The sequence below is a fragment of the Veillonella sp. R32 genome (genome assembly GCF_010093125.1).
Classification (GTDB): Bacteria; Bacillota; Negativicutes; order Veillonellales; family Veillonellaceae; genus Veillonella_A.
Genome location: NZ_NMZQ01000022.1, coordinates 1 through 57671, shown reverse-complemented (window position 1 = coordinate 57671; position 57671 = coordinate 1). Strand labels below are relative to the sequence as shown.

Genomic DNA, 57671 nt, shown 5'->3' with positions numbered 1-57671 from the left:
CTAGATTTTCTTCCGCGCTACCACCTCCGAGCAGTATCTGTAACAAATGCGCATCAGAATAATAGGTGAAACCTGTGCTTACATGGAGGAAGAAAAAGATAAGTAATACTACAAGAAATACTACACTATATAGGCAGAATCGTTTTTGATGGGTCGTCATGCACGGGCCCCCTTTCGATTAGCCAAATATAAGAAGAAAGGCACCCCTATAAGAGCGGTAATAGCACCTAAAGGAATCTCAAAAGGCGCCGCTACACTGCGGGCCACCAAATCGGCAGCGACTAATAAAATCGCCCCTAACAGTGCCGTAATCGGTACTACCTTCCGATAATCAATCCCTACTAGCTTGCGCGCCATATGAGGCGTCACCAAACCAATGAAACCAATAGGGCCTGCGATAGCTACGGCAGAGCCACATAAAATCAACACGGCCAGCCCCGCTAATACACGAATGCGCCCCATATGCCCGCCTAGACCAATCGCCATTTCTTCACCAAAACTAAGCAAAGTGACAGACTTTGATAACGCAATCGCCATCACCAAACCTAGTACTGTCCACGGCCATAACAATAAAACCTGTGGCATACGCACACCGCTAATACCGCCAGCCGTCCAGTAGCTAAGATCTTGCGCTACATCAAAATAGACTACTAAGGCCTGCGTAATTGCTAGCAGAACCGCACTTACCGCAGTCCCTGCCAAAGCTAAAAATACGGGCGACATACGACTACCATTGCGATTAGCTAAGAACATAATGGCCGCCGTTGCTAACGCAGCGCCGCCAAAAGCAAATAAAATCGTTACATTTAAACTACTATCAGGCCATACAATCATGGCTACAGCTAACCCTAAAGCAGCCCCAGAGTTAACCCCCATAATCGAGGGAGTCGCCATGGGATTATTCGTCACCCCTTGCATTAACGCGCCAGCTACGCCAAAACTAATGCCACAAGCAAGGGCTAATAAAAGACGAGGCACCCGCAATGTTCGTACCAATAATTCGTCCACTTGCGTGGGATCATAGGCTACCAAGGCTTTCCAAATAATAGGCCAGGTAATATGACGAGCTCCCACGGTCAGTGAAAAGCCCGCCAATACAACAAGACTAATTAGTAGTAACACGCCTAGTAACCAAGGCCGTCTATACCAATTCATGAGCAACCTCGATTAGAAATCTGCTGAAACGGAAAGCGTAAAGGTGCGACCTTTACCAAGATAAATCGCATTAGTAGTACTACCTTGTAAAGCACGCCATTTAACAGTATCTAACACATTATATACGTTAGCACGCACCGTCAATGGGGTCTGGTTCCAGTTAAATTTGTAACGAGCTCCTAAATCCCAACGAACCCAAGGTGATGTACTCAACGTATTCGCCATATTTACATACGCTTTGCCATTATAGGTTAAACGAGTATTTACTGACAAACCGTCCACAGATTTAATATCCTGTTCAACGCCAATTACGCCACTCCAACGTGGTACCCCCGTTGCTTGATTGCCTTCATAATTAGCATAGGTAGAAGCTAAGGTGATATATTTTGCATCCAAGAATGTTACACCACCTAAAATGCGTGTACCTTCGCGAGGTTCGCCAAAGACACTTAATTCAATACCACGATTGCGTTGTTCCCCAGCTAAAGCATAGTAATTGTCATCGGTAGTAATAAAGCTTGGATTTTTCATAGTGAAGGCACTAATAGTCGTTGCAATTTTACCAAAGTCAAACTTAGCGCCTACTTCATATTGCTTAGTTTTATATGGCGCAAATACTTCCCCTGAGTTCTCTGTACCACTTGGCGCTGTATCCCCTAACGAAAGAGCTTGTGCATAGTTGGCATATAAGGACGTACGATCATTTAATTTGTGCACAATGCCAAAAGTTGGTGTAAATGCAGTTTCATCATATGTAGTTGTACTCTTCACTTTAGTACCAGAATAGGAATAGGACGTATCTTTAACATTTTGTACACGGCCACCTACAATGAAATTCCATTTTTTATCGGCTGTCGTAATAATATCGTTAATACCGATACTCTGTTGAATACGATTATCACGAATTAAATACGGTCCATAGCTACCATCCGTAAAGCTTTGCCATTTTGGATTATAAATACTCGTTGTATAGGTATCACTCACCGTTGGCTTATCTTCCAATACTTTGTAACGCACTTGAGATGCGGCAATACTTAATTCATGATCTAAAGACCCTGTTTTTACATGGCCACGCACACCCACTTCACTAGAAATAGCCTTATTAATCTGGCGATTATGCACATAGCTTACCTTAGCATTGCCATTTACATTATTAAGTAAGAAGCGATTAGACAAACCATCTTGAGAGGTATTACGCATACCAAAAGCAGCCCAAGCGGTCCAATTATCATTTAAATCATATTCACCTTTCCAAAGGAAAAACTTTTCAGTCAACGTACGATAAGTACCAGGAGCACCAAATTTAGCATCATCAGCTACACTTGGCAAGCTTGTCAATTTATTCGCTGTTGATTGCGACATAGTTACTTGGTATTGTGGATCTTCAATATCATTGTAAATATAGCCCATATCTAAGGACGAACGCCAACGTTCACCTTTAGCATCTAAGCCTAACGTCACCGTATTAGCACTATTAGATTCACCTTTATAGGCATCCTCTTGGGCGCCACGATTCAATACATTCAAACGCACCCCATATTTACCATCATTAAAACGACGGCTCATATCAAGTTGTTGTGTGAATTGATGACCTTCACCATAGGTCAAAGTTACGGTATTTTTATCTTCTGGACCTGCATGCTTAGTTACATAGTTAATAACCCCACCAACCGTATCATTAGGTGCCATACCACTGAGCATAGCACTAGGGCCTTTTAAAATTTCTACATTTTCAAGATATTCAACGCCTGTATAATAACGGGGCGCTACCCCATAAATACCATTTAACTGCACATCTTGTTGTGTCGTTTTAAAACCGCGAATACTCCAAGCATTCGAAGCACCAGACAAGGTTAAATCGGTAACCGATGGATCATTAGCGGTTACATCAATGATAGAGGTGGCCTGCTGATTCGCAATTGTTTCTTCCGTAATAGAAGTCACATTAAATGGCACATCTAAAAAGTCTTTTTTACCCAACATACCAATTGTGCTTTGGCGAGACACTTGGCCGCCAGCATACACAGGTTCTTCGGTTGCTACGGGCTCCGCTACAACGGGCTCTTTTTTCTCTTCTACGAGCGTAACTTTTCCCAAATCTTGCAAATCGCTATAATCACGAGCTTCTACGGGATTCGTAAAAGTACCCACACTCCACAAACCGCCAAGCACTAAAGCGCCTAATACACGGCTAGTCAATACAGCTTTACGCTGTTTTTCATTTACACAACTTTCTTTCATTGAAATAAGCTCCTCTCTTAAATCACAACTGATGTATAGTAACTATACACAAAACTAAAAAGCAGGAGAGCGAATGGCCGCCCTCCTGTACTTGTATTAACTAAATTTAGCTACCAAATTCAATTCTTGCTTCTGAAACAACAGGTTCACCATCAACCGTTTTAGGGCGGTAAGCACTATTCTTAGCTTGTTGCAAAGCCCAACGATCTAACGAGCCATTACCACTACTGCTAATAATATCCACTTCAACAGCGCGACCAGCTTCATTAATCATTACATATACCACCACGTTACCACTACCTGGTAACGTACGAGGGCCTAAATATTCAGCACCAATAACCACTGGCTCATGAGGTGGCGCCGCCGGTCCATCGCTTGGTTCCCCTTGCGAACCACCACCGGCCCCCGAAGTCTCAGACGACGGGGTCCCATTAGCATCTGACGACCCCGTTTGGGCTGGGGAAGCTGTCGCTCTAGGCGCCTCCTTTTTTATAACCTGCTCCACAGGCACACCATTTTTAATATCTTCTACTTGTTGCTCCGTCATAGGCGCTGGTGGCTGTACAGTTGATTTCTGAGGTGTAGCTACCTGTGGCCCACCTGCTGAAACGCCCGAATCACTGACTACATTAATTGATATAGGTGTTCTATCAGGCACTAACTCAGGCTTTTGTAAAAAAGACCACACCATGCCACTAACGAGAGCTAGATTGATAATAACGGATGAAGTTATCGCCATTCGCCACCGATTCTTATAAATATGAGCAAAAGGGGATGGCTTTTTAACTACATCTTGTACGGATTCAGCCATAACTATCACCTACTTACTCTCAGTAGCGACTGCAATTTTATTAAGATTCATATTTTTTAACGTATCCAACACTTGTACGAATGTACCATATTGTGCTTTTTGGTCAGCTCGTAAAATGATTGTTAAGTCTCCGCCTTTAGCTTTTTCAGCTTCCAAGCGTTGCGCCATGCCTTCTAAATTAGCATACGAATCTTGTTCTACATAAATTCGGCCATCTGCGGTAATCGTAATAGGAATTTTACGTTGCAAATCCACAGAGCTTGACGTAGCCGTTGGCAAATTTACAGGCATCGATTTTTGTACAACCATAGAAAGCATACTCATCATGAAAAACACTAATAGGAAGAATATAATGTCAATCATGGGAATAATCATGAGCTTTGGTTTATTGGTTGTACGAAGACTTCTAATTTGCACTAGATGCACCTTCTTCAGCTGTTACACCAACAGCTGCATTCATATACACATTACCGATTTCTTCCATATCCGTAATGAGTCCATCTTGCTTATGTACTAAGTACGAATGAATAACCAACGCTACAATAGCCACACAAAGGCCCGTAGCTGTAGCAATTAAGGCTTCACCAACACCACCGGTAATGGCAAATGGCTGACCATCAGATACAGACAATACACTAAAGGAGCTAATCATACCCGTTACCGTACCAAGCAAACCAAGTAATGGTGCCAACGTAACGATAGTTTCTAAATAGCTTAAACGAGAACGAAGGCGACCAGCAATGGCACCGGCAGCCCCTTGTAAAGCTGCATTTTTAGATTTAACAGTTTTACGACGAATCGCTGCGTTCAACATTTCAGCGGCCACACCACCATCTTCAGCACATAAGGCTTCTAGCCCTTCTTCATTATTAGCGGCTGCCAATACGGGAATCTCTTCACGCAAACGGTCCATATTGGATTTAGCTGCACTATAGGTGCGCACACGCTCCACTAAAATAGCAATCGCAATGATTGAGCAAAGTAATAGGGGGTACATGACTAACCCACCTTGGTGAAATAATTCTAAAAGTTCCATACCAGTCTCCTTCTTTCTTCTAAAAAACTAATTAAAAGGTATGTTCTACGCCAACAACATAATGACGTTCTGCCATAGCATACGCACCGATTGGTGTGCTATAAGGTTCTACTTCATAAGATTCATTCGTTAAGTTAAGCCCTTGTGCATATACCTTAGTAGACTCATTAATCTTATAGCTTACGTTCAAATTCCAAGTAAAGTAAGAGGAATCAGTATAATAAGCTGTTGAACGACCTGTTACATATCTAAAATCATTAGATACATACCAACGATTCTTTTCATAAGAAAGTTCTAATCCATAACTATTTGGATGACGGTTCTTTAAATCATTTGTCATACCGCTACCTTCATCAATTTTTTGGCGAAGGAAATTATAAGAAGCACGTACCTTCCATGCATCATCTAATTTATAAGTAGCACTTAAATTTAGGCCTTGACGCTTTTCTTTATTAATATTGTAATAAACAGTTTTACTAATGCTATTATTCCACTCCCAATCCAAAGCATCTTTTAAACGGCTTTCATAGATACTAGCAGATACTAATAAACGATCATTTACTTGACTATCAACACCTAATGTTACGGTATGTGATTTTTCTTGTTTTAAATCAGGATTACCAAGCCAGTATGGGGAATTAGCATATAACATTTTTAATGTAGGATTATTAACAGCTTGGCCCCAAGAAATATAGGCATGTGTATTTTCATCTAATTTCTTATTTAAACCAATATGGGAAGCAAATTCACCACCAAAAATATCATGGTGTTCATAACGAGTACCAAGGTTAGCGGTCCAGCCTTGACCTAATTCCCATTTATCTTCAATAAATACAGCTTCATTATCTGTGCTCTTATTGAAGCCTACACCATCATTAGTTTCATCAATTTTTTCTTTGTTATAGCTAACACCACTAATTAATGTATGGTCACCAAGTTTCCATGTTTTTTGTCCTTCTAAACCAAGCATAGATAAATCATGTTCATATGGCGTGCCTGCAAAAGGTGCATTTGCTTTTTCAGTATTGCGGTATGCTCGAACAAAACTCCCAGAGTCAGAACCAAAGTTATAGGTAACACCATAACTCATATCTGTAGTTTTACTCTTCATTCCAGCGCCATAAGCGGTCCCATTTAATGGATTACTCAAATAAATACCAAACCCATCCTTACGATGACTGTAAGAAAAATCAACAGTCATGCGGTCATCATCAAAATAATGATCATAACGAGCTGTTACATTATCACGATTGATGGAACTATCAGGGAATTCATAGGAATTGCCATTAGCCGCCTTATAGTGATAATTATCTTGACGCTGTTTGCTATATGATACAAAATATGCATTCTTTTCATCGCCACCTTGAGTGGTAATGCCAGTCCTCCAATACCCCCAGCTGCCTACTTCAGCTTTTGCTGTGGTTTTCTGCCCCATAGTGCCTTCTTTGGTAATAATATTAATAACCCCAGCTACCGCCCGTTCACCATATAAAGCAGAATTAGGTCCTTTTACTACCTCAATTCGTTCAATATTTTCTACAGGAAATTGATCAATATCAATGGCATTATTGTCACCTGATACAATTAAATGATCCCAATTCATACGACGACCATTTACCATAACAAGCACACGGGTATCACCATTAAGCTCTGGGTACGATGCGAAGCCTTTCTGCACAACCGTGACATTATTCGCTTTTAACGCATTAGATACGCTATTATAATTTCCTTGCTCAATATCTTTTGCTGTAATAACCGTCGTATCAGCCGGTACATCCACTTTTTCTTCTGACAGACGACTAGCCGTTACCAATACGACTTTACCTAAATCTTGTAAATTTGCTTCATCGTAATTAGCAGCCCACACACTACCACTGGTAGCACTTACCACTAAAGCGGTTAATACTGCTTTACTTACTGTACTGCGATGAGTAAATTTCATTTATTTTGTTCCTCCTCAAAGCCTTGAGCAATTTTCTCTAAGGCATCCACCACACGACCGTTACCATTATTCACATCGGCAAAGGGCACTGCTATAATACGCCCTCCTTGAATGGCTCGCATATTGCGCAAATTTGGATCCGCTTTTAATTCAGTGATAGCTTCTGCATCACTCAATGTACGATTTCCTTGGCTCACAGTCACATACACAATTACATCAGGGTCAAAGGCCAACACACGCTCAGGCCCTACCATCGAAATCTGTCGGTTCGTCAAATTATGACCACCTGCTTTTTTTACGATGTCATCTACGAGATACACTGGTCCATATAAGCTATAGGTACTATGCCCGTGAGCTTGTAAAATAATAACACTCGGCTTATAGGTCCAACTATTTACTCGCTGAGTCACCGCTTGCACTCGCTGTTGTAACTCTGCTTTATAGGCACTTGCCTTCTGAGGGACTTGAAACAAACGTCCCATATCATCAATAAAGGGATAAATTGCACTCTCTAAGGTGGGCTGATTCTTACGAATCGTAGCTGGCACAATATATACACCAATATCTCTTTCATACCACTGCCGTACATCACCTAATGCAGCTGGTGTAAAATGATGCGACCACCCCATTAATACATCAGGTTGCATCGCCAATACTTGTTCGCGACTAGGCACATAGCTATTAGTAATTAATGGTAACTTGCTATATATGTCACGATACCGCGCTAGCTCTTCCCCATAGGGAGCCACCGTTCCTACAATGCGGTCCGCTAATCCTAAATCGATCAATAACTCCGTCGCTCCAGGATACGTTACAATAACGCGCTTAGGTGGCGCTGCGTAGGTGAAACGCATAGAATGTCCATCACTATCTACATTTTGTATCGTAATCCCCGTTTGACTCTCATCGCTATCTCCTACAATATGCCAATGCCCATTTGTATAAGCAAACCAGGCAATAAGAAGCATTATAGCTAACAGAATAGCCCCTATACAACGCCGACTCCACCGTTCCCAAGTGCTTATCATAGGCTATCACCAGTACGGCTTAGTCCTAGCCCCGATGCATCGCTCTGGTGAAATGCCCCTAAACGAGTCTGACGCCGTGGCTGCCTTTCATAGGTCACCATAGGGGTGCCATCTTCGTGATAGGACACTACACTCGCTACTTCGTATACCTCACGAATCAGTGCTTCATGCACAATGTCACGGGGTGTGCCTTGGGCTACTAATTGACCTCGTTTCATAATAAATAATTCATCACAGAATAAAGAGGCCAAATTTAAATCATGAAGTGCGGCTATCACACCAACACCTAACCCTTTTATGACTTCCAACAGCTCCAGCTGATAGGTAATATCTAGATGGTTCGTTGGTTCATCCAAAATCAAATACTCTGGCTCTTGGCAAAGAACACGCGCTAACATAACGCGTTGCTGTTCACCACCAGATAAAGAGGCAAAACTTCGATGAGCTCTATCCCACATACCCACTTTTCGAAGGGCTTCCATGGCTAAGGTCACATCTTCTTCCGTATCCTCATCAAACCCTTGTTTGTAAGGAGTTCGCCCCATCATTACAATTTGCCAGACAGTAAAATCAAAATTAATACTGTGAAACTGCCCCATTACGCCAATGCGCTTGGCCGCTTCCCGTAAAGGAATGGTATCTAACGGCGTTTCATCAAAACGGATCGTACCTGCTTGTATCGGGATAACGCGATATAAATGTTTTAACAAAGTGGACTTACCACAACCATTAGGACCCATAAGACCAACAAATTTATTGGCGGGAATGGTTAGCGATAAGTGATTTAAAATTTGTGCATCACCTATCTCATAGGAGAGGTTCTCTACTACAATCTCTTTCATAGATACCTCCTAACCACCAAAATTACGACTTGAACCAAATAGGAGTTTCATAAATAAAGGCGCTCCCATAAGGGCCGTCAAAATACCAATTGGCAAATCACCGGCAGGCAATAACACCCGAGACAACAAGTCAGCTAACACTAGAAATATAGCACCGCCTAAGGCAACGACTGGCAACAACCGTTTATGACCAACTCCTACCAAAGCCCGTGACATATGAGGAATTACCAGACCTACAAAGCCAATAATGCCACATTGTGAAACGAGCACACCTGTAAGCAAAGCCATACATGCCATATATATATATCGTTTGCGAGTCGCATGGATACCTAAGGTAATCGCCATCTCTTCACCCAGCAACAACGCATCTAGCGCCCTTACTTGCGATAAAAAATAAATTGTCATACCACTTACTACTAGCGTCGGCCACAATAACATAGACCACTTAGCATCCGCCAAGGATCCCATGGTCCAAAAGGCTGCGCTTTGCATGCCTTCTGCATCACCAGCCATATAAATCACAAAATTAGACAGCGCCGTGCATAGCGCACTCACTACCGCCCCAGCTAATACAAGTTTTACTGTAGAAATACGGCGTCCCATCCCCGCTAACGCCATAACGGCCAGCGTAGCTACAATGGCACCACCAAAGGCCCAAATAGGCACGCCCACATTAGCAGCACCTAATAAGAAGCCTAATAATATAGCCATAACGGCGCCTACCGACGCCCCCGATGCAATCCCCAAAATAAAAGGCTCAGCCAATGGATTTTGCACCGCTGCTTGCATAACCGCTCCCGATAGAGCCAGTCCAGCTCCTACTAAAGCCGCCAAAATTACTCGCGGAATACGAATATCCCACACAATATCGGTCATCGCCGGCCCTACCGCATCGGGTATGGGCGTATGCATTACTTTGCCGCTAATCACCGCCAACACATGGCCTGCAGGTATAGTTACACTTCCTAACGCAATAGCAGCTATAATTGCGCAAATTAAAAAGGCAGTCAGAACCGGTACGGCCCAACTGCCCAATGTTTCAGTGCGATGCTTCGTAGCGGTTTGTAACTCTTGCAGGCGTTGTTGACGCGTCATTATTTCAACGTCATTCATCAACTACCCTCATTTCGCTTATGACATAAAAACAGGTCAACAGAATACGTCCCTGATTTCATATAACACGTATATTGTGCTAACTACCCGAGCTTGCTTAAGCCCTACTGAAATCGTTGCGCAGTGCTAACCTTGTCGAAAGAGGCCAAATTTTTGGCTACAAATATTACATTGTCCTATGCTACTTAGCATACTTATATTTTGTATATTATAATTTGGAAATTGAGAAGAATTTCTTCTATTTCTTCAAATATTTTATAAAAAATAATAGTAGCTGTCAACATCATTATGATAAAAAATCCACCCATGAAGCTATATATACTCTCATTTTTCAAGTTTGCCCCCTGTTTTTCATAGGATATTCAAATAGTATTTTTTAGTTTATATGCAATTTACATGTATTTTTATAAAAACTTTAAATATCTATAATTACAGTTACTCTCAGTTTTTTTAAAATATAATCCAATAAGACAGAAAATGTATGACTATGTATTCTTAACTATACATCCTTTATTTTACAGCCTTTGTCTTGGTGTATAGTAGGAATACACAAATTAAAATCTGCTACCAACTTACTTCGTTATATATTGATAAAAAATATCAAAAGCAGCAAATAGCTATTGATAATTATATATCATCTACTTGCTGCTTTTTAATAGCCCCCACTGGACAAATTTCATAACAATCACCACAACCAATACAGCCGGGGCCAATAAAAAATTGTAATGTTTTTTCAGAAATAATCTGTACTGGACAATCTAACGCACAGGCACCACATTTCACACAGCGCTGCCCATCAATTACAAATGTTAGCGTCCTAAAGTGAGTATTTGCCATCTTCTATTTAGCAAGCCATACTATATGGCTTGCTGCTCCTCTGCTGCCAATACTAAACGAATCATTTGTGCTACCCCCTGTTCATCGTTCGAAGGGGCTAACCATTTAGCAGTAGCCTTAGCCGTTGCTTCCCCATTCATCATGGCAAAGGAAATACCACCATAGGCTAGCATGGTCAAATCATTATTACTGTCACCAATAGTCATCACTTCATCAGCCGTAAGGCCTAGAGAATCTGCCAATGCCGCTACCGCACGGCCTTTGCTAATCCCTGGCTGTACAAACTCAAGATTGCCTTCACTAGATTGAATGATGACAAAGCGATGATCGCCTTTAAAATGATCTAAAATAGCTTCTTTTTTAGCTTCGGTTCCATAAAATAATTGAATTTTTTCTAAGTCCATGCCCGTTTTTACTATATGCTCACGTAAATTAGACACCATCGTACGACTCGCTTTCATAAGCGGCACCAAATGAGGTGGTAAATTACTAGCAAACTCTAACATGCCTTCCGTTTCACCATAAATATCTTTACCACCATAAGCTTCAATATATACATCAAAAGGCCTTAATTCATCCAACAACCGTAACCCTTCTGCATTGCTAAACGACTGATGAAACACAGTGGTTGTGTCCCCACCCTGTTGCTCAAATACAACGGCACCATTACTGCAAATATAATGCTGAATCTCAGGGATGCGATGAATCACCTCACCCATTTCCCCCCAAGCACGGCCGCTCGCTACCGCTACCGTCACACCAGCCTCTATAGCGGCTTTCACAGCCGCCACCGTTTCATCACTTACATGCTTGTGCGTATCCACTAAGGTACCATCTACATCTGAAACAATTAATTTAATAGGCTTCTTTAATTGTAAATCCGCCGATTTTGTTGGCAAACTAGCCGTATGACTAGCTTTAGCAGCTACCTCAAACACAGCCGCTTGATCCTCTACATTTATGGAATTTATTTTTTCTGTCATAGTCATCTCCATTGCCTAATAAATACCCTTCCTAATTGCCCTAACTTTCGCTTACTGCAACCAAGAAAATAGATTTATTTATATAAATCTATTATAACATATGAAAGCAAAAGACCATTAGCCCCGCGACTTTTCTCTCCCTCACAGATCCCCTATAAATACTTATAAAGATTTCTCTTTAATGCCGTTATATTCGAGTGCAAAAGCCCCCTTAGGTCCTCTTGCCGCGACTCCCCTCCCAAATAACAACACTCTGCCAAAAGATTCTCCGACCTTAATAAGACTATCTGTTGTAAGAATAAAAATCCTCCTCTTGTAGCGACTTTTCTAAATCTTTGATTTAGAACTGAGCAGCAAGAGGAGGATTTTTTGTTCTTATCCTAACAGTATAGCTCTCCTATTAATAGGAGAATCTTTCGGCAAATGTTTTATTTACTTAACACTTCTACACAACGATGACACAAGGTAGGATGTTCTGCATCGTTACCTACTGTATCACGATGAATCCAGCAACGTTCACATTTTTCAAATTCACTTGGTTTTACAACCACACTCAAGTGACCTTCTTCCGTAGCCACCGCTTCAGCTGGTGCATTAGCACGACCTTCTACCAAGTGTGCTTCACTTACGATAAGTAAAGCCGCTAAATCTTTCACTTGTGCTAACGTTTCATAAGCAGCGCCATCGGCATATACCGTAATCGAAGCATCCAAAGAATGACCGATAACTTTATCTTGACGTGCTGTTTCAAGGGCTTTCGTTAATTCCCCACGCAAAGCTAATACGTGGTTCCATTTTTCAGCCAATGCAGCATCATAATGAGCTTCATTACCTGTAGGCCAATCTTCAAGCATTACGCTTTCACGCATGCCGTCTTCTTTAGGCATGTACTGCCATACTTCTTCCGCTGTAAAGGAAAGCACTGGTGCCACCATACGAACTAAGGTTGTAACAATTTCATACATAGCTGTTTGGGCACTACGACGAGCTACCGAAGTCGCTTCTTCTGCATACATCGTATCTTTTAACACGTCTAAGTAGAACGAACTTAAATCAACGGTGCAGAAGTTGTGAATCGTATGATATAAAATATGGAATTCATAGTTTTCATAGGCTTCCGTAACTTTACGACGAACTTCTTCTAAGCGAAGGAGCGCCCATTTATCAATTTCAGACAATTGATCATAGGAAACTTTGTCTGTATTTGGATTGAAATCATCCAAGTTACCTAGCAAGAAGCGGAACGTATTACGAATCTTACGATATACTTCGGATAACTGTTTTACGATGTCTTTAGACAAACGCACGTCACCTTGGTAATCAGCTGAAGATACCCAAAGACGCATTACATCAGCCCCATAAACATCAATGATGTCAGATGGTGCCACTGTATTACCAACGGATTTAGACATTTTACGGCCTTCCCCGTCCACTACGAAACCGTGAGTTAGTACAGAGTTATATGGTGCTTTGCCTGTAGTCGCAACGCCAGTTAATAAGGAAGAGTTAAACCAGCCACGATGTTGGTCAGACCCTTCAAGGTACATAGCACATGGTACATCAAGGCCTTCGTTTTCAAGTACACCAGCCCAAGAAGAACCACTATCGAACCAAACGTCCATGATGTCTGTTTCTTTGCGGAATTCATCATGACCACAATGAGGGCAGGTGAAACCCTCTGGCAATAATTCTTTTTCTGTATGATTCCACCAAGCATCGGAGCCTTCTTTAGCAACCCAAGCTTGAACCGATTTGATAGTATCATCATTGATGACATAGTCACCACAAGATTTACAGTAGAATACTGGAATTGGCACACCCCAAACACGTTGACGGGATACACACCAATCCCCACGATCAGCAATCATATTATAAATACGGTCATGACCCCATTTAGGAATCCACTGTACTTGATTGTCGATTACATCAAGGGCTTCTTTGCGATAGCCATCAACAGATGAGAACCACTGTTCCGTAGCACGATAGATAACAGGATTCTTACAACGCCAGCAATGCGCATATTGATGACGAAGTGTACCTTTATGAAGTAACGCACCATTATGAGCTACAATTTTCAAGATAGGCACTTCTGCCTCATGAATTTCTTTACCGGCTAAGGCTTCTTCCGTGTCACCATAACGGCCATTATCTACCGCACTTACATAAGTACCCGTTGGATCAACAAAGGAAGTGATTTCAAAATCAACTTTACCGGCTTTTTTATACGTTTGATATACACCAAAGTCTTCTTCGCCGTGAGCTGGCGCCGTATGAACGCAACCAGTACCAGCTTCAAGCGTTACATGGTCACCTAAGAATACGGGCACTTCCCGTTCGATGAATGGATGTTTAAAAGTAGCTAATTCTAAATCCGCCCCAGAGAAGGTATTAAGTACAGTATAATCTGCTACTTGAGCATCTTTTAATGCATTAGCTACCAAATCAGTAGCCATCAAGTAGTATTCTTCACCCACTTGTACCCAAGAATATTCTAATTCAGGGTTCACAGAAATTGCTTGAGATGCTGGCAATGTCCAAGGTGTAGTTGTCCAAATAACAGCGTAGGCTTTTTTAGTATCTACATCAGCTGGTAATGTACGTTTTAATTCATTAACATACGCATATTTTACATAAATAGAGAAGGATTTCTTTTCTTTATATTCAATTTCCGCTTCAGCCAACGCTGTTTCACAATGAGTACACCAGTATACTGTTTTTAACCCTTTGTAGATATGACCACGCTTAGCCATTTCCCCAAAGATGCCAAGTTGTTTAACTTCAAAAGCTGGTTTTAATGTCAAATAAGGATCTTCAAAACGCCCAAGTACACCAAAACGAATAAAGTCTTTCTTTTGATCTTCTACGCACTGCAACGCATATTCTTTACATTTAGCACGTAAATCCAGAGGACTCATTTCATGGCGATTAAGACCTGTATTTTTAATAACAGCATGTTCAATTGGCAAACCATGCGTATCCCAACCAGGAATATACGGGGTGTAATATCCCTGCATAGTTTTATATTTCATGATAATATCTTTTAATGTTTTATTAAGGGCATGGCCAATATGAAGTTTACCATTAGCGTATGGAGGGCCATCATGCAATACAAACGGCTTATTCCCTTTGCGCAATTCTAAGCGTTTTTCATAAATTTTATTATCTTCCCAATATTTCAAATATTCTGGTTCTCGTTTTGGTAAGTTCCCGCGCATTGGAAATTCTGTAGCAGGCAAATGTAATGTTTTACCGTAATCCATATAAACTCTCCTCTCAACTAATAAAAAAAGCGCTCGTCCCCGAAGGGACGAACGCTATAAGTCCGTGGTACCACCCTACTGACTCTATACAGAGCCACTCACGCATATAACGGTGCTCACCGATAAATTTAACATTTATATGCTCCCAAGTGATTCGTCATCTCTTCATTCGCTGAACTCACACCATACATCAGCTCGCTGAGAACTACCCGAAATGACCGTCTTCGTCATCGCATGTCATATACAGTTATTGAAAGAAGTCTTACTGTCAAGGACAGTTGACCAACTCATAGTAACTTTTGTTATAGATAGAGTATAGAGAAGGGATTTCGTTTTGTCAAGTAGGTTTATGATTATTGGTGTCATAAAATTTACTTACTATGACGTTGCAACCACAAAATCGCTAGTCGATCACCTAACGCAGCAGCTTGTTCATAATAGGCACGTGCTTTATTTTCGTCTTTCACAACCCCGCGGCCATGTTCATACAAGCTACCTAAGCCAGTTAGCCCAGGAGCTCCAATAATAGTATCCTGTTGCGCTGCTTTTTCATACCAAGTATACGCCGCCTTATAATCCACAGCTACCCCTTCGCCCGTTTCATACAAAGAACCTACCTTAGCCATGCTTGTAATATCACCAGCAACGGCTGCTTTTAGATAATAATGGAACGCTTTTTTACTATCTTTGGAACCATATAGTCCCTGTTCAGTCATAAAACCTAAATAGCGATTGGCTTTCATATCCTTAGCCTTAGCAGCTGCTTTAAACGATTGCCAAGCCTCTTTATAATTTACCGGCCCCGTTTCGCCAGACAAAGCCGCTATCCCGGCCTTCATCTGCGCCCGTGTGGTGTCACGACTAGCTTTATTAGCTGCAACCGTGACCATATAACGACCAGATTCCGTTTCAGCAACTGGTTTACCAGACTTAGTTTGGGCAAACAACCAGTCACGAATGCCTTCAATATTATAGGCTACGGACCAAGTATACATGTGATTGCCGCCTTCAAAGACAGTGTAATTTATCGGTGCTTGTTGCGCTTCCATAGCTTTCACTAAATCAGCAAATTGTGCGCCTGTAGCATGACTATCCCACATGTCACTACGCGCTACCTTAGTACCCAACGCTTCCCAATTCTTAGTGGCTTCATCCATAGCTGGTTTTGCCTTGTTATCGCCTTCTGAAACGACAATCCATAATTTTTTATCTTTAAGAGCCTTCATTTCTTCTACATTCCATTGGCAAGCTACCAACCACTGCGCGGCAAATAAATCAGGATAGCGATCGCTAATAGCAATGTTTGTCATCCCCCCTTGAGACTGGCCCGCCCCATAAATGCGGTCCCTATCTACAGGGTATTCAGCAATGACTTTATGTAATAAATTCGTCACTAAAGTCAGACCTGTGGTCCATTTGTTTTCATCAGTTGTAAGCATGCCAATGGAATTTACTAATTCATCCGTATATTGTGGAGCCACAATAATGGCTTCATGTTTAGCCTGCTCAGCTTCACTAGCAAAAATAGTGGCCCCATTGCCTTGATATAAAGGTGTCGTTGGATAGTTATTATTGGCTGATGCATCAGCTACAAAGAAATACAAAGGATATGACTTTGTAGCATCATAATCTTTTGGCAAAAAGACATTATATTGAATGGTGGCCCCCGTTTCAGCATCGGTATAAGAATGTAAGGTAAACTGATCAACTACACTTTCTAATTGTGCGGTTTGCTTGAGTACAGTCGTATTGGCTGGATATACAGTACCATCTAAAGCTGTAACAGATCCTGTTTGCTCAATAACTACGTTTAAATCAGGCAAGGCTTTGTCACTATGCATTATCATGCCTGGTTCTGAAACGGGACCTGCTGCCCCAGGGCTAGCCTTTTGAGGTTCATTCTGACCTTCATTAGTATTGGCTGTATCACGATTTGACTCCTTTTGGCCTTGTTCAAAAGGAACGGTATTCGTTTGATTTAATTCTAAAATAACAAATCGCCCGATTTCACCATCTGTTTTCCAAGAAGTAGCTGGACGATAATTGGTATACACCTTAGCAATGGTGTTATCTTCTACAGTAAAATCATTAACGTTCAAGGTCTTTACATCAATGGCTTTAGGAAATTCTAAGGCGACGGCCGCTACTTTCTCACCATCACCAAATACTTCAGGAATCGTCGTAACAGACTTAACTACAGAATCACCTTGTACCACTTGTGTCGCCGCTGGCATAGCCGTCACTTGCGCCGACACAATAGGCACACCATTCGCTGCTACCTGGTTCGCCTTAGCAACTTGAGTCCCTGCCGCTACCGTAGTCATAATAGGTACTGCCCCCTCATTAGCCCATACTACACCACCTACTGGTAAAGCTAAGGCACTGGAGATTAGGAAAGAAAGAACATATCGTTTCATAGAAACACCCCTTAATTTATAAAATGAAGACCTTATTAATTAATTCCAACTATATCAAACAATAATGAAGTTTTAATAAAAATTCTCATTTTGTACAACATGTACAATTTATAAAAAAAGAGTATAATGAAGTCATATATTATTATTAAAAACAACTATAAATGACTATAAATTTCTAACTATCACTTAAAGGAGGACACCTATGCCCGCCTGGCAACGCACAGACTACATCTGTTTCTTTGGTGCTTTTTTATCGGCTCTCGGCATGAGTCAACTGGCGCCACTCTTACCACTCTATTTACATGATATGGGCGTAACAGCTACTACGGAAGTGGCCTATTGGTCAGGTTTAGCCATGGGCGTAACCTATTTAGTGGTCGCTTTTGTATCTCCTTTTTGGGGACGCCTAGCTGATCGTAAAGGGCGTAAAATCTCTTTGCTACGAGCCAGCTTTGGTATGATGCTTTGTAATCTTTTAATTTGCTTCGTCCAAACACCGGAACAACTAGTACTAGTCCGCTTCATTCAAGGCCTTGTATCAGGCTTCTTCTCCGCGTCCGTTACGCTCGTGGCTTCTGAAACGCCAGAAAATAAAACAGGCTGGGCCCTATCAGTATTAGCCTCCTCCAATTTGGCAGGATCTCTCCTAGGCCCACTTATCGGGGGTTATCTTGCAGGTATCTTCGGCATTCGCGCCACCTTTTTTATCGTCGCTTGTTGCCTAGGTTCAGCGTTCTTGCTCATCTTCTTCCTCGTTCATGAATCCTTTGAACCACAACCAGACAGTGTCCCTCATAGCTTTAAAGAATTATGCAATCGCCTGCCTCATTTACATGAACTCTTTATCGTTGCTGCATCAACCTTTATCTACGCCCTGTCCATCATGTCATTACAACCAATTATTACTGTTTACTTAAATGAAATCATGCCCCCTCACACACCACATTTAGCATTAATTGCTGGGGCTGTCTTTGCCTCTACTGGTTTTGCACAAATGCTTAGTAGTTCCTATATGGGCAAATGGATTGATCGCATTGGACCACGGCGCATCCTAATTGGCTCGCTAGTCTATACGGCGATTATGACCATCCCCCAAGCCTATGTAACAACGGCTTGGCAACTAGGCATATTACGATTCCTAACAGGCCTTGGTTTAGCTGGTTTATTGCCTTCCCTCAACACCTATATCTCCTCCCATTCACCTAAAAATTTATCGGGCCAAGTTTTCTCCTATAATCAGACTACACAATTTTTAGGCTATTTTATGGGCTCCGTTGGTGGTGCTCTCTTTATGGGTAAATTCGGTTTTACCGCCCTCTTCTGGGGTACAGGTCTACTCTTCTTGTTAAACGCCCTTTGGGTATATACCAAACTAAAGGCCTAAGCGAAAACCCCTCCTCCTAATTACTGGCCTATACTCTATACATCCTATACTCCCTATACATCAAAAGGCTATCACCCTTGAAATCATATCATCGGTGACAGCCTTTTTCATTTATAATTCCTGTTCAATATAAGTAGCTAATGCTACGATTGTTGCTTCATTACGGCGATAATACGTCCATTTGCCATAACGAGCCGACTCTAATAGCCCTGCCCGCTGCATTAAATCTAAATAGTGCGATACAGCTGATTGTGAAATGCCTAATTTATCCTGTATACTCCCCACACAGACTCCTCCTTCAAATGAGTCGCCCTCAGGAATATGTAATCCCTGGGGTGGAAAATATTTCGTTGGCTCTTTGAGCCATTGCAAGATTCTTAAGCGACTTTCATTGGATAAGACTTTAAAAATATCTAGTAATTGTTTCTCACTCATAATTTTATTATATCTTATCTTCTAGATATGTCAATCTATTTAATCGAATTTAATCAATATAAATCATCCTATTGAATAGTACTCATAATAATTAATACGTATTAATTATTACTTTTTTCACGCGCTAAAATAAAAATAGTAGACAAAATTAATACAAAGCCTATTAAGTCGCTAGTCATAAATTGACTATCTAAAATAAGCCAACTCAATAAAGCTGCTGAAATAGGCTCAATAGAAGATAAAACAGACCCTTTCACAGCTCCAATTCGCCGTACCCCTTCTAAGTATGCATTAAAGGAAACAATAGTGCCTAATACAACTACATTAAAAACGCCTACATAGGTCCACGTATCCCAAATACCTGGCACATCAAACGGTGACGCAATCATCGCCGTCACAAGGCCAGACAAAAGCATGGCAAAACCTACCACAGGTCCTGTACCATACCGCCGTAACAAAGGCACTGGCTGAACACTGTAAATGGCTACTGCCACAGCCGATAAAAGCCCCCAAAACAGCACGCGTTCATCAATGCCACTAAATTCAAAATTGCCATGAAACGCAATTAGAGCAGTACCTACCATAGCCAAAACAACACTAATGCCCTCGCCCCACGTAGGCCATTTAAAATAACGAACAGCCATGTAGACGACAATCATAGCAGGTGCTAAATATTGTAAGACTGTAGCAATCCCAGCACCGGCATAATAAATGGACCGGAAATAAGCATACTGGCAAAGAGCCATCCCCAATAAACCAAATATAAGTAAGCCCACTACATGACGAGGATCCTTAAAAATCTGAAAAATATGGACACGCCCTTGATAATATGCCGCTAGCGCAGTAACAATGCCCGCTGCCAACAGCCGTACGGTTAATAGCCATTCTGGACTAATCGCTCGTTGCTGTTGTAAAAACTGCGCCGATATGCCCGATAAGCCCCATAAAGTACCACCAAATAAAGTAAGGGCAATCCCTATCATCTTATCCCTATCCATCATGCCCTCCTTTATGATTCAGCAACTTTACTTTCACAATGTATGATATAACAACTTTACTCTTATAATGTATGATGTAACAACTTCACTTTCATAATTTATAAAGACGACCAGAAAATACTGGTCGTCTTTGACTATATGCTATTGTAACAAATAATCCTCTTACCTGACAAGGTAGTTCACCTTACATGTCTTACCAACACCTCGGTAACAAGTTGTATCAGCCTAAGAGTCTATGTTATAAATTAGTCAACTAATTTCATAGCGACTTTTACAACGACTTTTAATACTTTACTTGATTCTTCATTAACAGCACAACAAGGACGATGAATATCTTCAGGGAAGAAGATAGCATAGGAGCCAGCTTGCGCTATAATATAGCCTTCATCTGCTAAATCCTGTTTGTAAAAATACAAATCCTTGTCATCATGCGCTTCTACCACAGGTTCTGTTTGGCGATCTGGTAAAAAGCCCATTTTTTCCTGGCCATCAATTACAAATTGCACATCTAAGTACTGCTTATGTGCTTCAGGGCGAGTGTCTTCAAACTTCTTCGTCGTCACTTCTTGTACTAAAGCGAAGATATTATCACCATCAATGTCATGGCGACCAATCTCTAAACTTTTCAAATCAGTTTCTTTCAACCAATCGAGTACGCGCTCTAATACAGGTGCATAGCCTAACCCTTTGTAATTCACATTCACACTACCAAATATCATATATATATCTCCTTTGAGCCCGCTTAGGGCTATTTATTTTTAACTCTACTTAGATGCACTTCATCTTCGAGCCAAGGTAAGCTATGTTGAAACACCCCGCCAAACTATTTGTTTCAACCATTAACTATTCATCATCACTAGTCCCGTCAAACTTAGCAATAATGCCCTCCGCTGTCTTATGAGGCACTTCTTCATAGGAGCTAAATTCCATATTAAATACGCCTTGCCCTTGTGTCATACTGCGTAATACAGTTACATAGTCAAGCATTTCAGCAAATGGAACTTGTGCTTTAACCACCGTAATACCTTCTCGTTCACCTTGTTCCATCCCAAGTACGCGACCACGCCGACTATTCAAATCACCCATAATATCCCCCATGAAAGTATCTGGGGCAAATACATTGACATTATAAACAGGTTCTAATAAGACCGGTTTAGCCTGAGGCACACCTTTTTTAAGGGCCTGAGCAGCCGCTACTTTAAAGGCTAATTCAGAGGAGTCTACTGCATGATATGAACCATCCAATAAGGTCACTTTTACACCAATCATTGGATAACCGGCTAATAAACCTTTATCTAAGGTTTCTTTGGCGCCTTTTTCAACAGCTGGAATATACTGTTTTGGTACGGCGCCACCGAAAATTTTATCTACAAATTCAAAATCGCTTTCATAAGAAGGTTCAATGGCAATTTTAACATGACCATATTGACCATGACCGCCACTTTGTTTCTTATGTTTACCTTCTACTTCGACTTGACCACGTACCGTTTCACGATATGGAATATATGGTTTTTCTAATTTAGCTTTAACGCCATATTTACGTTCCATCTTCGTAAGGATATGTTCCAAATGAACTTCGCCCATACAACGAACTTGCATTTGGCGTCCTTCAATATCTTTCACCACTACGCAGGTTGGATCTTCTTCCGAAATACGCTGTAAGGCCGCCGCTAATTTTTCTTCTTCCCCTTTCTTTTCAGGGACCATAGCTACTGTATGAAGTGGTTGAGGGAAGCGAATTTGACGATATTTTACTTTAAAACCAGGGGTTGCAAACGTATCACCTGTCTTAGTAGCCGCTAATTTAGGAATCACTACAATATCCCCAGCGCCCGCTTCACTAACAGGTACTTGTTGCTTCCCAATAAGAGTATACATTTTACCCCATTTTTCTTCAATCCCCTGCGTCACATTGAGAAGTTTATCCCCTTCTTTTAATTCCCCAGAGAATACGCGCACAAAGCTTTGTTTTCCAGCAAATGGATCTAAAATTGTCTTAAATACAAAGCCTGTAAATGGTTTATCTACGTGAACAATCCGTTCTTCCCCAGTATCTACATCTTCCGCTGTCATCACTCGTTTAGACGCATCTGGCATATAACGAATCATACGGTCTAATACTTGATCCATGCCAATATTATTAATGGCACTACCGCACATAACGGCGCAAACACGACCAGTTAACATACCTTCGCGCAATCCTTGACGAATTTCTTCCAAAGTCAACTCTTGGCCATCTAAATATTTTTCAAGTAATTCATCATTACCTTCAGCAGCCGCTTCCACCGTCATTTCACGGATTTCTTCTACCTTAGCTTCTAATTCAGCAGGTACGGCTACTTCGGTCATTTTACCGTTTTCATATACATAAGCAGTGCGTTTCGCTACGTCTACAACACCTTTAAAGTCAGGCCCTTCACCAATCGGAATCTGCAATGGCATAATGGCTTTACCAAATAGAGCATGCATTTTTTCAAGAGTACCAAAGAAATCGGCCCCTTCGACGTCCATCTTATTGATAAATGCCATGCGTGGCATCTGTAATTCTACCCCATAGTCCCAAGCGCGAATGGTATCTACTTCTACACCTGATGTAGCAGATAATACCATAAGCATGCCATCAGCGGCACGCAAAGCGGCACGAACTTCACCATGGAATTCTGAATAACCAGGGGTATCAATGAAATTAATTTTATAATTTTTCCATTCACAAGGGGCCATGCCCAATTGAATTGTTACATTACGTTTAATTTCTTCAGGCTCAAAGTCCATAATGTGTTTATTATCTTGCCCTTTACCTACAGATGCTACCGCACCGCAAGCTAATAGTAAAGATTCTACTAACGCTGTCTTACCAGCCCCGTCATGAGATACAATTGCCACATTACGAATCAAATCACTAGCATATTCTTTCATATGAACCGCCTCCTTTAAAGCGCAGAAACGCAATTTACTGTACTTATTCGCTATTCATGTATGAATCTCCTTTATTCTTATTATACATTTTTCGAAAGTAAGCAAATTTTTTACAAATTGTCCAGTTAAATGCTACAAATAGCTTGCCAAAAACGACTATTTACCGTAACATTAAATAATATATATAAGAGGTTTGGCCGCCCAAATTCAAGTAATATAGTAGTTTAGTAGAGTCGAATGGCCAAACACGAAGGGGGATTTTTTATGAGTGAACATGAAACACAAGACAAGCATCATATGAAGCGTGGTCTGAAAAATCGTCACATGCAGATGATTGCCTTAGGTGCATCGGTAGGAACAGGCTTATTCTATGGGTCGGCACCAACCATAAAATTAGTAGGACCAGGGATTATTGCCTCCTATGCCTTAGCAGGTCTTTTCATTTTCTTTGTAATGCGTATGCTCGGTGAAATGGCGGTGCGCGAACCAGTATCCGGTTCATTTAGTCATTTTGCTAATAAATATTGGAATGGCTTTATGGGCTATTTAGCTGGTTGGAATTATTGGACCTTATTTATGCTCGCTGGCATGGCGGAACTAGCGGCTATTGCCGTTTACTTAGCCTATTGGTTCCCCGATATACCACATTGGCTTACTACCCTCATATGCTTAGTTATTATTACGGCTATTAACCTAATCAATGTTAAAGCCTATGGGGAAGTAGAATTTTGGGCCTCCTTTATTAAGATTGGCGCCATCGTAAGTATGATTCTCTTTGGGTTTTATCTTATCTTTACCACCATGGGATCTTTCCCTAATAACTTCCATAATTTATGGGATAATGGCGGATTCTTCCCGAATGGTTCGTGGGGCTTCCTTTGCTCCTTAGCAGTAGTCATGTTCTCTTTTGGTGGCGTTGACCTTATCGGTATTACGGCTGGTGAAGCGGAAGATCCTGAAAAGAGCTTGCCAACAGCTATTAACGAATTATTACTTCGTATTTTAATTTTCTACATTGGTACTATGGTCGTACTTATGTCCTTAGCACCATGGGATAAAGTAGGCCTAGAAGCTAGTCCATTTGTGCAAATCTTTGAGGAAATCGGCATTCCTGCTGCCTCTAATATTCTAAACTTAGTCGTATTAGTAGCGGCCCTATCCGTTTTCAACAGTATTTTATATAGTAACTCCCGTATGCTCTATGGCCTTGCCAAAGCGGGTAATGCACCTAAAATATTTAGTTATTTAACCGCTCACGGGGTACCCTTAGCAAGTACTTTATTCTCCGCTGGCCTAGCGTTAATTATCGTATTAACTACTTACCTCTACCCACAAGCAGGCGAAGTGTTCATGCATCTCCTAGCCTTAGTAGTAGCAGGTCTTGTCATCAGCTGGTTTGTCATCATTGCAACACATATTAAATTCCGCAATACTTTCATTCGTGAAAACCGCTTAGATGAACTTAAATTCAAATCGCCACTATATCCATTTATCAACTATTTATGTATTCTATTCTTACTGGTAGTGGTAGCTGTTATGTGGCAAATGGATAGCTTTAAACCATCGGTTATTGCCATTCCATTCTGGATTCTCTTCTTATACATAACCTATAAGTTGAAACGAACCAAAAAATAATATAATACAACCTAACAATCTAAAAAGCCTGTAAGCACTTTTCTAGAAAAGAATGCTTACAGGCTTTTTTATTTTATTCTACAGCTAAGCTTTTTATTGTCTTAGCGGGCACACCACCTACGAGAGTATTACTAGGTACATCGTTTGTCACTACCGCCCCAGCCGCAACAACTACATTATCACCAATAGTAACCCCTGGTAAAATCGTCACATTACCACCAATCCATACATCATTACCAATTGTAATCGGCTTAGCTATCGCCATATGATTACGACGTTCTTTAGCCGACAATGGATGATTTACCGTTACTATAAGTGTATTCGGTCCAATCATAACATTATCGCCTATAGTTACTGGTGCAATATCTAAAATAACACCATTAAAATTAATTAAAAAATTGTCACCTACAGAAATATTCTTCCCATTATCACAAGTGAAACGAGGCAAAACTACAGGATTAGAGCCTACACGTCCAAATAATTCATGTAATATAGCCGTACGCGCTTCATAATCAGCCGCACTAATAGCATTAAGGGTTTCACAAATTTTAACAGCCTCTAATTTGCGCGCATCCACATCAGGATCTAAGAAATTATAAGGTAAACCAGCCTCTAATTTTTCAAGTTCAGTCATTGTTCCTCCTGTGACTATTAATTAACGATATGATTTTTCAAAAATAGTAAGATAATCTTCTGCACTTAATGGTAATGGATCCGCCGTAATATCGCCGCCCAATACTTCCGTGATTCGTTGTGGATAGGTCTTTAATTCTTCTTTGGTAATCCCTACTTCACTCATCTTTAATGCATCACAATGAATAGCAGCCAATAAATTATCAAGTGCTGTTACAAAATCTTTACCACTCGTTGCATTAGCTAGGCCCATAGCCCTAGCCATTTTAATCATAGGCTCTTCAGCGGCCTTCTTTTCAGCAAAGAAATTATAATACTCATGAGCAATCATAATAAGACCAGCACCATGAACTAGATTTTCATGATAGCTTCCCATAATATGCTCCATCGTATGTGGGGAAGTACAAAGCATATAATAACCAGCTAAAGTATTAGCAATAGCCATATAATACCGTGCTTCTTTATTATTTCCATCTTTATATGCAATTGGTAAATATTTAGCAATTAACTCAATAGCTTTAAGAGCAAACATTTCACCCATTACATGCTCATTCTTATTAATAACACTTTCAGCGGCGTGGAAAAAAGCATCCATCCCTTGATAAGCGGTAAATGTTGGTGGCACACTCATCATTAAATCAGGATCTACAATACTTAACGCAGGAAACATAGACGGAAAAAAGATACCAGTTTTTTCTTTTAAGGTATCATCAGAAATAACCGCCGCAATATCGACTTCACTCCCTGTGCCCGCTGAAGTTGTAATAGCGATAATAGGGGCCGCATCATAAGGTGCTGTTTGTTTTCCCCCTTGAGCACTTAATGAATAATCCCAAATTTCACCAGGATTTGTCATCATAAGAGCAATACATTTAGTAGCATCCATAACGGAACCACCACCAAGAGCAATGACAAAATCACATTGTTCAGCTTTAGCTTTATTAGCTCCTTCCGTTACATTCTGACGTGTCGGATTAGGACGAATTTCATCAAAAAGAGAATAGTCTACGCCAGCTAGCTTCAATTCATTAATGACCCGCTCTAAATAACCATATTTTTTGGTTGATGATCCATTTGATGTAATAATTAACGCTTTTTTCCCTGGTAAATTTTGTTCATGTAAATGATTTAATTGACCAAAACCAAATAAAACTTTAGTTGGCATATTAAAAATAAATTGTTGCATGATTGTATCCTCCTCACGTTTTTAAACATGTTAACAACCGTGCACGTTGTTTTCTACCATAATTCTTTACTTACTACATACTTAGTATAACCATAAATGTAACTACTGACGACGGCGAATCCTAAGATATATAGTGGTAAATGTTAAGATTGATGATATACTAAACGTAAGGAGGTGCATCCGCTATGACAGCCAGAAATATATCGAAAGACATCCTATGTACCGATGAAGCCAACCATCTCCACGCATCTTTTACTAAACTAGGAGTTGCCTTTATTACTGAGCATTGGCCTAAATTAATGGCCTCTGCCGATGGTACCCCTAGTCGCACTTATCAATGGCCGGCCCCAGCCAATGAATCAATTATGATTTGTGTATTTAAAGGGCAACACATAGAAGAAGGCTTTCATCGCCATGATTTTTTCTTTTTTAATTTTGCCTATCAAGGAGATTACGGCGCCCTTAGCTATGACAAGGATAATTATATTAAAGTAAAAGAAAATGAATGCTATATTGGCCAACCCTTCACAGGTTATGCTTTACGCGGCGATAGTAAGAATGAAATTATTATTATAGGTATTCTTATTCAAAAAGAAACCTTTTTTAAGACCTTTTTCCCTATTTTAGCCGCTGATAAAAAAGTATTTAACTTTTTCTTAGAACCTCAGAATAATCAGTTTTCCGAAGAATTTATCCATTTGAAATTCTCTGACCCCACCTATGTGCGCCGCTTATTGGAGCTTATGGTGTTAGAATATGCAGCCCCTAAAGCAGACACGCAAGATATCTTACAGCCCCTCGTAGCCGCCCTATTATTGATTGTAGCGCGGGAATATCAAACACAAACAACAACCGAATCGCCAAGCAGCCTTATCGATCAAGTCCGGCAATATATTAGTACCCATGTAGATAGAGTCACGTTAAAACAATTAGCTGCTGATTTAGCCTATCATCCTAACTATATTTCCAACTTAGTTAGACAACAAACAGGGCAGTCCTTTAGTGAAATTGTACTCGCTCACCGTATGGAACGAGCGGTTGCACTTTTACGAGGTACTGATTTGTCTATCGAAGTCATCGCTACTATGGTAGGGTATAGTAATACCAGTAATTTTTATAAAGCTTTCCGGAGCTATTTTCACACTTCCCCTAGAGAATATATAGAGCAACTACTTCAATCCCCTTAAGATGAAAAGAGGGCATCTTATCGATGCCCCCACACTTCCTCAGCAATACTTTTTACTAAGGCTAGTTTCGCCCATTGCTCTTCTTCAGTTAATTTATTACCAATTTCACAAGAAGCAAAGCCACATTGTGGACTTAAATACAAGCGCTCTAATGGCACATATTGTGTAGCCTCTTGAATACGCTTAATAATGCCGTCGCGATTTTCTAAAGTAGCTCGCTTCGTAGTAATTAAGCCTAATACTACTTTTTTATTAGCTGGCACAAATCGCAAGGGTTCAAAACCACCCGACCGTTCATCGTCAAACTCTAAGTAAAAAGCATCTACTTTGGCTTTACCAAATAAAATCTTTTCAATTCGTTCATAGCCACCCGAAGCAGCATACGTAGAGTTATAATTACCGCGACATACATGAGTAGTAACGACCAAATCAGCAGGAATATCTTGCAATGCTAAATTATTAAGCCGTAAAAATCGCTCAGCCGCTTCCTCAAAAGAAAGATCGTCTTTTGCTGTTTCTTGACGTTTTTGCCAATACGCTTCATCACAGAACATACCCCAAGTACAATCATCAAGTTGAATATTACGACAACCTGCTTCGTACAATTCCTTAATGAAGGTACGATACGCCGCGCCAATATCTTGTATCAGTTCTTCTACATCAGGATAAATTTGCCGTGTAGTATCCCCATTTTTATCACGGAATAATTCTGAAAATAACTGTGCTGGTGCAGGGAATGTCTGCTTAGCTACAGTATTAGCGTCAGCCCATTAATTAACAAACTTAAAATGCTCAATAAAAGGATGATTTTCACCGCTAATCTTACCTACTAATTTAATGGAACCCTTAGCTGTTTCTTCACCAACAAAGAAATAGCCGTGATCCAGTTCGTTTTCTTCAATACCTTGAAAGCCCCACATAAAGTCTAAATGCCAATAGGCACGACGGAATTCACCATCCGTAATCACATGATAGCCCGCTGCTTTTTGCTTGGCAATTAAGGCTTCAATTTCTTTATTTTCAACGGCTCTTAGTTCCTCAGCCGTAAGTGTACCTGCTTTAAATGCTTCACGCGCTTCTTTTAACGCAGTAGGTCGTAAAAAACTCCCTACATAATCATAACGAAATGGAATATGTAAACTCATAGTATGACCCCTTTCTCTCTACGCTTGCCTCGCCCATCAAGCTAGCCATTATCTAGCCCTCGTACGTACAAGCCATCGTAACAAGCTATTTACTGATAAAAAAATTGTGCAAGGCTTCTCACACCTCGCACACATCACACAGCTCTCACCCTGCGTAACTTAGCTCATCATACGGCTCTCACCCCGTATGACTCTCTCTTAATTGTTACGCTCTCTTCTCGCTCAAAGTAAAATCAATCAATTCATATAATCGAATCGCTTGATTACCTGAAACCCCAACGTAACTCTCTCTTTTTCCCATTTTATCCCTAGTCAATAACACTAACCCCTTGACTGGAACTTATTATACGTGCTTTTCACTTTCATGCCTAATATATACAGAAAACGGTTAGTTATAGCTTAAAACTATAACCAACCGTTTTTATATTAATCGAGCTAATTAACTTTTGTCATACTTTTTTTAGCGCCTGTAGTCATCTTTTAAAAATTACACACTTTGCGTATTTTTCTTTAAGGCTTCAATATATTGCTGGCAATACTTACCGGCCGCTACTTTATTATGCAAAATATAACCAATCTCAATTTTTTCATCCACATCTAAAGGAATAGCCAGAATATTCGGACCATTCAACTTTTCACTAATTATGCCGGAACAAATGGTATATCCATCAAGGCCAATTAAGAGATTAAACAAGGTCGCTCTATCGCACACCACAATATCTTTAGCACTTTCACAAGTACTCAGTATTTCTTCTGAAAAATAAAAGGAATTATGCTCCCCTTGTTCATAAGAGAGCCGTGGAAAAGGCGCTAAATCAGCCAAAGTAACCACATCTTTAGCCGCTAAAGGACTAAAGGAACTTACGAATACATGGGGTTTCGCTGTAAATAAAGGGTGAAACGTTAAATCATGACGTTTAAATTCTTTGCGCAAAATAGTTTCATTAAATTCATTCAAATACAAAATACCAATTTCACTGCGCAAACGAGCCACATCTTCAATAATTTCATAGGTCTGCGTTTCACGAATGCGGAAATCATACTCATTACCGCCATAAGCCTTTAACACATCCACAAAGGCTTCTACAGCAAACGAATAATGTTGCGTGGACACACAAAACTCATGTTTTACGGCTGTTTGACCAAAATATTTTTCTTCAATCAAGTTAGTCTGCTCAATAACCTGCCGAGCATAGCCTAAAAATTCATCCCCTTCAGGCGATACAATAACGCCTTTATTTGTCCGTGAAAAAATAGTAATCCCTAATTCTTGCTCCAACTCTTTAATCGCAGCTGTTAAACTAGGTTGCGCAATAAATAACTCTTTAGCCGCCTTATTAATGGATCCTTGTTTAGCCACGGTTACGATATATTTCAACTGTAGTAATGTCATAGGTAACCTCATTTTCTAAAATCATATACTTAAATTGTAAAGGAAAACAAAAAGGACTGCAAGCCCACTACAGGCCTACAGTCCTCGATTTATATATTAGATGATGCTACGTTTGGAACGAACCGCACGAGGTACAATGTTGAAAGCTAATTGATAGATAATATAACCTACGATGATAGCAATCGTACCACCCACGATTGGCCCTTCACCGCTGGCATAAATAGCGTATACAGAGTAAGCAAACGCTACTACGCTCAAGCCATACATGCTACGACGAGTAAAGAGGGACGCTCCTTCTGTCTTCAATAGTTTATTAACAGCTACACAGCAAAGAAGGTAAGGGAATACATTCGTCACTACGGCTAAGTTAACTAAATTTTCAAATTGACGGCTTAACGAATCATTCATAGTCATGAAAGCTAAGGCCGATTGCACTGTTAACAGAATTAACAAACCACGAACGGGTGCGTCAGCTTTATTTACACGACTGAATACTTTAGGAAATAAACCTGCATCAGCGGAGCTTTTAAACACGCGCGATAAGGTAAACTGCCAGCAAAGGATAGCACCACAGCAAGAAATAACCATGGCTGCCATCACGATTTTACCAACCGTGTCATTGAACATCTGGGCAAACACCATACCGAATGGTGCTGTAGAATTTAATAAATCTACATTAGGCACGATCCCTGCCATTATATTAGTAGACAATACATAAATCACCGCTACTGCTAATGTGCCGAAGAACGTTGCAATTGGTACGTTTTTCTTTGGATTTTCAACAGCATCCATGTTAGCTGCTGCGGATTCAAAACCTAAGAATCCCCAAAGAGTTAAAGCGATGGAAGAGCTCACTGCATCAAAGAAAGGCAGTTGATTTGGATTCCATACAGCTGAATACAAACTTGGGTCAAACCAGAACCAGCCAAATACACTGATGAAAAGAACTGGTAGGATAGCACCCCAAACCGTAATATTACTTATACGACCAGTCTTAGCATTGCCACCGAAGTTAAGTACGGCAGCGAGCCACAACAACACAATGGTTGCCAAACTCATCTGTACTGGCGATAAGGTTAAATCAAATAAGACAGCTGCGTAGCCCACTGCGGAAATCGCAATCGCTACGTTTGCAATTACAAGCGAAATGGCATAAGCATAATTTGCCATAAAATGTCCGGTTCTGCCAAAACTATACTCTGCATAGCCCCCCATGCCACCACGTTTAGTAGTGAACATACCACACTGTGCAAAGATATGGGCCAATACTAAAGACCCTACGGCTGTAATCAGCCAAGACAAAACGGAAATGGTTCCTACTTCTGCAAGTTTCGTAGGTAACATAATAATCCCAGCACCCATCATATTTGCTGCAACGAGCGTGGTCAACTGGAATACAGACATTTTTTTAGCGGTGGTTTTCATGTATCAATCCCCTTTCTATGTAGCTCAACATCTACAACTTAACAAGTGAACCGCTATCGATATCAGTCCTTGCGGTTGTGCGTGGATGTGATATCGCATGTAACGTATTTCTATTTTTTATTGACGACTTATTCTAACATCTATTAGCAAATAATAAAAGTCTTTTTTTCAATATAAAAAGTCCAACAAAGCTAGATGCCGTCTAATTTGGCACCTGTTTTTCATGACTGAATTCTCAAAGTAGGCATTAACACTACTTTTTTAGTTTTTTCACGGCTCATTTCTACCATTGGCGGACATAAAATTATTACACGAATTGAATAATTCTTTATAAACAACCTATTTAAAACGAGGAGAATCCATTTTAACCATAATAAGTTTTAATTTTAGTCCATTTTTTCCTATGCCAATTAGGTATTTTACGACCCTATTACGAAATAATTATGACTTTTTTCGAATATCACCACTCTATATCCACTCCAAAAGTACACATTTCAAGGTTTACAATTAAAAAGGTGTAGCAACCAAGGTTTCATCCATTGGCCACTACACGCTTTCTTTATCTCATATGCAATTAAACGTAAGAATTAGTCTGTCATTAGGCGTAAGAATTAGCCGAAAATCAACACTTAGCCCACTTGCTTATCATATTCAGCCACAATCTGATCTTCCATAGCTTGCATAGCCGCTAAGGTCTTACTTAATAGCTCATCTAGTTCCCAGCCAAGTCGTTCCGCACCTGCTTTGATAACATCGCGGGAACAACCAGCAGCAAACTTTTTATCTTTGAACTTTTTCTTCAAACTTTTGAGTTCCATATCTTTGGTAGATTTAGAAGGCCGCATCAATGCGGCCGCGCCAATAAGGCCGGTTAATTCATCAGCCGCAAATAACACATTTTCCATCAACTCTTTTGGTTCCCAATCGATGCAGATACCATAGCCATGACAACAAATGGAGTAAATCATATCGTCGCTTACCCCAGCTGCTTGCAAGAGTTCCTGGGCTTTTACGCAGTGTTCTTCTGGATACATTTCAAAGTCTAAATCATGAAGCAAACCGACTTGCCCCCAATAATCGATTTCATCGTTGGCACCTAACTGCTCGGCATACCAACGCATAACGGCTTCTACTGTTAAAGCATGTTGAATATGAAACGGCTCTTTATTATATGTTTTCAACAAATCTAAGGCTGCCTCACGGCTTAACGTTGGTGTATGCATCTTATATCCTCCCTAATTGCTTCGCCCATTTAGCAAGTTGAGCTTCTTCTTCAACCACTTGCGCAGCTCCAATTTGCCGTTGACGAGCTACACATTCAGGAGCTGTACCGCTGTAATTCTTGCGACCAGCCACGCAGGCTTCAATCGTAATAGCCTCCAAAATATCTGCCTCAAACACAGGCGAAATCTTCTTAAAATCGTCCACTGTTAAATCTAATAAAACACAATGATTTTGGATACAATGTTGTACCGCTTCCCCTACAATCGCATGCGCTTCACGGAAAGGTACGCCTTTTTTCGCCAAGTAATCCGCCATATCCGTCGCATTAGAGAAATCATTAGCTAGTACCGCATACGTCCGGTCCCCATTGACAGTCATATGACGCAACATATCAGCCATAATAGATAAGGCAAAATGCAACGTATCAACGGCATCGAAGATACCTTCTTTATCTTCCTGCATATCTTTATTGTAGGTCAACGGCAAGCCTTTCATAGTCGTCAACAACCCAAGCAAATGACCATAAATACGGCCCGTTTTACCCCGAACTAATTCACATACATCAGGATTTTTCTTCTGAGGCATAATGCTAGAGCCTGTGCAATGAGCATCATCCAGTTCAATAAAGCCAAATTCCGTGCTAGACCAAATGATAAGCTCTTCACTTAACCGACTCAAATGCATCATAACCGTAGAGGCAAAATGCAAAAATTCAAGCACATAGTCACGATCACTAACGGCATCCATACTATTTTCGTAAATTTTGCTAAAAGCTAATAATTCTTGCGTATACGCTTGGTCGATAGGATAGGTAGTACCTGCTAAAGCACCGGCTCCTAAGGGCATCACATCAGCATGTTTATAAATCAATGGCAAATGATCAAAATCACGCTGAAACATAGAGAAATACGCCATCATATGGTGGCTAAACAATACCGGCTGTGCCCGTTGCAAATGCGTATAGCCTGGCATAATCACATCTTGATGTTTTTCAGCCACTTCTAATAAGGCCTTTTGCAAATTAACTAATAATTCCCCCATATGCACAACCGTTTTACGGACATACATATGAAGATCTACGGCACATTGATCATTACGACTACGCCCTGTATGAAGCCGTCCACCAGCTTCGCCAATAGCATCGGTTAAGCGTTTTTCAATATTCATATGAATATCTTCTAACGCCACCGAAAAATCAAAAGTTCCCGCTTCAATTTGGCTTTGAATGTCAGTTAAGCCTGTTACAATATCATCACAATCAGCTTGCGAAATGATGCCCTGTTTAGCCAACATTTTCGCATGCGCTTTACTGCCTGCAATATCTTCCGCATACATACGGGCATCAAAAGCGATAGAAGACGTAAAGTCCTCTACCGCTTTGTCAGTACCCTTTGTAAAACGGCCGCCCCAAAGTTTAGCCATTTATTTACCTGCCTTTTCTTTCATCAATGCATTAATTTTAAGTGGTAAGCCGAAGAGATTAATGAACCCTTCCGCATCAGCTTGATTATATACATCATCTTCTTCAAACGTTACAAATTCCTGATTATATAAGGAATAAGGTGAGGTAGCACCCGCACTAATGATATTACCTTTATACAATTTCAAATTAATAGTACCGGTTACCGTTTTCTGAGTTTCATCTACAAAAGCCTGTAAAGCCGCCATCAATGACGCAAACCACATACCATCATATACAAGTTCTGCATATTTATTAGCCACTAATTCTTTGTAATGGTAAGTAGCCCGGTCGAGGCAAAGATATTCTAATTCACGATGGGCGTACATAATAATAGCACCACCTGGATTTTCATACACGCCACGAGATTTCATGCCTACTAAACGGTTTTCTACAATATCTACAATGCCCACCCCATTAGCAGCACCTAATTCATTTAAGGTCTGCAATAATTCGAGTGGCGTTCCTATTTTACCATTAACCGCTACTGGCACACCTTCTTTAAACTCAATAGATACTAAGGTTGGGGTATCTGGTGCTTCTTCTGGTGATTTGCAAACTAAATGCACATCATTTTTAGGTGCATTTGCTGGATCTTCCAAATCGCCACCTTCATGAGATAAATGCCATACGTTTTGGTCCATGCTGTATGGATGCGATTTAGTGGCTACTACAGGAATATCATGTTTTGCCGCAAATTCCATACAATCTTCCCGAGATTTTAAATCCCATTCACGCCAAGGTGCAATAATTTTAGTATTAGGCGCTAACGCTTTGATAGTTAATTCAAAACGAACTTGGTCATTCCCTTTACCAGTAGCACCGTGGGCAATCGCATCGGCCCCTTCTTGTTTAGCTACTTCTACTAATTTTTTAGCAATTAAAGGACGGGCAAAAGAAGTACCTAATAAATATTTACCTTCATATACAGCACCAGCTTTAACGGTTGGCCAAATATAATCAGCTACAAACTCTTCTTGTACATCTAAAATGTATGCTTTGGATGCGCCTGATTTAATCGCTTTCTTCTCAACCGCTGCATAATCTTCAGGTTGACCTAAATTACAGCAAACAGCAATTACTTCGCAACCATAATTTTCTTTTAACCAAGGGATAATAACGGAGGTATCAAGACCGCCAGAATACGCTAATACTACTTTTTTAATGTCACTCATTATAAACACCTCTACTTGCATTTCACTAGAATGGATTTCTGTATTTCATGTGTAACATTATACATAGTTACGAATATTAATGCAAGTATTTTTGTAAAAATATACAGAAAAATTATTTTATTTCAATTTATATTGCACCAAACCATAGGTTTCACCATTGACCGATGAAAAATGATGTGTCTCTACACTGCCTTTTAAACCACTAACAGCACCTAGCACAAACGCAGCGGTCCGCACCGAGTACTCCTCACCAACGGGATAACCTAACTCTTGCAATAACCGTGGCTGTTGATCTCCTAAAGCCTGCATAACCCCAATATTAATGTCTAAATTTTTATCCACACCATTTACCCAATGGTTGGGTAACAAATTAGCACTACCAATAACAGCTACGCGACGCCCCGAAGCTTCTGCCGCCAATTGTACTACTTTACCAAAGGTATACAGTTCTTCATAGCTAAGTCGCCCCATGGTTAAACGCACAATTTGCTTATTCGTGAGCCCTTGTTCTGACAAAAAATGTAACGGAATAGTAGCTGTATGATGTAATAAATAATCATCCGTAGAAATAATTGGCAAACTATCTAAAATACTTGTCAAGGGAATCCCCATACGTTCACTTTGCCGTTGTAAGGCTTGATTAAATACACTATCCGTTTCCAAACCTACTGTAAATGTCGTTCCATTCGCCAAAGGGATAGCCCCGCGCAAACGTGCTTGTGGGCTAAACCCGAGTGCATCATTTAGCGTCAATTGGTAACGACTCAGTATTAAAATAGTCTGCGGCTTACTTGCTTTTATCGCCTGTGCTGCTTCTTCCATAGCCCCTATCACTTCATTATAAGCACTGCGATCCGTTGCTACTGCTTCATAATAGCGCAACGGTGCTGGCCAATACGAAACACTAACGATACGCCCCTTCATAGAGACCTCCTTGTTAACACATGACACTCAATCTAGACTTACCCATAATATTAATCGAATTTTGTATTAATACCATTATAGTATTAATTTATTTTACTCTATTTTACTATAATTTTATATTTATTTCACCCGTGAGAATAAAGAAATAACCTTTTTTCATACGCCAACAGCTTTTAACTAAATATATGATGACTATGCATAAAAAAGACTAGCTTATTTTGTAACATATGGTATGATAGAGCCATGAAACTACTATTTAAACTACTATTAACTCTTGTCATTATCGGCCTAGGTCTGTACTGGTTTGCTGGCTATACGCCAGAAGAAACTACGACCCCACGTAGCCCTTATACGTCACGGGAACAATCGCTAGAATCAACGGAAGATCAATTAAGTCGTACAGAACGTATTAGTCGTTTATTCCATTTTACAGAGGCAGTGGGAACTGCTTTAAATAATCGCGTGCCCCCAAATCAACAAGTGAAAGGAGACCAAATTAGCACGCAACTAAAAGAAGCACTCGTAGCTACTGAAGATAAACGATTTTATGAACATGGTGCTATTGATGTATTCGGCATTGGCCGTGCCTTTTATACTAATTTAACAGCTGGCCGCACCGTCGAAGGCGGTAGCACCATTACGCAACAACTTGTTAAAAACCTCTTTTTATCGTCCAAGCGGATTATGTCGCGCAAGGTGGAAGAAGTTATCTTAGCCTATTTAATGGAATACTATTATACCAAAGATGAAATTTTAGCCATGTACTTAAATACTATCTACTACGGTAATGATTATTACGGTATTTATCAAGCAAGCAAAGGCTATTTTGATACTTCGCCAGCGAAACTGACCTTGGGCCAAGCCGCCCTATTAGCTGGGCTACCACAGGCGCCGTCTTATTATAATCCATCCCAGAATTATAAAGCAGCTAAAGAACGCCAGCGCACTGTGCTCACCTTGATGACACAGCAAGGTCTTATTTCCAATCGGGAAGCTGACAAAGCTTATTATTCCAATTTAAGCCTAACCAGTGGTGATACAGAAACTATCGATTATCCTAATACAGAAGTAGAATCTGAAACGACGGCAGACTCCGAGAGCAACAGCAACAAAAATAAATCAAGCCATACGGTCAGCCATTCTTCATCACCAGATAAATTTAGTCTGGATGATTAAGTATGCGTTTACAACCATTCATTCTGCTTGCAATGAATAGCTAATTCTCTATTATTCAGCTATTCATCAATTAAATATACGATTACCAAAAAGTCTACGCTCCATAGATTGTATGCGTAGACTTTTTATATTACACTTACTATCAAAGACGTCTTTATCCTGATTCCAAAGAGGCCACTAAATTAGCCTCTATATATTTTGAGCACTGCATAAGCTCAACTAAAACGATAAGTACTAAAGTTTAACTCTCTTGCAATCTCAAAATCTCTATTTCATACATACAAAGAAAGGATTTTATATGAATACAGAAAAAATAGGTCAATTGATTTTACAATTGCGTAAAGAAAAACAATTAACCCAGCAACAACTGGCGGAAGCCCTTCACATCACCAATAAAACCATATCCAAATGGGAATGTGGCAAAGGCATTCCTGATGTCACGCTCTGGGAACCATTAGCAGAGCTGTTAGGTGCTGATATTTTAAAACTATTACAAGGAAGCTTATCACTAAATTCCATAGATACTGGTAATATACGCCGTTTAAAAATATATGTATGCCCTCATTGTGGCAATATCCTAACGAGTACCAGTAGCGCTACCCTTACCTGCTGTGGGCGGCCACTTACAGCCCTAACAGCTATATTAAATGATAACGATCATAAACCAAAGGTAAGTACTGTGGACGGCACAAATTATCTAACCTTTTCTCACGCCATGACAAAAGAAGAATATATATATTTTGTGGCCTATGTATATGACGATTTTATCTGGCTACAAAGATTATATCCAGAGCAAGAACCAGCGGTACAATTACCTCGTTTGAAACGAGGGGGCAAATTACTAGTCTATTGTTTAAATCACGGACTGTTTGCCTATCAACATATACTCTAACTTGCAAAAAAGCATCTAATGCAAAAAGTCTACGCTCCATAGATTGTGTGCGTAGACTTTTTTGTATATTTATATATAAAGCATTCAACTTATATCATGACTATAATGATGCAAGCTTAATCGATCAAAGAGGTGCCGTATGAATTATCTATAGCACATAACCATTGTCCATTAACCTTTCTATATACATAGGTTGCTCTGCGTTCCATACTATATTCTGACTCTTCTTTATTCGTAGCCTCTAATAAGGTTTGTGATAAAACAAGAACTGTATCTCCTGCTTCTATCATCTGCATTTTCCCTTGTGTCGGTACGATACTATTCTTAAAATAAGCAGCGATTTTTATAAATGCTTCTTTAATCTTATCCTTACCTTTTACTTCTAATCCTGGTTTCACCACTAACACAGCATCATCGGTATAAAACTCTAATAAATCATCAAAGCGTTCTTCCTTAATAGCTATATCTGCAGCCCCGATTAGCGCTTTAATTGTCTCATTCATAATACTTACCCTCCGTATGTCCATCATGGGCTTTTTCACAATAATCTATACTTGTGAGTTTGGTACACTTTTTAGCCGCTCGATCATACTCATACACACCCGAATGCGTCACGCGAGCGTCTTTTAAAATAGCTAACACTTGCACTAAATCAGCTTTAGCACATAAAATGCATAGACCACAAGCATGGTGTAGTACAGCCGGGGTTGGAATCAGTTGCAACTTAATCTCCGCTGCTTTTAATGCTTTTTCAGCCTTGGTAGCAAAGTAATAATCAGTAAAAACTATTAAAATTTCCATACCCAGTTTCCTCATACAGCCTATTCAACATTTTTATAATGTCACCATGGATTCCGTCATCATAGCATCGGTAATTGCATACAAATTGGTAATAGAGCCTACCGCTACTTTTTCTTTTAAACCATAAAAATCTAAGCAAATACCACAAGCTGCCAATTCAACCCCTGCAGCAACCAATTTTTGCAAGTTTTCTAAATGGTCAGATCCTTCAGCCACCATTTTAACACCACTATTAATAAAGAATATTTTCGCTGGCTTTACATCTGCTTCGGTTAAACAAAACCAAAAGGTCTTCATCAACGTACGGCCTAAGTCTTGATTTCCTTCACCCAAATAATCCTTTGTCACTAACAAGACTTTACCACCCACGGCTGTAGGCGTGTCTAGCATAGTCATGGTCGCTGGCGTTTCCACCAATGTCACTCCCTCCCCTACGGTAGTTTCATCCATAGCATTAGCTGGGGTTAATGTTATATAAAAATCAGCCCCATCAGCTGCAATTACGACCTGGCACTGACGGGATTGCCCAAACTTAACTACATTATCACGACTCACTTCATTATCTACAATGGTAGTGAATACAGCTGTTGGATTGCTTTCCATAGCCTTCTTTGTTTCAATCACAGGAATCGGACATAATGAGCCTCGTACATCCACAACAATAGTATTAGCCCCCACAAGGGCTGTATTAACTGCTTTACCATTACCTTTATTTGACATAAACTGCATAGTCTCCTTTCGTTACTACCTGCCCAATATTTCGAGCTTGTGTGAGCCCCGCTTGTTTTAAGTCCAACAATAAAGCCTCACCTTCCTCAGCTGGCACAGCTAATAATAGCCCCCCTGAGGTTTGCGGATCGTAACAAATATCACTCCACACTGGTTTTACTGTATCTAAGCCTGCCACTGAGGTAATCGCCTTACGATTACCATAGGTCGCTGCTGGCACAAGTCCCATTTCAGCCGCTTCAATAACGCCGGTAAACAATGGCAATGACTCCGTTTGAAGAACAAGGGAGACTCCGCTACCTTCCGCCATTTCACTACTGTGTCCAAGTAAGCTAAACCCTGTAACATCAGTACAAGCATGAATTGTGAATTGTTTCGCCGTTTCACAAGCCACCTTATTTAATGTACGCATGCTCGCAATGGCTTCATCGGTACCGGCTTGAAATAAACCACCTTTCAAAGCGGTACTCATAACACCTGTACCTAAGGGCTTCGTCAAAATCAACACATCGCCCACTTGAGCCCCACTATTGCGCCACACTTGTTGAGGCTTAACACGGCCAGTCACTGACATACCAAAAATAGGCGTTTCATTTTCAATACTATGGCCACCTACCACTACGACCTGAGCCTCTTTTAAGACGCTCATAGCTCCTTGTAAAACAGCCGTCAAAGCCCCTTGTTCTACCAAAGGCACAGGAAAGCCTACTAAGTTCATAGCCGTCAAGGGTGTACCCCCCATAGCATACACATCACTTAAACTATTAGCAGCTGCAATTTGGCCAAAGAGATAGGGATCATCCACAATGGGCGTAAAAAAATCAACCGTCTGCACTAAGGCCATATCCTCACTTAGCTGATACACACCAGCATCATCAGCGCCTTGCATATTAACCAAAACAGCCTCATTTGTAGGAAATTCTACCCCTGTTAATACAGACTGCAAAATATGAGGCCCCAATTTGCAAGCACAGCCCCCTTTAGCAGCATATGTTGTCAGCTTAACCAAATTACTCACCACCTAAAGACTTTGCTTTTTTCTCCATAAGCGTTGTCGTAGTATTCGCTGTCAGAGCCTCTTCAGCAACTACACGACTCACTATTTTTTTTACAGCTTTTTCAAATTTAGGGCGAGCAATCATCACCTGATGGCCACAACCACGACAAATTATTGTGAAATCGGTGCCAATACGTCGCACTTCCCATTCATCGCTACCACAAGGATGTGATTTTTTCATTTTTACTACATCACCTACATAATATCGTACGAATGCCATACACGCCTCCTCAATAGATTTAATATACAGTACAATTATTGCTAATATTGCTAAATTACGCATCATCAAAGTATACACGCTACATACAAGCTTATTTACTCACAATGTTACAAGTACTCGTTTACTTACAAGGTTACAAACGTTCATTGACTTACGTTTTTAAAATGTTGATTCTCTTATACTTTCTATTATATACCGAATCAAAATTTATGCGTACTGTTTTCTAAAGTGCATCAAATTCTTCATACTACACTATGTATAGTATATAAAAATATATTGTGCACTACCCATAGTAGGTACTCAAGTTAATTCCTACTATTTTATAGGCAATTCTCATTAGAAAACTCTTTTGCAACGATATCCATTCTCAATTTCACAACAAGCATAACCTTGCTTAATTTCCGACATCAACAATCCAAGAAGCCTGTAAAATCAAGCATTGATAATGTTTATCAAATAGATATTTTTTGAAGTTTTTCGATTTCAGGACTTGATTTTCTCAATTTCATAGTCTATAATGTAATCAACAATGATTATTCATTAGTTTGAATTGTTGTAAACATTATAAAGTGTATTTCTAAGCTATTATTAATTTTTTACTTCATGTTTGTAAGTACATTATGATTGTAGTAAAGTTACTACAATAAAGAAGGAGAGATTAACATGTCTGAATTAAAAGGTACAAAAACAGAACAAAACTTACAAGCCGCTTTTGCTGGCGAATCCCAAGCTAACCGCAAATATACTTACTACGCTTCTGCAGCTCGCAAAGCTGGTTTAAACAAAATCGCTGATTACTTCGAAGAAACTGCTTTGAATGAAAGCGCACATGCTAAAGTATGGTTCAAATTATTACACGGTGGCGATGTAAGTGCTGACGTAGTTGTTAACTTAAAAGATGCAGCTGCTGGTGAAAACTACGAACACACTGAAATGTACCCAGAATTTGCTAAAGTAGCAAAAGAAGAAGGTTTCACTAAAATTGCTTACTTGTTCGAACAAGTTGGTAAAATCGAAGCTCGTCATGAACAACGTTATCTTGACTTGGTAGAATATGTAAATGGTGGCCGTGTATTCAAACGCGAACAGCCAGTAGCATGGATCTGTGCAAACTGTGGTTACATTCATGTAGGTACAGAAGCTCCTCAGATTTGCCCAGTATGTGCTCATCCACAAGCATTCTTCTCCCAACACATTGAAACAACTTTATAATTTAAAGTAAACTGTGCGGAAAACACAGTACTCAAGTGAGTTTTCATAATACAAGCAAGTGCTAATCTAAAGCTATACAAGTGCACTATAATCGGTGTATCGATTATCCTAGTATAAAAGGAAATGAGTATTTCCTGATTTAGCATATATTGGAAAGTTCAATTGGTACTAACGCCAAGTGGCGTATTATATGATTTGAAACCAAGTGGTTTCCATAAGAAAGTACGAGAAAAAGGCCCTTCGGGGTCTTTTTCTCGTTTTTATTTACAAAAAGGGATAGGACCTCCTGCATTCAGGCTGTCCTATCCCTTAACTATGATTGTATTTTTAACTACCTTGTAAGATTCCTTTTTCAAAACTCCAGCGATAATCGCCTACGGCCTTCGCTTCTTCCTCATCATGGGTAACCCACAAACAAGGTATATTCCATTCTTTAATAATCGCCACAATATCAGCCTGCACTTGATGACGCAGAGTCCAATCTAATGCAGATAAAGGCTCATCTAACAGTAGTACACATGGTTTTGCATATAAAGCACGCCCTAGGGCTACCCGCTGTTGTTCCCCGCCCGATAGATTTCCCGCCTTCGTATGGCTATATCGTTCTAATTGTAACCGTTCTAAAATATGCGCTAATAAAGGCTCGTCACCGCGTTTACTATACGTAATATTATGTAATACGCTCATATGAGGGAAAATAATATTACCTTGTGGCATATAGCCCACATGACGGGCCTGTGGCTTAACAAATAGGTTTTGTCCATGATGAAACCAATAATTCTCATCTTGTTTGATAAACCCTGCTTTAGGTTTTATTAACCCCGCCAAGCTTTTTATTAGAGTAGACTTGCCATTGCCAGACGCCCCTGTTAATGCCGTAATCCCCACATCCAAAGTTCCCTTACCTTGCACCAAAATCGTAGGCCGCTGTACAGCTATATCAAAATATATCATCTCCGTACCTCCTAACGTTCTTCTTGATAGTGAAATAAGGACCCTTTAGTAATAAAATGTACTGTCCACAAAAGGCCTAACGTAAGGGCACAAATATACACAACTAGCTCAAAAGCCCCCGTATAATCGCCAAATTCTACCAAGGAGTAAATCGCTAACGGCATCGTGCGCGTAACGCCAGGAATATTACCAGCAATCAAGATGGTAGCGCCAAATTCTCCAAGAGCTCGACTAAAGGCTAGGATGCTGCCTGTTAAAATTCCTTTCCAGGCCAAAGGAATCGATATGGTAAAAAAGATGCGCCATTCCGAAGCACCTAAAGTACGGGCCACATCTTCTACAGCAGGATCAATAGATCCTAGGGCAGCGCGTACGGTCTGATAAAACAAAGGAAACCCAATGATAGAAGAAGCTAAAATGGCGCCAGCTTTTGAAAATACCACTTGCCAGCCTTGTGTCTCTAACCAAGCACCTAAGGCATTGCCCGGTGTAAACACTAGCAGTAAAGCAAACCCCACCACGACAGGCGGCAATACAAGCGGCAAGGTTACAATTGAATCAATTAAGGCCTTCCCAGGAAAACGGTAGCGTTTCAGCATATAACAAAGCAATAAGCCCCCTATGACTATGTTACAGAGAGCAATACTTGCTACCTCTAACGATAGCCATAAAGGGCTCATATACAACAACCTTTCTAATTCTTGCAACTCTCTAGAGTTACAATTCCTCAATCACGGACAAATAGTAACTACCGTATATTAATATATCTATTATTAGTAGTATACGCTGTAGTCTTAGTATACAGTCAATTATTTAGCGCTGTTATCTACATTAGTAAAGCCGTATTTTTGTAAAATCTGTTGTGCTTCGTTGCTTGTTAAATATTCATAGAATTGCTGCGCTAAGTCATTATCATATTTCGTTACAATAGCAATAGGATAGCGAATTGAGTCATGACTATCACTTGGTGCCGTAGCTGTAATTTGAACGCGGTCTTTCAAATCAAGGGCATCCGTTTTATATACAAAGCCTGCATCAGCAGAGCCTTCTGCCACATACGCGGCTACCGCTTTAACGTCTTTCGCATACACTACTTTACTTTCTACTTGATCCCATAAGTTTAATTTGGTCAACGTCTGCTTAGCATATTTACCAGCTGGTACTGTTTCTACTGTCCCAAGAGCTAAGCGATTAACACTTGGCAACTGTTCAATCGTAAGCTGTGGTTTATCTTTTAGCACAATTAGTACTAACGAATTCGCTACCAAAGGTTTTACCTTAGTCACTAAATTCTTTTCCTGTAATTGATGCATATTTTTTTCATCAGCCGAAATAAAAATACTAGCTGGGGCCCCATTTTCTATTTGTTGGCGTAATGTACCAGAACCACCAAAATTAAGGGTAATCTGAGTAGGGTCTAAATGACGCGACTTAATAAAATTATCTTTTAATTCATTAGCAGCTGCTTGCAAGCTAGCTGCAGCCGATACAGTGATACTTTCTGATTTCGCTGCTTGCGCCTCTTTTTGATCATTTGACGAGCCTCCACAACCAGACACTGCCAACGCCATGGCGCTCAAAGCTACCATAAGCCACATTCTGTACCGTTTCATAGTAATTGCCTCCTTCAACACACTAAGTAATCTCACATTATTTAGTACACCTACATACAAATGTGCACTATCATTCCCCATATTAAGAATGACTATTTGTAAATTTATTATACTCCATTTACTAAGGAAATGTAATATAAAGCGCCTCTTTTAATTCCCTATTTTTTAGCGGTATTTAAAGCGCATAAGAAATTAGTAATGTATCGACTAAATTCAACCGCCTTTTAGTTGTCTTTTACAATGTAATTGAGTTATAGTATAAATGAAACATAGTGTAATAGTAGTGTAATAGAAATGTAAAGGAGGCCATTCTATTGTCATTATTTCTACATATCTTCTGGACAAGTGTCGTTCCAATTTTAGTCTTAGTTGCGGTAGGCTTCATATTGGATAAAAACTTCAATCTTGATTTGCGATCTTTGAGCAAATTAAACTTCTTCATTCTACTCCCAGCCTATGTATTTAGATCTTTATATACTGCTCACCTAACCACCGAGAGCATTGGTATTTCAGTGTGTGCTTTCATCATACTCTTCTCCAATAGCTTCATGGCCTTAGGGGTTTCTAAATTTTTTGGCTATGATCGAAAAAAAACACAAATTGTGCGCAATGCTACGATGTTCAACAATGGTGGCAACATTGGCGTCGCCATTGCTACCTTCGTATTCTCCAATATGCCTTACATCGTTGATGGGCAAACGCCGTATTTAGAAGCAGGCATTGTCGCCGTTATTGCCACTTTTATTATTCAGACTATCTTCTGTAATACGTTAGGCTTTTACCAAGCTGGTTCTGGCCTCTTAACACGGCACGATGCCTTAAAATTAGTATTTCATATGCCCGTACTCTACGCCGCCCCAGCGGCCTTATTAGCTCGTCTGATTCCTTATGATTTGACGTCCTTAGTCCTTTGGTCACCGCTTAATATCTTTGCTAGCGCTTTCGTAGGTATGGCCATGATTACCTTAGGGGTCCAAATGAGTCGTACCCCTTATAACTTCTTTAAAAAAGATGTTATGATTACGACCTCCTTACGGCTTATAGGCGGACCTATTCTAGCATGTATTGTCATGCTCTTATACATTGTCTTCTATAAACCAGTAGACCCTATTGCAGCCCAAGCTATTATTATTACCTATAGCGTACCGTCTGCCGTTAATACAGCCCTCATTGCCTTTGAAATGAAAAACAATCCAGAGTTTGCTACCCAAGTGGTTATGTCTACTACTTTGCTCTCTGCTATAACCATGCCGTTAGCCATTCTCTTTGCTTATTATACCTTCCCTATTTAATTACAACGTGATATATATCACCTCTAAAACTACATAGTTTTGCACCGTTAGGCTTGCCTAACGGTGTTTTTTTATGCACCTTTACATATAATCATTTTTAGTATGTCCAAGTTATATTACTTTCTTAAGGAATTTTTATGAATTCATATTGCATTTTTATACTATATAGGTGTATAATTCCAAGCATAGAATTTTTATGCGCGTTTTATGAATATTAATTCTTTCGAGATATAGTTATTATCTCGCCACTAAACGAAGTTAAACTAACAACGCTAGTAAGTTATACCTTTATATAAGGAAAAATTACGAATACATATTCACCAAACGATTAACAAGTATTAGAGGAGCGATTCAAATGACCAAAGTAAGTATTATTGGTGCCACCGGCTATGCAGGCGCCGAATTAGTTAAATTACTATTACAACATCCTAAAGTAACCATAACGCACGTAACGTCTGAAAGTCATGCAGGCAAAGCCTTAAGTGATGTATATCCCCATCTGCTAGGCCTTACCACCCTAACCTTAGAAAGCCTAAATGCTTTACCAACCATTGCCCAAGATAGCGACTTTATCTTCGTCGCTTTACCCCATGGACATGCTATGAAAGTAGGGTTAGCCTTAGAAAATACGGCCGCACGCTTAATTGACTTAGGCGCTGATTATCGTTTCAGCAACACAGCTACTTATGAAACTTGGTATCATGTAGCCCATACGCACCCTAAGGCTAACAGAGTCTACGGCTTAGCAGAATTAAATCGTGAAGCCATTAAAACCGCGAAGATTATCGGCAATGCCGGTTGCTACACAACGGCTTCCATCTTAGCCCTAGCCCCATTAGTTAAAGCCAAACTCATCGATACTTCGACTATTATTATCGATGCTAAATCGGGTACTTCAGGTGCTGGTCGTTCACCAAAAGAAGATACTCATTATCCTGAATTCTATGATGCTTTTAAGGCCTATGGTGTAGCCAAGCATCGCCATACTCCGGAAATAGAACAAGCGCTAAGCGAACTAAATGAAGCACCGGTACTTATTAACTTCACACCCCATTTAGTACCTATGAGTCGTGGCATCTTAGCCACCGCCTACGCCAATTTATTACCATCAGTAAGTATTGATGAAGTAACTAAAGCCTTTGAAAGGGCCTATGGCCAGGAACCCTTCGTCCGATTACGTGGCGAAGGCGCCTATCCTAATACAAAATATGTACGGGGCTCCAATTTTATTGATTTAGGTTGGCATGTAGATCCCCGTACCCATCGGGTTATCGTCCTCAGTGCTATCGACAATCTAGTCAAAGGCGCGGCTGGTCAAGCCATTCAAAATTTAAACATCGCTTGTGGCTATGAAGAAACAACCGGTTTACAATTAGTGCCTATGTATCCATAAGACCTGTACCTGATGCTATATCATCCGTAATTTGTATATCCTTTTCACCACCAAGGAGGTCCTTCCCATGAAACAAACTATTACATTAGATACCATATCCCAAGGCGTTACTTACGCTAAAGGCTTTCAAGCCATCGGCATTCAAGCTGGTTTAAAGAAAAGTGGCAAACATGATTTAGCCTTAATTTATACCGCTAAAAAAGCTGCTGTAGCCGGCACTTTCACCCAAAATAAAGTGGCCGCGGCCCCCGTGTATGTTTCCAAAGAAACCGTAGCTACCGGCACAGCCCATGCCATTATTTCCAACGCCGGCTGTGCCAATGCTTGCACCGGTGCGCAAGGCCTGGCAGATGCTCACACCATGGCCAAAACTACTGCTGCAGCCCTTCATTGTGAGCCTCAAGATATTATCGTAGGTTCCACCGGTATTATTGGCCAACAATTACCCATTCAAGATATTACGAAAGCTATTCCTACCTTAGTAGATAGTTTAACCTTTGACGGCTCTGAATTAGCTGGTAAAGCAATTTTAACCACCGATACCTATTCTAAAACAGCGAGTACACATTTCACCATCGATGGTAAAGACATTCATATGGGCGCTATTGCTAAAGGCTCCGGCATGATTCGCCCTAACATGGCCACAATGCTTTGCTATATCACTACCGATTTAGCAATTACGCCTACGTTACTTCAAAAAGCCTTGCACGCTTGTGTAGCTAAATCCTTCAATATGATTTCCGTAGACGGTGATATGAGTACCAATGATATGGCTATCGTCCTTGCCAACGGAGCTGCTGAAAATACAGTAATTGACACGGAAAACGAAGATTTCTATCTCTTCCAAGAAGCCCTCATGGCCATTACTGTATCCCTAGCCAAACAAATTGCCGCCGATGGCGAAGGAGCTAGCAAGTTCATTACTATCAATGTAGAAGGCGCTACGGATTTTGAAAACGCTAAGCTCGTAGGTATGACAATTGCCAATTCACCACTCGTGAAAACAGCCTTTTTTGGCGAAGATCCAAACTGGGGGCGCCTCATTTGTGCAGCCGGCTATGCAGGGGCACCTATGAATCCTGACACAACAGTTTTAAAAATCGGTGGTATTACCATTTTTAAAAACGGTATGGGTGCTGTATATAATGAAAAAGCGTTAAAAGATATTATGAGTGCCCACGATATAACAGTTACCGTAGAACTCAATGAAGGCGATGCCAACGCAACCGTTTGGACCTGCGACCTAACCTATGACTACGTAAAAATCAACGGCGAATATCATACCTGATTCGCTCAGCCTCTATTAGAAAGGAACCCTTCCTATGATCAACGAACTCAACCCTATAAATATAGCCCCTGTCCATAGTCCTGATGAAGTGGCCGCCCACACCACCTTAAGTGCTGCCAGCAAAGCCTCTATCCTCATTGAAGCCTTGCCTTATATCCAAAAGTTTGCCGGCAAAACTATGGTCATCAAATACGGTGGCAATGCCATGATTAGTGAGGAATTAAAAAACAAAGTAATGCAAGATATTGCCCTTATGAAATGCATCGGCATTCGTCCTGTCCTCGTCCACGGTGGTGGCCCAGATATTACCAACTTTTTAGAAAAAGTAGGAAAAACAAGTACCTTTGTTAGCGGGCTGCGCGTAACCGATGCAGAAACGGTCACCATTGCGCAAATGGTATTAGGTGGCAAAATCAATGCGGAAATTGTCAGTCGCCTTAACAGCCTAGGCATTCCCGCGATTGGTCTAACCGGCAAAGATGCCAATCTATTAAAAGCCCATAAAAAATTGGCCGAAGTCCATGAAGCTAACGGCCAAACGAATCATGTAGATATTGGGTTTGTAGGCGAAGTAACCGCTGTTAATACGCAATTAATTAACGACTTACTCGATAATGGGTATGTCCCTGTCATTTCTCCAATTGGGGCCGGTAAAGGGGAAACGACTTACAATATCAACGCAGACTATGTAGCAGCAGAAGTAGCGGGCGCCTTGCAAGCAGAAAAACTGCTCATGCTCACTAATACTAAGGGGATTTATACCGCCCTCGACGACCCTAAATCCTTCTTGTCCAGCATTCCTCAAACGGAAGCAACCGCTTTAATTGAAAACGGAACCATTCAAGGTGGCATGATTCCCAAAGTAGAAGCCGTCTTACACGCTTTGCAATGTGGCACCAAACGAGTGAGTATCATCGACGGCCGTGAACCACATGCATTATTATTAGAACTTTTCACCAATAAAGGGATTGGCACTGAAATTATTTAAGGAGGTTTCCCCATGAATACAACTGACATTATAAATCATGATAAAAACGATTATTTTCCCGTCTTTGCCCGGTATGACATTGTCCTTGACCATGGTGAAGGCCCTTATCTATACGATACTAATGGCAAGCAATATTTAGACTATTTAGCGGGTATTGCCGTTAATGTAGTGGGGCACAATTATCCACCGTTAGTAAAAGCCATCGCCGAACAAGCCAGTAAAATGATTCATTGCTCTAATCTCTATTACACAGAAGTACAAGCCCAAGCAGCAGCTAAATTAAAAGCCTTAAGCGGCATGGATAAAGTCTTCTTTGCCAATTCAGGAGCAGAAGCGAATGAAGGGGCTATCAAACTGGCCCGTAAATATGCTACCGCCAAAGATCCCGAAAAAATTCAGATTATTTCCGCGATTCATAGTTTTCATGGCCGTACGATTGCTACCTTAACCGCTACGGGGCAAGATAAATATCATCAAGGCTTTGGGCCCTTACCAGCGGGCTTCGACTATGTACCATATGGCGATATAGACGCACTAACAGCTATGGTGTCCGATAAAACTTGTGCGATTCTTTTAGAAGCGATTCAAGGCGAAGGCGGTGTCCATGTACCACCAGCTGACTACCTCCAAGCGGTAAAAGAACTGTGTGACAAACATGATGTTCTTCTTATTATTGATGAAATCCAAGCAGGTATGGGCCGAACTGGCAAATTCTTTGCGTATCAACATTTTGGCATTCAGCCAGATATTGTTACCTTAGCCAAAGGTCTAGCCGGCGGGGTTCCGATTGGCGCCTTTTTAAGTACGAATAAATTAGCCCATACCTTCAAAGCCGGAGACCATGGCTCCACCTTTGGTGGCAATCCACTAGCATGCGCCGCAGCTAATGCCGTGTTAACAGCTATTGAAAACGAACATCTCATGGACAATGCTGCCACTGTAGGGCATTACCTATTAGAACAGTTAAACCAATTAAAAGCCAAATATCCTAGCTTAATTACCGACGTACGAGGCAAGGGGCTTATGGTCGGCGTGGAACTGACTAAACCAGGCCGTGACATCGTTAACGATTGCCTACAAAAAGGCCTCATCATCAATTGCACGGCCAACACAGTGCTACGGTTCGTTCCACCATTAATTATCACCAAAGACCACGTAGATCTACTAATTTCTGTATTAAATAACGTATTACCAACGCATGTACAATAAAATTTAATTAGCACGATTCATTATCATATATAGCCATGAGCAAAGGAGTAACTTATGAAACACGGTGACGATTTTATTTCTATTCACGACCTTTCTACCGAAGAAGTTTGGCAATTATTAAATTTAGCAGCCGACTTGAAACAAAAACAAAAAGCAGGCATTCCACATCCTTATTTGCAAGGTAAAACCTTAGGTATGATTTTTGAAAAAGCCTCCACCCGTACTCGTGTTTCCTTTGAAACAGGTATTTACCAATTAGGCGGCCAAGGCCTTTTCTTATCGGGCCGCGACTTACAAATTGGTCGTGGTGAACCTATTAAAGATACGGCTCGCGTATTATCTCGTTATGTAGATGGCATCATGATTCGTACCTTTGCTCATGATACAGTATTAGAGCTAGCTCACTATGCGGATGTACCTGTCATTAATGCCCTTACCGACTTATTACACCCTTGTCAAGCAATGGCCGATATGATGACCGCCATTGAATATAAAGGTAGCGATTTAAGTGGCAAAAAACTTACCTTCATTGGTGATGGCAATAATATGGCTCATTCGTTAATGTTTGCCTGCGCCAAACTTGGTATGCATTTCACCTTTGCTGGTCCTAAAGGCTATGAACCTAATAAAAAAATTGTTGAATTAGCCACAGCAGATGCCAAAATCACGGGCGGTACTATTGAAATTCTCAATGATCCTATGGCTGCCGCTAAAGATTCCGATATTTTCTATACCGATGTATATGCTAGTATGGGCCAAGAAGCCGAATACGAAGCAAGGCTTAAGATTTTCAAAGGCTTCCAAGTGAATAGTAAGGTCCTTAGTGTAGCACAACCAGATGCTATCGTTATGCATTGTTTACCAGCTCATCGGGAAGAAGAAATTACCGATGAAGTATTTGAAGCCCAAGCACAGGTTATTTTTGACGAAGCAGAAAATCGCTTACATATGCAAAAAGCTATTATGGCCACCATTATGTAGCTCTTATTTTAAGTTCTTATCTTTAAACCCTTAATTGCAAGTTCTTAATTGTAAAATCTTAATTGCAAGCGCTTAATTGTAAGCTCTTATTTTTAAACCCATGTTTTTAATCTCTCAATCGTAAGTCTTTAATTGTAAACCATATAAAAATAATAGGTTGATAAAAAGAGCCTCCCCTTGTATACTTATAGTTAGGTATAGTAAGAGGAGGTCTTTTCTATGAAAACACGATTATTATTTCGCGCTGCTTTAATTATTGCTTTATTAGCGGTTGGCGCACGCATTCAAATTCCACTACCTTATTTTGATTATTACACGTTGCAATTTACCTTTGTATTGTTAGCCGCCGTTATTTTACCACCGCGCTATGCTTGGGGTGCTGTTGGTACCTATGTACTCATGGGGCTCATTGGTATTCCTATTTTTGCTGGTGGCGGTGGACTCGGCTATATCGTACGTCCTAGCTTTGGCTATTTAATAGGCTTTATTTTCACAGCAGGCATCTTATCGTATGTAAAACATCATTACCAAATTCACAGCCGCAAGGGGTATTTTGGCCTAAATTGTTTAGGGATTATTATCACGTATCTCTTTGGTTTATCTTACAAAATCGCCATGTTGGCCCTTTATTTAAATGAAACGGTTCCATTAAATGATATTTTTCATGTAGCTTTTGCCTTTGATATTCCTGCTGATTTTCTCATGATTATTATTTTATCTGCTGCCGAAGTACCCATTGTAAATGCCTTACAAAGCTTAAATCAACGCGCTCTATCTCATTAAGCAAAGCCTATAACCATATACGGATTAATACAGGTTATGGAGTTATGAAATTATAGAGTTATGGAATTATAGAGGCTTATAGATTAAAATACAAATACTACACAAATAAAGCCCCCTATGTTAGTTGAACCGACCTCCATAAAAGTTAGAATTTTAGATCTAACTTTATGGGGTCGGTGCATTAATCACAAACAACTAACATAGGGGGCTTTTTAGGTTACAAGACTACGCTACAACCACATTATAGGCCCCAAGTTAAACTCGTCATACTTAAACTCCCCCATACATAATCATGGGAGCTGATAGCAAGCGGTGGCAAGATTAATTCATCCACAGCCCCTTCGCCTAACACAGCGCCTAAGCAATAATATAAAGGTGCCAAATGATCAGGTGAAGCCGCCGCTACTTGAGCACCTGGTAGCTGTTCCCAATGCAAGGCCCCTGCTAAATCATTGTCCTTAGTAGGATCCAATTTGCGCAACAAAGTTTCTTCAAAATCTTCTGCTTGCGGTAATGCGGCGTTCCCCATATTAGGGTCAATAAGTCGCAAATTATGAACAATATCTCCACTCCCCATAATAAGAACGCCTTCATCACGCAATACAGCGAGTTTCTGACCTAGTGCAAACCATTGACGAGCATCTGCTTTATAATTAACAGATAATTGAACCACAGGAATATCTACCTTAGGGAACATCTTCAATAAAGGTGCATAAGCGCCATGGTCATAACCACGTCCCATTTTTACAGAAACTTCACGCCCTAATAAGGCTTGCACCGATGCAATTAACTCGTTAGAGGTATGTGCTGGATACTGTAAAGCATAAATAGGATCTGGAAAACCGTACATATCATAAATCATAGCTGGTTTTTCATCACCTTGTACAAAACTCCCTGCCGTATACCAATGGGCAGAAATCATTAAAATAGCTTTAGGTCTAGGGGTAATCGCTGCCATCGCTTCCCAGTCCTTAGTCCAAGGATTTTCTTCAATCAAATTCATAGGAGAACCATGGCCAATAAATAAAACTGGCATACACCCGCTGGTGGCTTTTACCCCTTTTTCAGAATCTAATGTCTCTACAGCACCACCTGCTTGTATACTCATTGTTTCGTTTGTCATACTCATAATAACTACCTCTCACTCTCTATAATTACTTGTATACGTTAGTACATCTCTGAATATATCGAAACATATCGGAACATATCTAAACATATCCGCACATATTCGAGCATATCAGAACATCTCCAAACATATCCAAATATAGCCAAACAACTCCCTATATATCCGCACTAAGCTTAACATATATACAGGCTATAACCTTCATGTATTGTTACAACACTATTATAAGATGTAATATTAATTATTACAAATAAAATTTATTTATAATTGTAACTCTTTATATTACAAGATATTCGTATTGTTCATTCATATTATATTTATACACATTATGTATACTTACTATATGATTAATCATATTTTTTCTAGTAATTTCACATTCTTATTATAAGAAAGAGGTTTACGATGAAACAAACACTTTATAAAAATACAATGAATATACACAACAAAAATCACTCTATCAATAAATTTTTATTAACTACTGCTGTGCTAACAGTCCTAGCTATAGGCTCCGTTTCAGCAAATACGGCAGCTACCATAGGTCCTTCCACAGCACCTGCAATAGCTACTTCAACAGCATCTGCAATGGCCACTTCAACAGCGCCTACCCCCATGTTACCCCCACCTGATATGCATGAAATGTCAGAAGATGCCTCCTATGACTATGGCGCTACTAAAATTGTAAATGCCCGCACGGAAACTATCAGCAACGATGTAAGCAATAGTAAAACCGACGAAAATGTAATTCTTGCTAAAAAAACGGGCATCGCCAACGTTAATAATATAACAATCACTAAAACAGGCAATACTTCAAATGCAGATATGAGTAACTTCCAGGGCCAAAATGCTGCCGTATTAGCTACACCAAGCAGCACTATCTATCTAGCCGATACAACTATAAACACTGATGCCGATGGTTCTAATGCCGTATTTGCCAGTGGCACTAATGCAAAAATTGAAGCTAAACAGGTTACTATCCACACTAAACAAAATTCCTCACGAGGCCTAGATGCCACTTATAACGGAATTGTAATTGGTGAAAATGTCACCATTACTACAGAAGGCGATCACAGTGCCTCCTTAGCCACTGACCGTGGTGAAGGAACGATTAACGTTTCAGGGGCCACCCTTCATACCAGTGGTCAAGGTAGTCCAGTTATTTATTCCACAGGTAACATTACCTTACAAAATGGGATTGGCAAAGCTACAGGCAGTGAAATTGGAGTCATCGAAGGGAAAAACAGCATGACCATCGTTAATTCCGACCTAACAGGCCATGTAGACAACGGTTTCATGCTGTACCAAAGTTTTTCTGGTGATGCAGAAAGTGGTATTGCCCGACTTGATGCAAGTAACTCGAAGCTCACCACTTACGCAGATGGCGCTTTCATCCATGTCAATAATACACAGGCTGAAACGACATTGGAAAACGACGAAATCATCATGCCTAACACAAATACGCTCATCAATGCAGCGGCTAGCCGTTGGGGAAATGAAGGAGAAAATGGTGGTCATTTAACCTTTACTGCTAAAAATCAACAGTTAACGGGGAATATCGTAGCCGATTCCATCAGTACTATCGACATTTCGCTCACTAATAGCTCTACCCTAACTGGCGCTATTAATCCTAATAATCAGGCCCAGTCCATTACGCTGAAATTAAGTAAAGATTCTGTCTGGAACGTAACAGAGGATTCCAATATAACCAACTTAACTAATGAAGATCCTACTAATAGCAATATCCATACTAATGGTCATATTGTCAAAGTAGCCGGTACTGTGTTGAAATAATAAAATGAATACATAAGAATTACACAATAATAAGAATTGCATTTCGATTTTATTTTTAACTTTAATTTTGACTTTGATTTTAAATTTTAAATTTAAAATTTAAAACTTCTAATTCTCGATTCCTATTTTTTTATTTAGATTTTGAATTTCTGAATTTTAATTTAGAGCGTATAAATCAAAATTAACTTCATAAGATAGAATTAATACTTACAAACGATTAGACAAAATAAAGACTTACCTTGAAATTACTAGCGAGAATATTGAGGCTAGTATTAACCAGGTAAGTCTTTTTTGTTTTTAACAAAACTTCAAACCACTTACACGTATGTATAAGGCCTATGAAGAAACAAAAGATACAACGTGGCTTGACAAACTTCAATCCACTTACACGCATGTATAGGACTATTCATCCCCTACTCTTTCTTACTTTTCTATTAAAACTTCAATCCACTTACACACATGTATAAGACTATCCCTATCTTTTGCGAGTTATCGAGCGTGGTTGAACTTCAATCCACTTACACACACGTATAAGACTTAGTTAAGATGCTATTGCCCCAATTTGCCATTAATCTTCAATCCACTTACACACACGTATAAGACTAAGTCAGTTAACTGGCGTAAATATTAACTCTGACTCTTCAATCCACTTACACACACGTATAAGACTTTATGCTGGGAATGTCATCACATAAGGGGGCATGTCTTCAATCCACTTACACACACGTATAAGACTAATAATTTAAATGCTTCTGCTTGCGATTTAGTAGCGTCTTCAATCCACTTACACACATGTATAAGACGGCATTTTACCTACGGCGGGGACATTGGATTATGGCCTTCAATCCACTTACACACATGTATAAGAGTTCAATTTTTAAATACGTTGTAGTAATTGTATTTCCTTCAATCCACTTACACACATGTATAAGGCCAAGACTACCAGCAATAAACATCATATCTCTCGGTCCTTCAATCCACTTACACACATGTATAAGACGGAGGTGGTACACCTTGAAAACAAAGTCATACTATCCTTCAATCCACTTACACACATGTATAAGACTAGACCTGACATCCCTTCTTGACCTGCCAACATAACTTCAATCCACTTACACACATGTATAAGACTAGAAATTAAGATAGTATAAAATATTTTGTGTAAACAGTTCTCTTATGACTTATGGTAACACAGATTTAATTAAAGCTCTAGTATCAGATTCTTCTATTACAGATGTTTTTCGTAAAGAACTTGAAAAAACAATTAATTTATTATTAGAAACAGAGTTAACAGAATTTTTATCTTACGAAAAATATGCTGTTGAAGGGTATAATACTGGTAATTCTAGAAATGGATATTATGTCCGGCATCTAAAAACTCAATTTGG

At 40.1% G+C, this 57671-nt stretch carries 52 protein-coding genes and 1 pseudogene (1 of these 53 running past the window's edge); 15 read left to right on the top strand and 38 right to left on the bottom strand.

Annotated elements, in window-relative coordinates:
• The 14 genes from VER_RS05550 to VER_RS05485 form a co-directional block, all read right to left on the bottom strand.
• Positions 1-160: the start of an iron ABC transporter permease gene (locus VER_RS05550; protein WP_162099885.1), read on the bottom strand. The gene continues 848 nt to the left of window position 1, outside the view; only the first 160 of its 1008 coding nucleotides appear in the window; its start codon is at positions 158-160; its stop codon lies off the left edge, out of view.
• Entirely contained in the window at positions 157-1155 is a 999-nt protein-coding gene (locus VER_RS05545; RefSeq protein ID WP_162099884.1) for an iron ABC transporter permease, read from the bottom strand. Before VER_RS05545 ends, VER_RS05550 begins: the two co-directional genes overlap by 4 nt.
• 12 nt (positions 1156-1167) lie before the next feature.
• Positions 1168-3396, bottom strand: coding sequence for a TonB-dependent siderophore receptor (locus tag VER_RS05540; RefSeq protein ID WP_202922138.1), 2229 nt, complete (start codon positions 3394-3396; stop codon positions 1168-1170).
• 106 nt (positions 3397-3502) lie between these two features.
• The gene (locus tag VER_RS05535) at positions 3503-4207 is read right to left on the bottom strand and encodes a TonB family protein (protein ID WP_162099883.1); all 705 of its coding nucleotides are present in this window, start codon (positions 4205-4207) and stop codon (positions 3503-3505) included.
• A gap of 9 nt (positions 4208-4216) precedes the next feature.
• On the bottom strand, positions 4217-4624 hold the full coding sequence (locus tag VER_RS05530; protein WP_162099882.1) for a biopolymer transporter ExbD: 408 nt from the start codon (positions 4622-4624) through the stop codon (positions 4217-4219).
• Positions 4614-5243, bottom strand: coding sequence for a MotA/TolQ/ExbB proton channel family protein (locus VER_RS05525; RefSeq protein ID WP_162099881.1), 630 nt, complete (start codon positions 5241-5243; stop codon positions 4614-4616). The genes VER_RS05530 and VER_RS05525 overlap by 11 nt, the downstream gene beginning before the upstream one ends.
• Positions 5244-5274: 31 nt before the next feature.
• On the bottom strand, positions 5275-7185 hold the full coding sequence (locus VER_RS05520) for a TonB-dependent siderophore receptor (RefSeq protein WP_162099880.1): 1911 nt from the start codon (positions 7183-7185) through the stop codon (positions 5275-5277).
• Positions 7182-8213, bottom strand: a complete 1032-nt coding sequence (locus VER_RS05515) for an ABC transporter substrate-binding protein (protein WP_162099879.1) — start codon at positions 8211-8213, stop codon at positions 7182-7184. Before VER_RS05515 ends, VER_RS05520 begins: the two co-directional genes overlap by 4 nt.
• Positions 8210-9055: an ABC transporter ATP-binding protein gene (locus VER_RS05510; protein ID WP_162099878.1), complete on the bottom strand. Its 846-nt coding sequence runs from the start codon at positions 9053-9055 to the stop codon at positions 8210-8212. The genes VER_RS05515 and VER_RS05510 overlap by 4 nt, the downstream gene beginning before the upstream one ends.
• Before the next feature lie 9 nt (positions 9056-9064).
• Positions 9065-10168, bottom strand: a complete 1104-nt coding sequence (locus VER_RS05505) for an iron ABC transporter permease (RefSeq protein ID WP_202922137.1) — start codon at positions 10166-10168, stop codon at positions 9065-9067.
• Between the two features lie 627 nt (positions 10169-10795).
• The gene (locus VER_RS05500) at positions 10796-11005 is read right to left on the bottom strand and encodes a 4Fe-4S dicluster domain-containing protein (RefSeq protein WP_162099877.1); all 210 of its coding nucleotides are present in this window, start codon (positions 11003-11005) and stop codon (positions 10796-10798) included.
• A 20-nt stretch (positions 11006-11025) separates the two neighbouring features.
• On the bottom strand, positions 11026-11988 hold the full coding sequence (locus VER_RS05495; protein WP_162099876.1) for a Cof-type HAD-IIB family hydrolase: 963 nt from the start codon (positions 11986-11988) through the stop codon (positions 11026-11028).
• A 428-nt stretch (positions 11989-12416) separates the two neighbouring features.
• The gene (gene ileS / locus VER_RS05490) at positions 12417-15248 is read right to left on the bottom strand and encodes an isoleucine--tRNA ligase (RefSeq protein WP_162099875.1); all 2832 of its coding nucleotides are present in this window, start codon (positions 15246-15248) and stop codon (positions 12417-12419) included.
• Positions 15249-15619: 371 nt separating this feature from the next.
• Complete coding sequence (locus VER_RS05485) at positions 15620-17665, bottom strand: prolyl oligopeptidase family serine peptidase (protein ID WP_162099874.1); 2046 nt, start codon at positions 17663-17665, stop codon at positions 15620-15622.
• A 202-nt stretch (positions 17666-17867) separates the two neighbouring features.
• Between VER_RS05485 and VER_RS05480 the strand changes: the two genes are divergently transcribed.
• Entirely contained in the window at positions 17868-19049 is a 1182-nt protein-coding gene (locus VER_RS05480; protein ID WP_162099873.1) for an MFS transporter, read from the top strand.
• Between the two features lie 111 nt (positions 19050-19160).
• On the opposite strand, the gene VER_RS10525 is transcribed toward VER_RS05480, so the two are convergent.
• From VER_RS10525 to fusA, 4 genes are all read right to left on the bottom strand, one after another.
• The gene (locus VER_RS10525) at positions 19161-19334 is read right to left on the bottom strand and encodes an ArsR family transcriptional regulator (RefSeq protein WP_366511564.1); all 174 of its coding nucleotides are present in this window, start codon (positions 19332-19334) and stop codon (positions 19161-19163) included.
• A gap of 251 nt (positions 19335-19585) precedes the next feature.
• On the bottom strand, positions 19586-20482 hold the full coding sequence (locus VER_RS05470; protein WP_162099871.1) for a DMT family transporter: 897 nt from the start codon (positions 20480-20482) through the stop codon (positions 19586-19588).
• A gap of 245 nt (positions 20483-20727) precedes the next feature.
• Positions 20728-21201: a YhcH/YjgK/YiaL family protein gene (locus VER_RS05465; RefSeq protein WP_162099870.1), complete on the bottom strand. Its 474-nt coding sequence runs from the start codon at positions 21199-21201 to the stop codon at positions 20728-20730.
• A 124-nt stretch (positions 21202-21325) separates the two neighbouring features.
• Entirely contained in the window at positions 21326-23398 is a 2073-nt protein-coding gene (gene fusA / locus VER_RS05460; protein WP_162099869.1) for an elongation factor G, read from the bottom strand.
• A gap of 264 nt (positions 23399-23662) precedes the next feature.
• Between fusA and VER_RS05455 the strand changes: the two genes are divergently transcribed.
• A complete protein-coding gene (locus tag VER_RS05455) occupies positions 23663-25033 on the top strand; it encodes an amino acid permease (RefSeq protein ID WP_162099868.1) in 1371 nt (456 codons plus the stop codon).
• Between the two features lie 73 nt (positions 25034-25106).
• Here the strand turns inward: VER_RS05455 and VER_RS05450 are convergent, their stop codons facing one another.
• On the bottom strand, positions 25107-25667 hold the full coding sequence (locus tag VER_RS05450) for a sugar O-acetyltransferase (protein WP_162099867.1): 561 nt from the start codon (positions 25665-25667) through the stop codon (positions 25107-25109).
• A gap of 21 nt (positions 25668-25688) precedes the next feature.
• Positions 25689-26852, bottom strand: coding sequence for an iron-containing alcohol dehydrogenase (locus tag VER_RS05445; RefSeq protein ID WP_162099866.1), 1164 nt, complete (start codon positions 26850-26852; stop codon positions 25689-25691).
• Positions 26853-27037: 185 nt separating this feature from the next.
• Here VER_RS05445 and VER_RS05440 point away from each other — a divergent pair, with 185 nt between their 5' ends.
• Entirely contained in the window at positions 27038-28039 is a 1002-nt protein-coding gene (locus tag VER_RS05440; protein ID WP_162099865.1) for an AraC family transcriptional regulator, read from the top strand.
• A 17-nt stretch (positions 28040-28056) separates the two neighbouring features.
• On the opposite strand, the gene VER_RS10390 is transcribed toward VER_RS05440, so the two are convergent.
• The 8 genes from VER_RS10390 to VER_RS05405 form a co-directional block, all read right to left on the bottom strand.
• Positions 28057-28686 (bottom strand): hypothetical protein, encoded by a 630-nt coding sequence (locus VER_RS10390; protein ID WP_255494014.1) that lies wholly within the window; start codon positions 28684-28686, stop codon positions 28057-28059.
• 123 nt (positions 28687-28809) lie between these two features.
• Complete coding sequence (locus tag VER_RS10385) at positions 28810-29184, bottom strand: hypothetical protein (protein WP_238390149.1); 375 nt, start codon at positions 29182-29184, stop codon at positions 28810-28812.
• A gap of 487 nt (positions 29185-29671) precedes the next feature.
• Positions 29672-30577 carry a LysR family transcriptional regulator gene (locus VER_RS05430; protein WP_162099864.1) on the bottom strand — a complete coding sequence of 302 codons (906 nt, stop codon included), beginning with the start codon at positions 30575-30577 and terminating at the stop codon, positions 29672-29674.
• A 96-nt stretch (positions 30578-30673) separates the two neighbouring features.
• Complete coding sequence (potE, locus tag VER_RS05425; RefSeq protein ID WP_162099863.1) at positions 30674-32002, bottom strand: putrescine-ornithine antiporter; 1329 nt, start codon at positions 32000-32002, stop codon at positions 30674-30676.
• A gap of 629 nt (positions 32003-32631) precedes the next feature.
• Entirely contained in the window at positions 32632-33225 is a 594-nt protein-coding gene (locus tag VER_RS05420; protein WP_162099862.1) for a hydrolase, read from the bottom strand.
• A 1-nt stretch (position 33226) separates the two neighbouring features.
• Entirely contained in the window at positions 33227-34648 is a 1422-nt protein-coding gene (gene argH, locus VER_RS05415) for an argininosuccinate lyase (protein ID WP_162099861.1), read from the bottom strand.
• Positions 34649-35860 carry an argininosuccinate synthase gene (locus VER_RS05410; protein WP_162099860.1) on the bottom strand — a complete coding sequence of 404 codons (1212 nt, stop codon included), beginning with the start codon at positions 35858-35860 and terminating at the stop codon, positions 34649-34651.
• Between the two features lie 117 nt (positions 35861-35977).
• Positions 35978-36784, bottom strand: a complete 807-nt coding sequence (locus VER_RS05405) for a hypothetical protein (protein WP_162099859.1) — start codon at positions 36782-36784, stop codon at positions 35978-35980.
• A 243-nt stretch (positions 36785-37027) separates the two neighbouring features.
• On the opposite strand from VER_RS05405, the gene VER_RS05400 reads away from it, so the two are divergent.
• Both VER_RS05400 and VER_RS05395 read left to right on the top strand, forming a co-directional pair.
• Positions 37028-37960: a transglycosylase domain-containing protein gene (locus tag VER_RS05400; protein WP_162099858.1), complete on the top strand. Its 933-nt coding sequence runs from the start codon at positions 37028-37030 to the stop codon at positions 37958-37960.
• 298 nt (positions 37961-38258) lie between these two features.
• Complete coding sequence (locus VER_RS05395; protein ID WP_162099857.1) at positions 38259-38852, top strand: helix-turn-helix domain-containing protein; 594 nt, start codon at positions 38259-38261, stop codon at positions 38850-38852.
• Between the two features lie 116 nt (positions 38853-38968).
• Here the strand turns inward: VER_RS05395 and VER_RS05390 are convergent, their stop codons facing one another.
• From VER_RS05390 to VER_RS05370, 5 genes are read right to left on the bottom strand one after another with little or no spacing between them, the layout of a single operon-like run.
• Positions 38969-39355, bottom strand: a complete 387-nt coding sequence (locus tag VER_RS05390) for an SgcJ/EcaC family oxidoreductase (protein WP_162099856.1) — start codon at positions 39353-39355, stop codon at positions 38969-38971.
• Positions 39348-39653 (bottom strand): DUF3343 domain-containing protein, encoded by a 306-nt coding sequence (locus tag VER_RS05385; protein ID WP_162099855.1) that lies wholly within the window; start codon positions 39651-39653, stop codon positions 39348-39350. The genes VER_RS05390 and VER_RS05385 overlap by 8 nt, the downstream gene beginning before the upstream one ends.
• 33 nt (positions 39654-39686) lie before the next feature.
• Entirely contained in the window at positions 39687-40373 is a 687-nt protein-coding gene (gene yedF / locus VER_RS05380; RefSeq protein ID WP_162099854.1) for a sulfurtransferase-like selenium metabolism protein YedF, read from the bottom strand.
• Positions 40363-41400 carry a selenide, water dikinase SelD gene (gene selD / locus VER_RS05375; RefSeq protein ID WP_238390147.1) on the bottom strand — a complete coding sequence of 346 codons (1038 nt, stop codon included), beginning with the start codon at positions 41398-41400 and terminating at the stop codon, positions 40363-40365. Before selD ends, yedF begins: the two co-directional genes overlap by 11 nt.
• The gene (locus VER_RS05370; protein ID WP_162099852.1) at positions 41393-41659 is read right to left on the bottom strand and encodes a DUF951 domain-containing protein; all 267 of its coding nucleotides are present in this window, start codon (positions 41657-41659) and stop codon (positions 41393-41395) included. The genes selD and VER_RS05370 overlap by 8 nt, the downstream gene beginning before the upstream one ends.
• 663 nt (positions 41660-42322) lie before the next feature.
• On the opposite strand from VER_RS05370, the gene rbr reads away from it, so the two are divergent.
• Positions 42323-42871: a rubrerythrin gene (gene rbr, locus VER_RS05365; protein WP_162099851.1), complete on the top strand. Its 549-nt coding sequence runs from the start codon at positions 42323-42325 to the stop codon at positions 42869-42871.
• Between the two features lie 327 nt (positions 42872-43198).
• Here rbr and VER_RS05360 read toward each other — a convergent pair whose 3' ends face one another.
• The 3 genes from VER_RS05360 to modA all read right to left on the bottom strand — a co-directional run bounded on the left by VER_RS05360 (position 43199) and on the right by modA (position 45438).
• A complete protein-coding gene (locus tag VER_RS05360) occupies positions 43199-43825 on the bottom strand; it encodes an ATP-binding cassette domain-containing protein (protein ID WP_162099850.1) in 627 nt (208 codons plus the stop codon).
• 11 nt (positions 43826-43836) lie between these two features.
• Complete coding sequence (modB, locus tag VER_RS05355; protein ID WP_162099849.1) at positions 43837-44505, bottom strand: molybdate ABC transporter permease subunit; 669 nt, start codon at positions 44503-44505, stop codon at positions 43837-43839.
• Positions 44506-44634: 129 nt separating this feature from the next.
• A complete protein-coding gene (gene modA, locus VER_RS05350) occupies positions 44635-45438 on the bottom strand; it encodes a molybdate ABC transporter substrate-binding protein (protein ID WP_162099848.1) in 804 nt (267 codons plus the stop codon).
• Between the two features lie 314 nt (positions 45439-45752).
• On the opposite strand from modA, the gene VER_RS05345 reads away from it, so the two are divergent.
• The 7 genes from VER_RS05345 to VER_RS05315 all read left to right on the top strand — a co-directional run bounded on the left by VER_RS05345 (position 45753) and on the right by VER_RS05315 (position 53372).
• Complete coding sequence (locus tag VER_RS05345) at positions 45753-46730, top strand: AEC family transporter (RefSeq protein ID WP_162099847.1); 978 nt, start codon at positions 45753-45755, stop codon at positions 46728-46730.
• Between the two features lie 355 nt (positions 46731-47085).
• Positions 47086-48123: an N-acetyl-gamma-glutamyl-phosphate reductase gene (argC, locus tag VER_RS05340; RefSeq protein WP_162099846.1), complete on the top strand. Its 1038-nt coding sequence runs from the start codon at positions 47086-47088 to the stop codon at positions 48121-48123.
• Between the two features lie 67 nt (positions 48124-48190).
• Complete coding sequence (gene argJ / locus VER_RS05335) at positions 48191-49411, top strand: bifunctional glutamate N-acetyltransferase/amino-acid acetyltransferase ArgJ (protein WP_162099845.1); 1221 nt, start codon at positions 48191-48193, stop codon at positions 49409-49411.
• 34 nt (positions 49412-49445) lie between these two features.
• Positions 49446-50399, top strand: a complete 954-nt coding sequence (gene argB / locus VER_RS05330; protein WP_162099844.1) for an acetylglutamate kinase — start codon at positions 49446-49448, stop codon at positions 50397-50399.
• 12 nt (positions 50400-50411) lie between these two features.
• Positions 50412-51608 (top strand): acetylornithine transaminase, encoded by a 1197-nt coding sequence (locus tag VER_RS05325; RefSeq protein WP_162099843.1) that lies wholly within the window; start codon positions 50412-50414, stop codon positions 51606-51608.
• Positions 51609-51662: 54 nt separating this feature from the next.
• Positions 51663-52589, top strand: coding sequence for an ornithine carbamoyltransferase (gene argF / locus VER_RS05320; RefSeq protein WP_162099842.1), 927 nt, complete (start codon positions 51663-51665; stop codon positions 52587-52589).
• 219 nt (positions 52590-52808) lie between these two features.
• Complete coding sequence (locus VER_RS05315; protein WP_162099841.1) at positions 52809-53372, top strand: biotin transporter BioY; 564 nt, start codon at positions 52809-52811, stop codon at positions 53370-53372.
• A 241-nt stretch (positions 53373-53613) separates the two neighbouring features.
• On the opposite strand, the gene VER_RS05310 is transcribed toward VER_RS05315, so the two are convergent.
• Positions 53614-54501 (bottom strand): class III extradiol ring-cleavage dioxygenase, encoded by an 888-nt coding sequence (locus tag VER_RS05310; protein WP_162099840.1) that lies wholly within the window; start codon positions 54499-54501, stop codon positions 53614-53616.
• 443 nt (positions 54502-54944) lie between these two features.
• The gene (locus tag VER_RS05305; protein WP_162099839.1) at positions 54945-55106 is read right to left on the bottom strand and encodes a hypothetical protein; all 162 of its coding nucleotides are present in this window, start codon (positions 55104-55106) and stop codon (positions 54945-54947) included.
• A 25-nt stretch (positions 55107-55131) separates the two neighbouring features.
• Here VER_RS05305 and VER_RS05300 point away from each other — a divergent pair, with 25 nt between their 5' ends.
• The gene (locus VER_RS05300; protein ID WP_162099838.1) at positions 55132-56283 is read left to right on the top strand and encodes a hypothetical protein; all 1152 of its coding nucleotides are present in this window, start codon (positions 55132-55134) and stop codon (positions 56281-56283) included.
• Between the two features lie 1239 nt (positions 56284-57522).
• Positions 57523-57671: pseudogene (locus tag VER_RS05295) on the top strand (transposase); the annotation flags it as partial.

Coding starts and splice junctions, on each gene's coding strand:
- VER_RS05470 (WP_162099871.1), bottom strand. CDS start 20,482: ATGGATAGGGATAAGATGATAGGGATTGCCCTTACTTTATTTGGTGGT.
- modB (WP_162099849.1), bottom strand. CDS start 44,505: ATGAGCCCTTTATGGCTATCGTTAGAGGTAGCAAGTATTGCTCTCTGT.
- fusA (WP_162099869.1), bottom strand. CDS start 23,398: ATGAAAGAATATGCTAGTGATTTGATTCGTAATGTGGCAATTGTATCT.
- VER_RS05545 (WP_162099884.1), bottom strand. CDS start 1,155: ATGAATTGGTATAGACGGCCTTGGTTACTAGGCGTGTTACTACTAATT.
- VER_RS05445 (WP_162099866.1), bottom strand. CDS start 26,852: ATGCAACAATTTATTTTTAATATGCCAACTAAAGTTTTATTTGGTTTT.
- VER_RS05515 (WP_162099879.1), bottom strand. CDS start 8,213: ATGATAAGCACTTGGGAACGGTGGAGTCGGCGTTGTATAGGGGCTATT.
- rbr (WP_162099851.1), top strand. CDS start 42,323: ATGTCTGAATTAAAAGGTACAAAAACAGAACAAAACTTACAAGCCGCT.
- ileS (WP_162099875.1), bottom strand. CDS start 15,248: ATGGATTACGGTAAAACATTACATTTGCCTGCTACAGAATTTCCAATG.
- VER_RS05505 (WP_202922137.1), bottom strand. CDS start 10,168: ATGAATGACGTTGAAATAATGACGCGTCAACAACGCCTGCAAGAGTTA.
- VER_RS05430 (WP_162099864.1), bottom strand. CDS start 30,577: ATGACATTACTACAGTTGAAATATATCGTAACCGTGGCTAAACAAGGA.
- modA (WP_162099848.1), bottom strand. CDS start 45,438: ATGAAACGGTACAGAATGTGGCTTATGGTAGCTTTGAGCGCCATGGCG.
- VER_RS05360 (WP_162099850.1), bottom strand. CDS start 43,825: ATGATATATTTTGATATAGCTGTACAGCGGCCTACGATTTTGGTGCAA.
- VER_RS05440 (WP_162099865.1), top strand. CDS start 27,038: ATGACAGCCAGAAATATATCGAAAGACATCCTATGTACCGATGAAGCC.
- yedF (WP_162099854.1), bottom strand. CDS start 40,373: ATGTCAAATAAAGGTAATGGTAAAGCAGTTAATACAGCCCTTGTGGGG.
- VER_RS05390 (WP_162099856.1), bottom strand. CDS start 39,355: ATGAATGAGACAATTAAAGCGCTAATCGGGGCTGCAGATATAGCTATT.
- VER_RS05420 (WP_162099862.1), bottom strand. CDS start 33,225: ATGCATACACCAACGTTAAGCCGTGAGGCAGCCTTAGATTTGTTGAAA.
- VER_RS05300 (WP_162099838.1), top strand. CDS start 55,132: ATGTCAGAAGATGCCTCCTATGACTATGGCGCTACTAAAATTGTAAAT.
- VER_RS05395 (WP_162099857.1), top strand. CDS start 38,259: ATGAATACAGAAAAAATAGGTCAATTGATTTTACAATTGCGTAAAGAA.
- argF (WP_162099842.1), top strand. CDS start 51,663: ATGAAACACGGTGACGATTTTATTTCTATTCACGACCTTTCTACCGAA.
- argJ (WP_162099845.1), top strand. CDS start 48,191: ATGAAACAAACTATTACATTAGATACCATATCCCAAGGCGTTACTTAC.
- VER_RS05465 (WP_162099870.1), bottom strand. CDS start 21,201: ATGATATTTGGTAGTGTGAATGTGAATTACAAAGGGTTAGGCTATGCA.
- argC (WP_162099846.1), top strand. CDS start 47,086: ATGACCAAAGTAAGTATTATTGGTGCCACCGGCTATGCAGGCGCCGAA.
- VER_RS05305 (WP_162099839.1), bottom strand. CDS start 55,106: ATGGGGGTAGGCGCTGTTGAAGTGGCCATTGCAGATGCTGTTGAAGTA.
- VER_RS05370 (WP_162099852.1), bottom strand. CDS start 41,659: ATGGCATTCGTACGATATTATGTAGGTGATGTAGTAAAAATGAAAAAA.
- VER_RS05540 (WP_202922138.1), bottom strand. CDS start 3,396: ATGAAAGAAAGTTGTGTAAATGAAAAACAGCGTAAAGCTGTATTGACT.
- potE (WP_162099863.1), bottom strand. CDS start 32,002: ATGAAAACCACCGCTAAAAAAATGTCTGTATTCCAGTTGACCACGCTC.
- VER_RS05405 (WP_162099859.1), bottom strand. CDS start 36,784: ATGAAGGGGCGTATCGTTAGTGTTTCGTATTGGCCAGCACCGTTGCGC.
- argB (WP_162099844.1), top strand. CDS start 49,446: ATGATCAACGAACTCAACCCTATAAATATAGCCCCTGTCCATAGTCCT.
- VER_RS05385 (WP_162099855.1), bottom strand. CDS start 39,653: ATGGAAATTTTAATAGTTTTTACTGATTATTACTTTGCTACCAAGGCT.
- VER_RS05315 (WP_162099841.1), top strand. CDS start 52,809: ATGAAAACACGATTATTATTTCGCGCTGCTTTAATTATTGCTTTATTA.
- VER_RS05520 (WP_162099880.1), bottom strand. CDS start 7,185: ATGAAATTTACTCATCGCAGTACAGTAAGTAAAGCAGTATTAACCGCT.
- VER_RS05480 (WP_162099873.1), top strand. CDS start 17,868: ATGCCCGCCTGGCAACGCACAGACTACATCTGTTTCTTTGGTGCTTTT.
- VER_RS05450 (WP_162099867.1), bottom strand. CDS start 25,667: ATGACTGAACTTGAAAAATTAGAGGCTGGTTTACCTTATAATTTCTTA.
- VER_RS05500 (WP_162099877.1), bottom strand. CDS start 11,005: ATGGCAAATACTCACTTTAGGACGCTAACATTTGTAATTGATGGGCAG.
- VER_RS05310 (WP_162099840.1), bottom strand. CDS start 54,501: ATGAGTATGACAAACGAAACAATGAGTATACAAGCAGGTGGTGCTGTA.
- VER_RS05485 (WP_162099874.1), bottom strand. CDS start 17,665: ATGAAACGATATGTTCTTTCTTTCCTAATCTCCAGTGCCTTAGCTTTA.
- VER_RS10385 (WP_238390149.1), bottom strand. CDS start 29,184: ATGAGTTTACATATTCCATTTCGTTATGATTATGTAGGGAGTTTTTTA.
- argH (WP_162099861.1), bottom strand. CDS start 34,648: ATGGCTAAACTTTGGGGCGGCCGTTTTACAAAGGGTACTGACAAAGCG.
- VER_RS05495 (WP_162099876.1), bottom strand. CDS start 11,988: ATGACAGAAAAAATAAATTCCATAAATGTAGAGGATCAAGCGGCTGTG.
- VER_RS05510 (WP_162099878.1), bottom strand. CDS start 9,055: ATGAAAGAGATTGTAGTAGAGAACCTCTCCTATGAGATAGGTGATGCA.
- VER_RS05455 (WP_162099868.1), top strand. CDS start 23,663: ATGAGTGAACATGAAACACAAGACAAGCATCATATGAAGCGTGGTCTG.
- VER_RS05400 (WP_162099858.1), top strand. CDS start 37,028: ATGAAACTACTATTTAAACTACTATTAACTCTTGTCATTATCGGCCTA.
- VER_RS05525 (WP_162099881.1), bottom strand. CDS start 5,243: ATGGAACTTTTAGAATTATTTCACCAAGGTGGGTTAGTCATGTACCCC.
- VER_RS05325 (WP_162099843.1), top strand. CDS start 50,412: ATGAATACAACTGACATTATAAATCATGATAAAAACGATTATTTTCCC.
- VER_RS05410 (WP_162099860.1), bottom strand. CDS start 35,860: ATGAGTGACATTAAAAAAGTAGTATTAGCGTATTCTGGCGGTCTTGAT.
- VER_RS05535 (WP_162099883.1), bottom strand. CDS start 4,207: ATGGCTGAATCCGTACAAGATGTAGTTAAAAAGCCATCCCCTTTTGCT.